42 protein-coding genes (1 of these 42 running past the window's edge) are annotated in these 57,671 nt (G+C 71.6%); 20 read left to right on the forward strand and 22 right to left on the reverse strand.

Going from position 1 to position 57,671, the window contains the following annotated elements:
• Nucleotides 1-522: 522 nt before the first annotated feature.
• The 4 genes from AC0NH5_RS36660 (at nt 523) to AC0NH5_RS36675 (ending at nt 5,147) form a co-directional block, all read left to right on the forward strand.
• On the forward strand, nt 523-1,311 hold the full coding sequence (locus AC0NH5_RS36660) for a sugar phosphate isomerase/epimerase family protein (RefSeq protein WP_474411865.1): 789 nt from the start codon (nt 523-525) through the stop codon (nt 1,309-1,311).
• Nucleotides 1,311-3,380 (forward strand): PQQ-dependent sugar dehydrogenase, encoded by a 2,070-nt coding sequence (locus AC0NH5_RS36665; protein ID WP_474411867.1) that lies wholly within the window; start codon nt 1,311-1,313, stop codon nt 3,378-3,380. Before AC0NH5_RS36660 ends, AC0NH5_RS36665 begins: the two co-directional genes overlap by 1 nt.
• Nucleotides 3,381-3,595: 215 nt before the next feature.
• A complete protein-coding gene (locus tag AC0NH5_RS36670) occupies nt 3,596-4,825 on the forward strand; it encodes an inorganic phosphate transporter (RefSeq protein ID WP_474411869.1) in 1,230 nt (409 codons plus the stop codon).
• 13 nt (nt 4,826-4,838) lie between these two features.
• Nucleotides 4,839-5,147, forward strand: coding sequence for a hypothetical protein (locus AC0NH5_RS36675; RefSeq protein ID WP_474411870.1), 309 nt, complete (start codon nt 4,839-4,841; stop codon nt 5,145-5,147).
• 107 nt (nt 5,148-5,254) lie between these two features.
• Here the strand turns inward: AC0NH5_RS36675 and AC0NH5_RS36680 are convergent, their stop codons facing one another.
• From AC0NH5_RS36680 to AC0NH5_RS36700, 5 genes are all read right to left on the reverse strand, one after another.
• Complete coding sequence (locus AC0NH5_RS36680) at nt 5,255-6,358, reverse strand: glycerophosphodiester phosphodiesterase (protein ID WP_474411872.1); 1,104 nt, start codon at nt 6,356-6,358, stop codon at nt 5,255-5,257.
• Between the two features lie 175 nt (nt 6,359-6,533).
• On the reverse strand, nt 6,534-9,218 hold the full coding sequence (locus AC0NH5_RS36685; protein ID WP_474411873.1) for a DUF7824 domain-containing protein: 2,685 nt from the start codon (nt 9,216-9,218) through the stop codon (nt 6,534-6,536).
• Between the two features lie 33 nt (nt 9,219-9,251).
• Entirely contained in the window at nt 9,252-12,212 is a 2,961-nt protein-coding gene (locus tag AC0NH5_RS36690; RefSeq protein ID WP_474411875.1) for a glycine--tRNA ligase, read from the reverse strand.
• 15 nt (nt 12,213-12,227) lie between these two features.
• On the reverse strand, nt 12,228-13,007 hold the full coding sequence (locus AC0NH5_RS36695) for a hypothetical protein (protein WP_474411877.1): 780 nt from the start codon (nt 13,005-13,007) through the stop codon (nt 12,228-12,230).
• Nucleotides 13,008-13,096: 89 nt separating this feature from the next.
• The gene (locus AC0NH5_RS36700; protein ID WP_474411879.1) at nt 13,097-14,623 is read right to left on the reverse strand and encodes a diguanylate cyclase domain-containing protein; all 1,527 of its coding nucleotides are present in this window, start codon (nt 14,621-14,623) and stop codon (nt 13,097-13,099) included.
• A 480-nt stretch (nt 14,624-15,103) separates the two neighbouring features.
• Between AC0NH5_RS36700 and AC0NH5_RS36705 the strand changes: the two genes are divergently transcribed.
• Together AC0NH5_RS36705 and AC0NH5_RS36710 are read left to right on the forward strand one after the other, a co-directional pair.
• Complete coding sequence (locus AC0NH5_RS36705) at nt 15,104-16,876, forward strand: glycoside hydrolase family 6 protein (protein WP_474411881.1); 1,773 nt, start codon at nt 15,104-15,106, stop codon at nt 16,874-16,876.
• Nucleotides 16,877-17,045: 169 nt separating this feature from the next.
• Complete coding sequence (locus tag AC0NH5_RS36710) at nt 17,046-17,660, forward strand: PH domain-containing protein (protein ID WP_474411883.1); 615 nt, start codon at nt 17,046-17,048, stop codon at nt 17,658-17,660.
• A 32-nt stretch (nt 17,661-17,692) separates the two neighbouring features.
• Here AC0NH5_RS36710 and AC0NH5_RS36715 read toward each other — a convergent pair whose 3' ends face one another.
• Complete coding sequence (locus tag AC0NH5_RS36715; protein WP_474411884.1) at nt 17,693-18,490, reverse strand: hypothetical protein; 798 nt, start codon at nt 18,488-18,490, stop codon at nt 17,693-17,695.
• A gap of 371 nt (nt 18,491-18,861) precedes the next feature.
• Between AC0NH5_RS36715 and AC0NH5_RS36720 the strand changes: the two genes are divergently transcribed.
• The 3 genes from AC0NH5_RS36720 to AC0NH5_RS36730 are packed head-to-tail and all read left to right on the forward strand — an operon-like array spanning nt 18,862 to nt 22,666.
• Nucleotides 18,862-20,631: a translation initiation factor III gene (locus tag AC0NH5_RS36720; RefSeq protein WP_474411885.1), complete on the forward strand. Its 1,770-nt coding sequence runs from the start codon at nt 18,862-18,864 to the stop codon at nt 20,629-20,631.
• Nucleotides 20,628-22,106 (forward strand): NADH-ubiquinone oxidoreductase-F iron-sulfur binding region domain-containing protein, encoded by a 1,479-nt coding sequence (locus AC0NH5_RS36725; protein ID WP_474411887.1) that lies wholly within the window; start codon nt 20,628-20,630, stop codon nt 22,104-22,106. Before AC0NH5_RS36720 ends, AC0NH5_RS36725 begins: the two co-directional genes overlap by 4 nt.
• An 8-nt stretch (nt 22,107-22,114) precedes the next feature.
• Nucleotides 22,115-22,666, forward strand: coding sequence for a redoxin domain-containing protein (locus AC0NH5_RS36730; protein ID WP_474411889.1), 552 nt, complete (start codon nt 22,115-22,117; stop codon nt 22,664-22,666).
• Nucleotides 22,667-22,685: 19 nt separating this feature from the next.
• On the opposite strand, the gene AC0NH5_RS36735 is transcribed toward AC0NH5_RS36730, so the two are convergent.
• A complete protein-coding gene (locus AC0NH5_RS36735; RefSeq protein ID WP_474411891.1) occupies nt 22,686-22,955 on the reverse strand; it encodes a PspC domain-containing protein in 270 nt (89 codons plus the stop codon).
• A 232-nt stretch (nt 22,956-23,187) separates the two neighbouring features.
• Here AC0NH5_RS36735 and AC0NH5_RS36740 point away from each other — a divergent pair, with 232 nt between their 5' ends.
• Entirely contained in the window at nt 23,188-24,969 is a 1,782-nt protein-coding gene (locus AC0NH5_RS36740) for a serine/threonine protein kinase (RefSeq protein WP_474411893.1), read from the forward strand.
• A 50-nt stretch (nt 24,970-25,019) separates the two neighbouring features.
• Here the strand turns inward: AC0NH5_RS36740 and AC0NH5_RS36745 are convergent, their stop codons facing one another.
• Complete coding sequence (locus tag AC0NH5_RS36745; protein WP_474411895.1) at nt 25,020-27,524, reverse strand: Tex family protein; 2,505 nt, start codon at nt 27,522-27,524, stop codon at nt 25,020-25,022.
• A gap of 304 nt (nt 27,525-27,828) precedes the next feature.
• On the opposite strand from AC0NH5_RS36745, the gene AC0NH5_RS36750 reads away from it, so the two are divergent.
• Both AC0NH5_RS36750 and AC0NH5_RS36755 read left to right on the forward strand, forming a co-directional pair.
• Entirely contained in the window at nt 27,829-28,548 is a 720-nt protein-coding gene (locus AC0NH5_RS36750) for a PP2C family protein-serine/threonine phosphatase (RefSeq protein WP_474411897.1), read from the forward strand.
• Between the two features lie 27 nt (nt 28,549-28,575).
• Nucleotides 28,576-29,109: a GNAT family N-acetyltransferase gene (locus tag AC0NH5_RS36755; RefSeq protein ID WP_474412000.1), complete on the forward strand. Its 534-nt coding sequence runs from the start codon at nt 28,576-28,578 to the stop codon at nt 29,107-29,109.
• A gap of 35 nt (nt 29,110-29,144) precedes the next feature.
• Here the strand turns inward: AC0NH5_RS36755 and glgB are convergent, their stop codons facing one another.
• The 4 genes from glgB to AC0NH5_RS36775 are packed head-to-tail and all read right to left on the reverse strand — an operon-like array spanning nt 29,145 to nt 36,363.
• Complete coding sequence (gene glgB, locus AC0NH5_RS36760) at nt 29,145-31,298, reverse strand: 1,4-alpha-glucan branching protein GlgB (protein ID WP_474411899.1); 2,154 nt, start codon at nt 31,296-31,298, stop codon at nt 29,145-29,147.
• The gene (locus AC0NH5_RS36765; protein WP_474411901.1) at nt 31,295-32,632 is read right to left on the reverse strand and encodes a maltokinase N-terminal cap-like domain-containing protein; all 1,338 of its coding nucleotides are present in this window, start codon (nt 32,630-32,632) and stop codon (nt 31,295-31,297) included. Before AC0NH5_RS36765 ends, glgB begins: the two co-directional genes overlap by 4 nt.
• The gene (treS, locus tag AC0NH5_RS36770) at nt 32,629-34,386 is read right to left on the reverse strand and encodes a maltose alpha-D-glucosyltransferase (protein WP_474411903.1); all 1,758 of its coding nucleotides are present in this window, start codon (nt 34,384-34,386) and stop codon (nt 32,629-32,631) included. The genes AC0NH5_RS36765 and treS overlap by 4 nt, the downstream gene beginning before the upstream one ends.
• A 12-nt stretch (nt 34,387-34,398) precedes the next feature.
• The gene (locus tag AC0NH5_RS36775) at nt 34,399-36,363 is read right to left on the reverse strand and encodes an alpha-1,4-glucan--maltose-1-phosphate maltosyltransferase (RefSeq protein WP_474411905.1); all 1,965 of its coding nucleotides are present in this window, start codon (nt 36,361-36,363) and stop codon (nt 34,399-34,401) included.
• 550 nt (nt 36,364-36,913) lie between these two features.
• Here AC0NH5_RS36775 and AC0NH5_RS36780 point away from each other — a divergent pair.
• Entirely contained in the window at nt 36,914-37,498 is a 585-nt protein-coding gene (locus AC0NH5_RS36780; RefSeq protein ID WP_474411907.1) for a hypothetical protein, read from the forward strand.
• A gap of 278 nt (nt 37,499-37,776) precedes the next feature.
• Here AC0NH5_RS36780 and AC0NH5_RS36785 read toward each other — a convergent pair whose 3' ends face one another.
• Both AC0NH5_RS36785 and ppgK read right to left on the reverse strand, forming a co-directional pair.
• Complete coding sequence (locus AC0NH5_RS36785) at nt 37,777-38,238, reverse strand: PPOX class F420-dependent oxidoreductase (protein ID WP_474411909.1); 462 nt, start codon at nt 38,236-38,238, stop codon at nt 37,777-37,779.
• 14 nt (nt 38,239-38,252) lie between these two features.
• Nucleotides 38,253-39,056 carry a polyphosphate--glucose phosphotransferase gene (gene ppgK / locus AC0NH5_RS36790; RefSeq protein ID WP_474411911.1) on the reverse strand — a complete coding sequence of 268 codons (804 nt, stop codon included), beginning with the start codon at nt 39,054-39,056 and terminating at the stop codon, nt 38,253-38,255.
• A 260-nt stretch (nt 39,057-39,316) separates the two neighbouring features.
• Between ppgK and AC0NH5_RS36795 the strand changes: the two genes are divergently transcribed.
• Nucleotides 39,317-40,075 carry a SigB/SigF/SigG family RNA polymerase sigma factor gene (locus AC0NH5_RS36795; RefSeq protein ID WP_474411913.1) on the forward strand — a complete coding sequence of 253 codons (759 nt, stop codon included), beginning with the start codon at nt 39,317-39,319 and terminating at the stop codon, nt 40,073-40,075.
• Between the two features lie 148 nt (nt 40,076-40,223).
• Here AC0NH5_RS36795 and AC0NH5_RS36800 read toward each other — a convergent pair whose 3' ends face one another.
• Together AC0NH5_RS36800 and AC0NH5_RS36805 are read right to left on the reverse strand one after the other, a co-directional pair.
• Nucleotides 40,224-40,802, reverse strand: coding sequence for a YflT domain-containing protein (locus AC0NH5_RS36800; protein WP_474411915.1), 579 nt, complete (start codon nt 40,800-40,802; stop codon nt 40,224-40,226).
• On the reverse strand, nt 40,799-41,722 hold the full coding sequence (locus AC0NH5_RS36805) for a phosphatase PAP2 family protein (protein ID WP_474411917.1): 924 nt from the start codon (nt 41,720-41,722) through the stop codon (nt 40,799-40,801). The genes AC0NH5_RS36800 and AC0NH5_RS36805 overlap by 4 nt, the downstream gene beginning before the upstream one ends.
• Before the next feature lie 167 nt (nt 41,723-41,889).
• On the opposite strand from AC0NH5_RS36805, the gene gsmA reads away from it, so the two are divergent.
• Complete coding sequence (gene gsmA / locus AC0NH5_RS36810; protein WP_474411919.1) at nt 41,890-43,020, forward strand: sporangiospore maturation cell wall hydrolase GsmA; 1,131 nt, start codon at nt 41,890-41,892, stop codon at nt 43,018-43,020.
• Nucleotides 43,021-43,057: 37 nt separating this feature from the next.
• Nucleotides 43,058-45,397 (forward strand): ATP-binding protein, encoded by a 2,340-nt coding sequence (locus AC0NH5_RS36815; RefSeq protein WP_474411921.1) that lies wholly within the window; start codon nt 43,058-43,060, stop codon nt 45,395-45,397.
• Here the strand turns inward: AC0NH5_RS36815 and AC0NH5_RS36820 are convergent.
• The gene (locus tag AC0NH5_RS36820) at nt 45,365-45,718 is read right to left on the reverse strand and encodes a response regulator (RefSeq protein WP_474411923.1); all 354 of its coding nucleotides are present in this window, start codon (nt 45,716-45,718) and stop codon (nt 45,365-45,367) included. The two genes, AC0NH5_RS36815 and AC0NH5_RS36820, sit on opposite strands and share 33 nt — an antisense overlap.
• Before the next feature lie 116 nt (nt 45,719-45,834).
• Between AC0NH5_RS36820 and hrpA the strand changes: the two genes are divergently transcribed.
• From hrpA to AC0NH5_RS36835, 3 genes are all read left to right on the forward strand, one after another.
• Nucleotides 45,835-49,749: an ATP-dependent RNA helicase HrpA gene (hrpA, locus tag AC0NH5_RS36825; RefSeq protein ID WP_474411925.1), complete on the forward strand. Its 3,915-nt coding sequence runs from the start codon at nt 45,835-45,837 to the stop codon at nt 49,747-49,749.
• 201 nt (nt 49,750-49,950) lie between these two features.
• On the forward strand, nt 49,951-50,328 hold the full coding sequence (locus AC0NH5_RS36830) for a DUF6401 family natural product biosynthesis protein (RefSeq protein WP_474411927.1): 378 nt from the start codon (nt 49,951-49,953) through the stop codon (nt 50,326-50,328).
• 134 nt (nt 50,329-50,462) lie between these two features.
• The gene (locus tag AC0NH5_RS36835) at nt 50,463-51,212 is read left to right on the forward strand and encodes a LamG-like jellyroll fold domain-containing protein (RefSeq protein WP_474411929.1); all 750 of its coding nucleotides are present in this window, start codon (nt 50,463-50,465) and stop codon (nt 51,210-51,212) included.
• 333 nt (nt 51,213-51,545) lie between these two features.
• Here AC0NH5_RS36835 and AC0NH5_RS36840 read toward each other — a convergent pair whose 3' ends face one another.
• From AC0NH5_RS36840 to AC0NH5_RS36855, 4 genes are all read right to left on the reverse strand, one after another.
• Nucleotides 51,546-51,791, reverse strand: coding sequence for a hypothetical protein (locus AC0NH5_RS36840; protein WP_474411931.1), 246 nt, complete (start codon nt 51,789-51,791; stop codon nt 51,546-51,548).
• Nucleotides 51,792-52,259: 468 nt separating this feature from the next.
• Nucleotides 52,260-53,315, reverse strand: a complete 1,056-nt coding sequence (locus AC0NH5_RS36845) for a cobalamin B12-binding domain-containing protein (protein ID WP_474411932.1) — start codon at nt 53,313-53,315, stop codon at nt 52,260-52,262.
• Nucleotides 53,312-55,063 carry a PP2C family protein-serine/threonine phosphatase gene (locus AC0NH5_RS36850; protein ID WP_474411934.1) on the reverse strand — a complete coding sequence of 584 codons (1,752 nt, stop codon included), beginning with the start codon at nt 55,061-55,063 and terminating at the stop codon, nt 53,312-53,314. Before AC0NH5_RS36850 ends, AC0NH5_RS36845 begins: the two co-directional genes overlap by 4 nt.
• 74 nt (nt 55,064-55,137) lie before the next feature.
• Complete coding sequence (locus AC0NH5_RS36855) at nt 55,138-55,911, reverse strand: exodeoxyribonuclease III (protein ID WP_474411936.1); 774 nt, start codon at nt 55,909-55,911, stop codon at nt 55,138-55,140.
• 323 nt (nt 55,912-56,234) lie between these two features.
• On the opposite strand from AC0NH5_RS36855, the gene AC0NH5_RS36860 reads away from it, so the two are divergent.
• Entirely contained in the window at nt 56,235-56,870 is a 636-nt protein-coding gene (locus AC0NH5_RS36860) for a hypothetical protein (RefSeq protein ID WP_474411938.1), read from the forward strand.
• A gap of 65 nt (nt 56,871-56,935) precedes the next feature.
• Here AC0NH5_RS36860 and AC0NH5_RS36865 read toward each other — a convergent pair whose 3' ends face one another.
• Nucleotides 56,936-57,671, reverse strand: partial view of a putative bifunctional diguanylate cyclase/phosphodiesterase gene (locus tag AC0NH5_RS36865; protein WP_474411940.1) — the 3' portion only. The gene runs 1,595 nt beyond the window's last position; only the last 736 of its 2,331 coding nucleotides appear in the window; its start codon lies off the right edge, out of view; it ends in the stop codon at nt 56,936-56,938.

Below are 57,671 nucleotides of genomic sequence, written 5' to 3' on the forward strand. Positions count from 1 at the left end.
CGCTGGGCTCTGCCTGTGGGTGGGGCGTGCGCGCGTCGGTCGTTCGAGTGTGTGAAGTTGGGGCTCGATTCGAGCCCCAACTTCACACACTGGTGGGGTGAGGGGGAGTGGGCAGCTCCGCCCGGCGGGGGCGGCACGGGCGTGAGTGGGCTGCTGGGTCGCGGTGTGGCGGCGGGACCTGGCTGGGTCGTACCAAAATCCGTGGCGAAGGTTGCGCCGCGCCTCGCTGGACATCATTGCGGCCTGGACCAGCGGAAATCGTCGGCGTCGCTTCATCCGCTGATGCCGGGTTTTGTCATGGACAAACGAACTTTCGCTTGATCTGAAGAAACTTAACTTCTCTCCGGACGAAACGTGTCGGTAATGTCCTCACGGATGTAGATGCATCTATGTGAGGGGGCCGCAATGCCGCAGTCACTGAGCCGCCGTCGACTATTGGGTGCTGCCGCCGCGGCGGGCGCCGCGGGCACACTCGCCGTTCCTGGAGCTGCCACGGCGGGCGGGGGAGGCTCTGTCCACCGCGTGCCGCGCGACCGGATCAGCGTCCAGCTCTACACGCTCCGCAACCAGCTGAGCATCGACCTCGAGGGCAGCCTCACCGAGCTCGCCGAGATCGGTTACACCCGGGTCGAGCACGCCGGGTTCGTCGGCCGGACCGCGGCCCAGTTCCGCGCCGCGCTGGACAACGCCGGCCTGCGCGCCACGTCCGGCCACGCCGGCATCCCGCAGCCGTTCGACGCCGACGCGTGGAAGCGGACGCTGGAGGACGCCGCGATCGTCGGTAACAAGTTCATCGTTCATCCCTATTTCGGGGCCGGGCCGAACGGCCCGATCCGCGACGCCGCGGTCTACCGCGCCTTCGCCCGCGACCTGAACCGTGCCGGCGAGCTGGCCCGCCGGGCCGGCCTGAGCTTCGGCTACCACAACCACCAGAACGAGTTCTTCCGGATGACCGGCACCCGGCTGACCGGTTTCGACATCCTCACCGGCGAGACCGACCCGCGTCTGATGCACCTCGAGGTGGACCTGTTCTGGGCCTTCCGCGGCGCCAGCGACCCGGTCGACCTGATCAAGAAGCATCGCGGCCGGATCAAGCAGGTGCACGTCAAGGACCTGAACGAGAACGGCAGCTTCGCCGACCCCGGCGCCGGCCTGATCGATTTCGGGCGGATCTTCGAACGTTCACGGGAGGCAGGTTTGATCGAGTACATCGTGGAGCGTGACGACGCGGGCAGCCCGCCGCGCACTCCGGCCGACGCGCTGGTCACCGCGGAGGTCGGCTACGACTACCTGACCGGACTGAGGTTCTGATGGTGCGCAGCCGCATGCTGATCAGCCTCGTCGGCGTGGCCGTGCTGGCCGCGCCGGCCGCGGCCGTGGCTCACCCGGGGCACGAGCTCCCGCCGTCGTCCGACTTCCAGAAGGTCACGCTCGACGACTTCCCCGGTGAGCCGATCGCGCTGGCCGTGCTGCCGGACCGGCGGGTGCTGCACACCGCGCGCACCGGCGAGGTCCGCATCCACGAGCCGTCCACCGGCCGCAACGTGCTCGCCGCGACCATCCCGGTCTATCAGCACGACGAGGAGGGCGTGCAGGGCGTCGCCATCGACAACGACTTCCAGCGCAACAAGTGGGTGTACATCTACTACTCGCCGCCGCTGGACACGCCGACCGACGACCCGGCGACCCCGGGGGTGAACGAGGGCGACGCGCCGATGGAGGGCACCGCGGCCGACTTCGCCCGGTTCAAGGGCGTGCTGCGGCTGTCCCGCTTCAAGCTGCACGGCAACACGCTGCGGCTGAACACCGAGCAGAAGATCATCGAAGTCGCGACCGATCGTGGACAGTGCTGCCACGTCGGCGGCAAGATCGACTTCGACCGGCACGGGAACCTGTTCCTGTCCACCGGCGACGACAGCAACCCGTTCTTCTCCGACGGGTTCGCGCCGATCGACGAGCGGCCGAACCGGAACCCGGTCTTCGACGCGCAGCGGACCTCGGCGAACACCAACGACCTGCGCGGCAAGCTGCTGCGGATCAAACCCGGCCGCAACGGCGGCTACACGATTCCGCGCGGGAACCTGTTCCGGCCGGGGACGCCGAAGACGCGGCCGGAGATCTACGCGATGGGGCTGCGGAACCCGTTCCGGTTCACGGTGGACCCGTCGTCGGGCGTGGTCTACATGGCCGACTACTCGCCCGACGCGCGCACCGCCAACCCGGCGCGCGGGCCCGCCGGTCACGGTCGCTGGATGGCGATCGACAAGCCGGCCAACTACGGCTGGCCGTACTGCGTGGCGCCGGACATGCCCTATGTGGACTACGACTTCGCCACCGGGGTCTCGGGGGCGCCGTTCAACTGTGCAGCACCGGTCAACGACTCGCCTCGCAACACCGGGCTGCGCCGTCTGCCGCCGGTCGAGCGGCCGGAGATCAAGTACACCTACGGGCTCTCGGCGGAGTGGCCGGAGCTGGGCACCGGGGGCATCGGGCCGATGGGCGGGCCGGTCTACGACTTCGACCGCCGTTCGCGCTCGCCGATCAAGTGGCCGGAGTCGTACGACGGTCTGCCGCTGTTCGCCGAGTGGACGCGGGACTGGGTCAAGGCGCTGCATCTGGACCGCCGCAACCAGGTCACGCAGATCGACGCGGTGCTGCCGGAGCTGGTCTTCGACAACCCGATGGACCTGGAGTTCGGGCCGGACGGCGCGCTCTACGTCCTGGAGTACGGCGACGGCTACTTCGCGGAGAACCCGGACGCGCAGCTGTCCCGGTTCGACTTCGTCCGCGGCAACCGGACCCCGATCCCGAAGGCGTCGGCCACCCCGGCGTCGGGGCAGGCGCCGTTGACCGTGTCGTTCAGCAGCGCCGGCACCGTCGACCCGGACGGCGACGCCCTGTCGTACGCCTGGGACTTCGACGCCGACGGCCGGGTGGACTCGCGGGAGCCGAACGCGACGTACACGTTCACCCGCAACGGCAACTACCGTCCGACGCTGAAGGTCACCGACAGCACCGGCCGGTCCGCGTCGGCCGAGGTGATCCTGCCGGTCGGCACGCTCGCGCCGGTGGTCACGTTCATGACGCCGGTGGAGAGCCAGCCGTTCGAGTTCGGCGACACGGTGAACTACGAGGTGTCGGTGGTCGACGACGCGCCGGTGGACTGCTCACGGGTCACCGTGTCGTACGTCCTCGGGCACGACGAGCACGGGCATCCGCTGTCGACGTCCTCCGGCTGCAGCGGCTCGATCACCACGTTCCTCGACGGCGGGCACGCCGGCGCGGACAACCTGACGGCGGTTTTCGTCGCGTCGTACACGGACGCGGGTGACCCGCCGCAGACCGGGACCGACGAGGTGGTGCTGACGCCGGCTCCGTGAGGTGCCGCGAAGCCGGCCGGGCCCGATGGCCCGGCCGGCTTCGTGTTGGTGATCTAAGCCACTGTTCACCCCACCGTGGTTGACATGCGCCGTTTGTGATCGGGCGATTACTCACCGGTCAAGTTTGGGAAACGGGAGGTTAACGACAGCGGAAACTTGTACATGTTGCGTTCGGCCTCTGGCCGTCCTGTGGCCGCCTCCGTCACGATCACGGCGTGACAGAAACATCCGTGATCTTGGCGCTGGTGGTCGTCACGGCCCTGGCCTTCGATTTCACCAACGGGTTCCATGACACCGCGAACGCGATGGCGACCTCCATCGCCACCAAGGCGCTGCGGCCCAAGACCGCCGTCGCGCTCTCCGGCGTGCTGAACCTGGTCGGCGCGTTCCTCTCGGTCGAAGTCGCGCTCACCGTCACCAACGCCGTCGTCAAGATCCAGGACAAGAGCGGCGCCCCCAAGGCCGAACTCCTCGCCGACGGCGGCAACGGCCTGCTGCTGATCATCCTCGCCGGCCTGGTCGGCGGGATCGTCTGGAATCTGCTCACCTGGCTGCTCGGCCTGCCTTCCAGCTCGTCGCACGCCCTCTTCGGCGGCCTCGTCGGCGCCACCGTCGCCGGGCTCGGCTGGGCCGGTGTCAACTGGAACGGCGACGGCTCGAAGCTCGACGGCGTGGTCGGCAAGGTCCTGCTCCCCGCGGTGATCTCCCCGGTGGTCGCCGGCGTGGTCGCGGCGGTGGGCACCTGGATCATCTTCAAGATCACCGCCGGGGTCGCGGCCCGCTTCACCGACCAGGGCTTCCGCTGGGGCCAGATCGGCAGCGCCTCGCTGGTCTCGCTGGCCCACGGCACCAACGACGCGCAGAAGACCATGGGCGTCATCACGCTCGCGCTGATCGCCAGCGGACATTGGACCGACCTGGAGAACATCCCGCTCTGGGTCAAGGTCTCCGCCGCCGTCGCGATCGCGCTCGGCACCTACCTGGGCGGATGGCGCATCATCCGGACACTCGGCAAGGGCCTCACCGACATCAGCCCGCCGCAGGGCACCGCGGCCCAGTCCGGCGCCGCGGCCGTCATCCTGGCCTCCAGCCACCTGGGCTTCGCGCTCTCCACCACGCACGTCGCCACCGGCTCGGTGCTCGGCTCCGGCCTCGGCCGGCCCGGCGCCACGGTGCGCTGGGCAGTCGCCGGCCGGATGCTCGCCGCCTGGATGATCACCCTGCCGGCGGCCGGGCTGATCGGCGCCGGCACCTGGGCGGTGGGCGACACCGTCGGCGGGATGGCCGGCGCCCTGGTGGTCTTCACCCTGCTGGTGGTCGCCTCCGGCGCGATGTGGCTGCGGTCGCGGACCGGCCGGGTCGACCACGAGAACGTCAACGACGACTGGGACGGCGCGCCGGAAGGCGCCACCGCTCCGGTTCCCGCCGTCGCGGCATCGAACTGAGAGGGCTCGTCACATGCACAACTTCGGGTTCGCGCTCTCCGGTGCGTGGCACGTGCTGCTGGCCGGCCTCGTGCTCGGCGCCGGGCTGCCGGTGCTGTTCGCGCTGGGGATCCGGTCGCTCGCCTGGGGCGCGGGGGAGGCCTCGGTCAGCGACAGCGGGGTGACGGTGGCCGCCCGGCGCCCGATCGGCACCGTCATCGGATATGCCCTGTTCGCGGTCGTGGTGCTGGGCGTGCTGCTCGGCCTCACGTTCATCGTGGCCAACGGGTTCGGCTACAAGCTGGACTTCTCGCACATCTATCCGACGTTGGTCGCCAAGTAACGGCGAGGGCGAGGGCTTCCGCCCGGAAGCCCTCGCCCTCAACCGATCCCGGCGCTTCCTCCGGCATCTTTGCTGTTCAGCTGGATCTTTCGCTGTTCAGCCGGGGATCACAGCAGGGCGCGGGCCAGGACGCCCACGTCCGGGTTGTCGGTGAAAAGGCCGTCGATGCCGGTACGCAGGAACGTCACCTGCTCGTCGATCGCCTTCCCGTACGCGGTGACGTCCGTGCCCACCCGCAGCTCCACCGGCAGGAACGAGTTCTCCGCCCGGAAGGTGTACGGGATCACCTTGAGGCCGGCGGCGTGCGCGTCGGCGACCAGGCTGGTCGGGGAGCCGAGCGTGCCGTCCGCCCTCCGCGGGATGATCTGGCTCTTCTCCGGGCCGAGACCGTCGACGTACTCGGACAGCTCCTTCAGCCCGGCCGGGGTCAGGTAGTCGGCGTACGACCGGGGATCGTTGAACGGGTTACCCGCCGCGCTGCTCAGGAAGACCAGCGGCACCTCGAGGCGGTGCCGGTCGGCGAGCGTCCGCAGGTTCGCCGCCTCGAACGACTGCACGAAGACCTTGGCGCCCCGCCGGTCCAGGTTGTTCCGCCGCAGCGCGCGGACCAGCGGCTTCTCCAGCTCCAGGCCGAGACGCTGGAAGTACGTCGGGTGCTTGGTCTCGGGGAACACGCCGAGGTCCCGGTCCAGCTCGCGGGAGAGCCGCTTGCGCAGATCGAGGACCTCCTGGAAGGTCGGCACCTCGAAGTAGCCGTCGTACAGCGTGTTCTGCTGCCGGACGGCCGGGATGCGCTCGGTGGCGCGCAGCGTCTTCAGCTCGGCGAGGGTGAAGTCGTGCGTGAACCAGCCGGTGACGCTGACCCCGTCGAGGTTCACCGTCCTCCGGCGGTCGGCGAACTCGGGCCGCGACGCGACGTCGGTGGTGCCGCCGATCTCGGGCTCGTGCCGGCAGACCAGCACCCCGTCCTTCGTGATGACCAGGTCGGGCTCCATGTAGTCGGCACCCATCCGGGCGGCCAGCTCGTACGACGCGAGCGTGTGCTCCGGCCGGTACCCGGACGCGCCCCGGTGCCCCACCACCAGCGGCGCGGGCCGGCGCCCGCCGTGCCCACCCGGCCCGGCCCACGCGGGCGCCGTGACGCTTCCGGCCAGCACCGGCGTGGCGGCGGCGACCGCCCCGAAGCGCAGCACCTGACGGCGATCTGCCACGTTCTCCTCCACCGTTTCGAGATCCGGCGACGCTCGCCGGACGTCCGAATGGCAGTCGACGTGATCGAGTCGTCGCCGAGGAGAAGTGTTCGTGGCGTGTCCGCAAACGCCCGGCCAATGGTCACCTGTCCGTCCGCGCGCCGGCCCGGCCGCCTGCCCGTCCGGCGGCTGCGGGTCAGGCTGAAAGCGCGCCCAGCAGCCGTCTCGCCTCCCTGGCCGGCCGGGAGCCGCCACCCCGGCCCGCCACCTCACGCAGATGCGCGATCTCCGCACGAGCCCCGACGGCCCCGGCCGCCCGCGTGGCCAGCTCCAGCAGATCGGCCAGTCCTCGCGGCGATGCGGCGAGCAGCGCCGGCAGGGCCGTCTCCAGCACCTCCCACACCACCGCCGGCGCACCGGCCTGATGAGCGTCGGAGAGTGCCCGGACCACCCGGCCCACCTTGACGGTGCCGTCGGAGCACAGGTCGCCCAGCTCCGTCCCGAGCACGCCGGCGAACGGCTCCGGCCGGGACGCGAGCATCAGGAAGGCGTCGACCGCGGCCACCCGGGCCGGAGCGTGCCCGGCGCCCAGGCCGTAGGCCGTCGCGAGCGTCATCGCCGGTCCGATCGGGCCGGTGGCCTCGGCGAGCAGCGGGAGCAACGTCGCGTCCCGGCCGTCCTGGTCGGCCAGCGCCGCCAACTCGGGCAGCGCCCACGCCGCGACGGCCTCCCGGTGCTGCGGCAGCACCATCGCCAGCACGTCCGGCTCGTAGGCGGTGACGACCTGATAGTCCGGCCGCGGCCGGCGGTTGATCGTGACGAGCGCGTCCTCCAGCAGGATCCCGCCGTCGTCCGCGCGGCCGGACTCCAGGTTCGCCACCACCCGGCGGGCCACCACCACACCGTCGGCGTCCACGCTGCGCTGTTCGAACCGGGTGCTCACCGGATCGGGCAGCCCACCGCCGCGGAGCCAGCCGTCCAGCCGCCGCCCGGCCGGCGAGGTGAGGGCCGCGGCCCGGGCGAGCGCGTCCGCGGTGACCGCCCGGGGCACTCGCAGCAGCGCCTGCTGGAAGTCGAGCGGCCACGGCTCGCGTCCCGCGGCCTCCCACCGGGCCAGCCGCTCGACGAGCACCACAGCGTCAAGCCCGCCGCCGACGTGGGTGGGCGTGGCAAGCAACGCGCCGCCGGGCGTGACGCTGGGGGTGGCGAGCGTCGCGGGACCGGGCGCGCAGGTCACTTGGACGGCCACCTCGGCGACCCGGAGGGTGAGGATGCCGGCCGGGGTGTCGATCAGCGACCGGTCCATGCCGCCGCCCGCGTCCGTCCAGCTGCGCCGGACGATGCCGAGCAGACGCTCCCGCATTAGCGCGCTGTGCTCCCGGCCCGTCCGGGCGCCGATCGCCGCGCCGAGGAACGGGATCCGCCCGTATCGGTCGCCGAAGTGCCCGGCGTGCCGGTCGAGCACCGGCCCGAGCGAGTCGGCGAAGCCCTCGCCCGGCAGCGCGACCACCGCCGCCAGGACGCGTTCCCAGCGCACCGCTGACGGCTCGCGCAGCAGGATCACCACCTCTTCGGCGAGTTCGGCGGTGCTCTCGATCGGCGCCGGCATCTCCGCCGGCGGCGCCACCGCGGGCAGAACCGGCGGCGGAGCGGCCACCGCGGAACCGGGCAGCCCGAGAAGGGCCGCCACCCGAACCCCGAGCTTCCCGGACAGCGCACCGCCCGCCGCCCGGACCGCGTCGCCGACCGCCGCCCGGACGTCGTCCCCGGCCCCCACCCGGACGTCATCGCCGGCCAGGTGCCGGCCGATCAGCGTCAACGCCCGCTCCTGGATGTCGAGCACCGTATGCCCGAGCGCGACCGCCACCACCGCCAGAACCTCCCCAGCGCGCTCCGGCGACCGGCGCGCCGCCCGGTCCAGCCAGGTCAGCTGGGCCCGCACCAGGCCTTTCTCCGGCCGGGTCAGGGCCACCGCCCCCACCTCCAGCAGCACGTCCAGCTCCAGGACGCCGGCTTCGCCGGCCGCCCGCAGCACCCGCTGGGCGAGCCCGGCGACCGCGGCCGGCGCCTCGGCGAGCAGCCGCAGATAGTCGGGGAGGCGGGCCGCCACCTCGCCCGGTGTCGGCTCCAGCGCCTCGTGCAGGGCGAGGAACGGTTTGAGGTGCATCGGCCGGTCCCCGCGGATCAGGCGGTCGACGGTCGCGTCCAGGATCCGCGCGCGGTCGAGCCGGCCCGAGGCGACGAGTGCCGCGACGGCACCCGGGAAAGGCGGCGTGTCGTGCCACGCGCCGTTCTCGTAGCCGCCGACCGCGAGCAGGTCGCCCAGGCCGTCGATCTCGAACACCGAGGGCAGCACCAGGTCCAGGAAGGGCAGGGTGCGCAGCCGCTCCGCCGTCTGGGACAGCCGGCCGTCGTGCACCGCCGCCAGCCAGCCGCGCACGAACCCCTCGGTGACCGGCGGCTCGGCCCGCCCCTCGGCCAGCAGCGCCGCGACGAACCGCCAGTCGCCCGCGGCGAGCCCACTGCCGGGCCGGCGGGGAACGAGCCGGAGCCCGAGATCGCCCAGCCAGGTCAGCTCGCGGGCGCGGGCGATCGCGAGGACGTGGTCGACCGGGATGTCGGACCACCGGCGCATCTCCCGGTGGCTCAGCATCGACGCGGCCCGGGCCGCCGACGGCGCGCAGGCGAGCACCGCGAGCCCGTAGCACCCGGCCCGGTGGTGGCCGCCGTGCCACCACCGCCGCTCCGTCGCGATCTGCTCCTCGAGGCCGGCGGCGAAGGCCCGGCGCCCGCTCTCGTCCACGGCGAGCAGCGAGGCGGTCAGCGCCCCGCTGTCGCCGTCGCGGACGTATCGATCGAACAGGCCCCAGGTGATCGGCATGCCGGACAACCTAGAGCCGGGGTACGACAGAACCTAGAACCGCAGGTGGGCCCAGTCGAGCAGGCCCTCACCGAGGTCCCGGACCGCCGCCAGCAGGCCGAGCCGCGCCGCCCGCAGCGCCGGGTCGTCCGCCATCACGAACACCTCGTCGAAGAACGTGTTCAGCGGGGTCACCAGCGACCGGGTGGCGGCCACGAAGCCCGCCACGTCGGCGAAACCGGTCGCGGGGATCGCGCTCACCGCCGCGTGCAGCGCCACCTCGGCCGGCTCCTTGAGCACCGCGGCGTCGTATCCCGCGGCGGTCCCGGCCGGCACGATCCGCCGGGCCCGTTGCACGGCCTCGGCCACCGCCCGGAATCCCGGGTCGGGGACCGCCGTCGCCAGTTCGGCCAGCAGCGAGTCCACCACCGACGGCCGGCCCGCGTGGATCAGCACGGCTCGCACCCGGTCGACCGGCTGCCCCTCCTCGGCCAGCATCTGCTCCAGCCGCTTGGCGAGGAAGTCCGCGCAGGCGTCGAGCACCGCGGGGTCGACCGGCACCGGCTGGGCGGCCGCTGCCAGCCCCAGCGCCTCCACCAGGTCGAGGTCGGACAGCGACGGCGTGGCCCGGTGCACCGCGAGCAGCCCGAGCACTGCCCGCCGCACCGCGAACGGGTCGCTGCTGCCGGTCGGCAGGCCGACTGTCGCGGCCAGACCGGCGACCAGGTCGAGGCGGTCGGCGAGGGAGAGCAGCGCGCCCGGCACCGTCCGCGGAAGATCGTCCCCGGCGCTGCGCGGCAGCTCCGCCTCGTACACCGCCTCGGCCACCGGCCGGTCCTCGCCCGCGTGCAACGCGTAGTCCCGCGCCATGATCCCGGCGAGGCTGGTCATCTCGGTGACCAGTTGCGATCCGAGGTCGAACTTCACCAGCCCGGCGGCCCGGTGCAAAGTCGGTGAACCCATTTCGAGGCGCTCGGCGATAAGGAGAGCAAGGGCCGAGATCCGGGCGGCCCGGTCGGCCATCGAGCCGAGCTTGTCGGTGAAGGTGAGGCGGTGCAGATGGGCCTGCATCTCGGCGATCGGGGTCGCCAGATCAGCACGATAGAAGAACGCCGCGTCCTCGTAACGGGCTCGCAGCACGGCCTCGTTGCCGGAGCGCACCAGCTCGACGTCGACCGGGCCGTTCGCCACGGTGACGAACATCGGCAGCAGCGCCCCGTCCACGTCACGGACCGGCAGGTAACGCTGATGCTTGCGCATCACCGTGGTCAGCACCGCGTCCGGCAGCGCCAGATAACTCTCGTCGAACGTGCCGAGCAACGGCAGCGGCTGCTCCACCAGGTCGGTGATCTGGTCGATCAGCGCGGCCTCGCCGGCCACGTCGATGCGCCCGTCCGGATAGACCAGGTCCTGCGCGCCGATCACGATCAGCTCGCGGCGGTCCTCGTGGTCGGCCACGATGCCGTTCACCCCGAGCGTCTCCAGGAACGTCTCGGCCGACTCGATCGCCAGCACCGGCTGCTCCGCGGTCCGCAGCACCCGCGTCTGGCGCCCGGCCGCGAGCGTGGACACCGTCACCGGCACCACGTCGTCGCCCCAGAGGGCGGTGAGCCACCGGATCGGCCGGCTGAAGGCGAGCTTCGGGTCGTTCCACCGCATGTTCTTGGCCGCCCGCAGCCCGGTCACCACCTGCGCGAGCACGGTGGCGAGCACGGCCGGCGCGGCGCGTCCGGCTTCGTGCTTGCGCACAACCACATGGGGTACGCCGTTGAGCTCCACGGTCTCGACGTCGCCGGGAGTGGCGCCCTGGCCGCGGAGGAAGCCCTCGAGGGCCTTCGTTCCGGTGCCGTCCGCGGCGTACGCCTGCTGGGCCTTCGGGCCCTTCACCGTGCGGACGTGGTCCTCCTCCCGGGCCGCGACCGCCTGCACCACGGCGATCAGGCGGCGCGGTGTGCCGAAGATCCGCAGGTCACCGTGCTCGAGCCGGGTGGTCGCCAGACCATCGGTGAGCAGGCGGGCCAGCTGTTCGCGTGCCGAGCGCAGCTCGGCCGGGGGCAGCTCCTCGGTGCCGATCTCGAGGACCAGGGTGCGTGCCTCGGCGCCGGTCTGCGGGGCGCCGGCCGACAGTGCCGGCTCCAGCGGCTCGGTGATGCCGAGCGGGTGCTCCAGTTCGGCGCGGCGGGCCACCCAGAGCTTGGCGACCTCCCCGGCCAGGCGGCGCATCCGGGCGAACTCGGCGGCCCGCTCAGCGGTGGAGACCGCGCCGCGGGCGTCCAGCACGTTGAACGCCTGCGAGCACTTCAGCACGAAGCTGTGGGCCGGCACCGGCAGCCCGGCGTCGATCATGCGCTGAGCCTCGCCGGCGTAAAGCTCGAGGAGCCGCTTGTTCGCCTCGACGTCGGCGTCGTCGAGGTAATAGCGCGACATCTCGTACTCGGACTGTCCGAAGACCTCGCCGTAACTGACGCCGGGGGAGTATTCGATCTCCTTGAAGTGGGTCTTCTCCTGGAGGGCCATGATGATCCGCTCCACCCCGTACGTGATCTCCACGGACACCGGGTCGAGGTTCAGCCCACCGGCCTGCTGGAAATAGGTGAACTGGGTGATCTCCAGGCCGTCCAGCCAGACCTCCCAGCCCAGGCCCCAGGCGCCGAGCGCGGGGGAGGCCCAGTTGTCCTCGACGAACCGGACGTCGTGGGCGGCCACGTCGATGCCGAGCGCCCGCAGGCTGCCGAGGTAAAGCTCCTGCGGGTTGCCGGGGTCGGGCTTGAGGATCACCTGGAGCTGGGTGTGGGTCTGGAGCCGGTTCGGGTTCTCGCCGTACCGGGAGTCGTCGGGGCGCACCGACGGTTCGACGTAAACGACGCGCCACGGCTCCGGCCCGAGCACGCGCAGGAACGTCGCAGGGTTCAGCGTCCCCGCTCCGACCTCGGTGTTCATCGGCTGGACGATCAGGGCGCCCTGATCGGTCCAGTACGCGGTCAACCGGGCGAGCGCCTCCTGCATGGTGAGCATGGGACCGGATTCTAGTTACACGTAACGTTTGCGGTCGGTGCGCTGGGTGGCCGTGAAGGAGAGGTCACAGCCGCTGTCCGGGCCGGCGGGGCTGCTCCAGCGCAGGTGGAAACGCCCGGTGCGGGCGACCGGCGCCAGTTCGAAGGTGGTCGGGCCGGCGCCCTGCGGGAAGTCGCGCCAGCCGGGGTCACCCTTCGTGGGGACATAGGCCGCGGTGTTGAGCTGCGGAAGCCGTGCCGGGCCGGTGACGAATCCGGCGCCGCCGGCGGAGGCGTCCTGCACGCAGTCGCGGGTGAACGTCACCCGGATCGGGCCGGTGCCGAGTTTCTGCTCGGGACCGGTGGCCACGCAACCGGGGTGGCACGGGAGGTCGTTGCTGGTCCAGGTCCAGAGCATCCGGTCGGCGGAGGCGCTGGTCCAGACCGCGAGATGATCGCTGGCCGTCGCGAAACCGCGCTGCCCGTTGCCGCGGTAGAACGCCATGTAATAGCCGGATCTGCGGGCGGTCAGCGTGGCGCTGAACCGTCCCGAGGCGGAGGCGTTGACCGTGGTGAGCGGGACGTACGGCGCGGTGGCCCGGTCCGTCTCGCGGAAGTAGATGTCGACCGGCGCGGCGTTGCCACGGGTTCCGTACCCGGCGCGCCCGGTCAGGGTGAACCGGGAGCCCTGCCGCACCTCGTCCGGCGTGATCGCGACGACCACCTCGGTCACCGGTTCGGCCGCCTGCGCCGGCACCGCGCCGGGCAGAACGGCCACGGCCACGGCCGCGGCGGCGAGCAGGTGTGTTCGGCGCATCTCGGGGTTCCCTCCGGATCGGTGATCGCGGGCCCGAAACTACCAGTATTGGTCCTGATTCCTCCCGATTCACGCCGGATACCGGCGCGTCAGCCGGCGGTGAGGCGCACCCCGCCGCCGGCCCGCTTGGCCTGATACATGGCCGCGTCGGCGTCACGCATCAGGGCGCCGAACTCGGTGGCGTGCTCCGGGAAGAGCGCGACCCCGACGCTCGCGCCGATCCTGATCTCCTGGCCCTCGATGTCGAACGGCTCGCGCAGCCGCTCGCAGATCCGCTGACCGGCCCGGACCGCGGCCGCCTCGTCCGGGTTGCCGGTGAGCAGCACCGAGAACTCGTCGCCGCCGAGGCGCGCGACCAGGTCGGGGCTGCGGACGGTGCCCTGCAGGCGCTTCGCCACCAGCTGCAGCAGCACGTCGCCGGCGTGGTGACCGACCGTGTCGTTGACCTGCTTGAAGCCGTTCAGGTCGAGCAGCAGCAGGGCTACCCGGGTGCCGGTGGCGGCGGCGATCTCGACCGCGTCGCCGGCCCGGTCCAGCAGGTGCTTGCGGTTCGGCAGCCCGGTGAGCGAGTCGTGGAACGCCTGGTGGGTGAGTTCGTCGACGTGCCGCCGGGCGATCTGCCGCATCCGGGCGCTGTCCATGATCAGCGCGCCTTCGACAGCCAGTTGCTGGGCCAGGATGCGGTCGCGGGCGCTCCACTCGCGGGCGCCGCTGGAGTCGCCGCACATCACCATGCCGACCGGCCCGGAACCGGACATCAAGGGCAGGGCGATGAATGATCGTACGCCGATGGTCTGCGCGAAGCCGCCGGCCCGGATCTTGGCCGTGGCCACGTCGCCGACCATCAGCGGCTCGCCCGAGTCGATGGAGGTGCGCCAGACCGGTGACTCGGCGGCGGGCCTGCCCAGCAGGTTGTCGACCAGGCTCTGCCGGGTCTCCGGCGGGATGCCGACGCCGTGGACGTACCGGATCCGGCCGTCCGGGTCGATCAGGTGCAGGCCGGCGTGCTCGGTGCGGAACGCGGTGGCGCAGGACCGGGCGAGCAGTTCGGCGGCCGACTCCACGTCGTCCGCGTTCATCCCCTGCTCGAACAGCTCCCGGATGGTCGCGCTGCTGTGCGCGACGAACTGCCGCTGCTTCTCCGCGGCGAGGCCCTGCAGGGTGGTGGCGAAGTGCAGGGCCACCGTCGAGATGGTGTCGTCGCGCAGGTCGGCCAGCGCGCTGCCGGTCAGCAGCAGGACGCCGACTGTCTGCCCGCCGATGCGGAGCCGGATCGCCATCTGCTCACCGTTGACCACCGGCTTGCCGCCGGCCGGAGCGCGGAACACCTTGCCGGCGACCAGATGGTCGCGCCGGCCACGCTCGCCGAGCTGGGCGGTCGCCGTCATCATGCCGGTCTCCGAGTCGAGCTCGAAGACCGTGGCGGCGGTCAGCCCGGCGAACTCCTGCAGGTGCGGTCCGGTCAGGTCGAGCACGTGCTGCACCGAGGGCGTGTCCTTGGTCATGAACGCGACCAGCTCGGCCAGCAGGAGGGCCTGCCGGTCCGGAGTCACGTCCAGCTCGCCGGGGCCCGCGACATCGGATCCGGCTGTGTGCACACCACTGCCCACGCTCATGGTCCTAGTGGTCGGCACCTCGGCGGCGCGCTTGAGCCGCCGTGACCGGGGACGCGGTCACAATCCGGGTGCACCACAGTCACCCACCCGCAACCCGCGTGTGAAGTCGGGGTCGGATGTGAGCCGCAACTTCACACGCTGGTGGTCGTCCGTGGTGGCGGCCGTCTGTGACAGCACTGCAGCGAGGTCAGTGTGTGAAGTGGGGTCGGATGTGAGCCGCAACGTCACACGCCGGTGGTCGTCCGTGGTGGCGTCCGGCTGGACGGCGTCGGGCACGGTGATCAGGCCGAACGCGCCTCTCGCCGCGAGGTTGTGGCACGTCGGCGGCGGCGTGAACTCTTGGTTGCCCGGGTGTTTCCGGATCATTGCTTTGGGAGCGCTCCCATGTAATGCTGTCCACATCGGCCAACGATCCCCACCGATGTGTTGGCCGCCGTTCCCTCGGCGCTCACCCGCGCCTCCCCCGTCTCGAGGAGTGTCATGAGACCCTTCCCCACCCGTGCCCGGGCGCTTGCGGTGGCTGCCGCCGTGAGCGTCGTGGCCGGCGCCGGTGCCATCGCCGTGGCGAACAGCGCAAGTGCTGCGGCCGGCTGTCGAGTCAATTACAGCGTCAACCAGTGGAGCACCGGCTTCACCGGCAACGTCACGGTCACCAACCTGGGTGACGCGATCAGCGGCGGCTGGACGCTGACCTGGGCGTTCCCGGGCAACCAGCAGGTCACCCAGGGCTGGAGCTCGGAGATCAGCCAGTCCGGGCAGAACGTCACCGTGAGGAACGCGTCCTGGGCCGCTTCGCTGCCGACCAACGGCACGGCGAACTTCGGCTTCAACGCGAACTACTCCGGGACGAACACCGCGCCGAGCAGCTTCACGCTGAACGGTACGGTCTGCACCGGCAGCGTGCCGAGCGGCTCCCCGTCGGGTTCGCCCTCCGGCTCCCCGTCGGGTTCGCCCTCGGGTTCGCCGTCCACCTCGCCCTCCACGCCCACGGACCCGGGCACCAAGGTCGACAACCCCTACGCCGGGGCACGCGGCTACGTGAACTCGGAGTGGAAGGCCAAGGCCGAGTCGGTCGCCGGCGGCAACCGGGTCTCCAACAACCCGACCGCTGTCTGGATCGACCGGATCGCCGCCATCAACGGCACCACCGGCAGCAGCTCCAACGGCTCGATGGGCGTGCGTGACCACCTGGACGCGGCTCTGGCGCAGGGCGCCGGCTACATCCAGTTCGTCATCTACAACCTGCCCGGCCGGGACTGCGCGGCGCTCGCCTCCAACGGTGAGCTCGGCGTGAACGACCTGCCGAAGTACAAGACCGACTACATCGACCCGATCGCGGCGATCCAGGGCGACGCGAAGTACCGCAGCCTGCGGATCATCAACATCGTCGAGATCGACTCGCTGCCGAACCTGATCACGAACGTCGGCAGCAACGCCGGCGCCACGGCCACCTGCGACACGATGAAGGCCAACGGCGGCTACGTGCAGGGCATCGGTTACGCCCTGCAGAAGCTCGGCGCCCTCGCCAACACGTACAACTACGTGGACGCCGCGCACCACGGCTGGATCGGCTGGGACTCGAACTTCAACCCGACCGCCGACATCATGCTCGAGGCCGCCCGCGCCTCCGGCAACGTCCGCAACGTGACCGGCTTCATCACCAACACGGCCAACTACTCGGCCCTGCGGGAGACCAACTTCAACATCGGCACCTCGGTGAACGGCACCTCGGTGCGGCAGTCGAAGTGGGTCGACTGGAACCAGTACGTGGACGAGCTCACGTTCGCCCAGGCCTTCCGTACCCGGCTGGTGTCCATCGGCTTCGATCCCAACATCGGCATGCTGATCGACACCTCTCGCAACGGCTGGGGCGGCGCGGCCCGGCCCACCGCTCCGAGCAGCGCGACCAACGTCGACACGTTCGTGAACGAGTCCCGCATCGACCGCCGGATCCACGCCGGCAACTGGTGCAACCAGTCCGGCGCCGGCCTCGGCGAGCGCCCGACCGCGGCTCCGGCCCCCGGTATCGACGCCTACGTCTGGGTCAAGCCCCCGGGCGAGTCGGACGGTTCCAGCCGCCTCATCGACAACGACGAGGGCAAGGGCTTCGACCGGATGTGCGACCCGACCTACACCGGTAACGCCCGTAACGGCAACAGCCTGTCCGGCGCGCTGCCCGACGCCCCGATCTCGGGCGCCTGGTTCCCCGCGCAGTTCGCTCAGCTGATGCAGAACGCCTACCCGGCGCTCTGACCAGCTGAACCCAGCACGGCAGGAAAGCAAGTGAGCACCTGAAGCAACCGGCAACCGGCCGGCGCCCCGCACGGGCGCCGGCCGGTTGTGCGTTGGCCCACCACTATTGCAATACGAGTGAATCGTAACCTACGGTTGCGGTGCACCGACAAGAAGCGGGGAGGCCGGCATGGCGAAGATATGGCGTCTGATCAGGTCCGCGACGCGCTACGAGCTGCGGCTCTGGGCCGCGCTGTTCCGCTGGATCGCGCGACGTCCCGTCCCGGTCGAGCCGGGCACCCTGCCCTTCGGCTACGTGGGGGCGGTCAAGATGATCCTGGGTGCCCTGGTGGCCGTCTCCGTCGTGGAGATCCCGATCCTGCACCTGATGATCCCGTGGGACCCGGTGCGGATCGCGCTGCTGGCCGCCGGCGTCTACGGCCTGATCTGGATGATCGGTCTCGCCGCCACGATGACGGTCCACCCGCACCTGGTCGGGCCGGCCGGCCTGCGCATCCGCAACAGCATCAGCCTCGACCTGCCGCTCGCCTGGGACGCCGTCGCGTCGATCGAGGTGCGGCGCCGCTCGATGCCGCCCGGCGGCCAGACCCAGCTGGAGGACGGCGTGCTCTCGCTCGGGATGGCGAGTCAGACCAGCATCGACGTGCGGCTGGCCGAGCCGATCGTGGTGCCGGTCCGCAAGACCCGCGGCGAGCCGGTTGGGGTGATCCGGTTCCACGCCGACGACCCGGAGGCCCTGGTCGAGGCCGCCCGGACCCACCTGACCGCGGTGCGCGCCACCTGAACCCGGCGGGATCCGGCAGATCCGAGAAAGGTCTAGCGGGGCGTGCCGGGCATCGTGTAGAAGCCGGTCGGCAGCGCCTCCGCCGCCTCCCGGGCCTGCCGGGCGCGGGCCCGGATGCGCAGCAGCAGGAGCAGGCCGAGGAAGACGAACACCCCGCCGACGATCAGCCCGGTGCCGAGCAGCGAGCTCTCCTGGGACGCCAGGGCCGTGTCGGCGCCCTCCCGATCGTCCGTGCCGTCGTTGCCGGCGGCGGCCGGCGGCGCCCCGGTCTCCCCGGCGTCCTCCTCCGGGTCCGCGGTGGGCGGCGCGGCCTCTTCCGACGGCTCGGCTGCCACCGGTTCGCCGCCCTCCACCTCGGCGCCCGCGCCGCCGGTGCTGAGCAGCCGGTCACGGACGTCGAACGCCTGGGCCTCGAACTGCACGTCGTCGGCATCCGGGCCGTCGAACGCGATCTCCCAACGGCCGGTCACGGTACGGCCACGGCACAGCAGGCCCGGGTCGAGCCGATCGTCGAGGAACCGCGTGGTGACCTCGACGGTGCTGGTGCTGACCGGGAACTCGCGTTCCTCCTCGATCCGGGTGACCTCGATCTGCTCCGGGGCGATGCCGGTGTGCACCAGCAACGCCCACCGGACCTTGCGGCACTGCCTGTTCTGCGACGTCACCACCGCGGTGACCGTCCTGGTGTTCGCCCCGGCGGTGAACGTGTCCGGCGCCTCCACCCGGACGCTGAATCCCGGCTCGTCAGCGACGGCCGGCACCTTCCATGCCGTGCTCACCACGGCGCCGGCGAGCATCGCGCCGGTCAGTGCAGCAATCCGGTTACGCATGGTGACCCCCCTCCCGCCTTGCATGGATCCGCACTACTTAGTTCGCCGGCGAGGGGAGAATGGTTCAGCCGGTGGTCCGCGTCACTCTCCGGCGCAACTTAATTCTTCCTTAGGCATGCTCACCCTCTGGCGTCGCCGCAGGTCAAGCGCCTTGTGCGAAACGTAGCCGCGCGGCTACGCAAAAAGTTTCGACGGCGTTCATCCGTTCCGGGGCCGCCTGCGTAATCCGGGGAGGACACGGACCGTGGTGCGGCAGGGGAAAGCAGAGCCACGGATCGGGTTCGGCAGAGCTTGAGCGCGGGGTGTTCCCCACGAACATCAGCGTCCCACCGCCCACGGGACGTGACCGCACCAAGGAAAACGAGGAGTCAATGGCCCGGTCGAAGAACAACCAGCGTGCCGCCGCCACTCGGGTGGCAGTCGACGTCGAATCCACCGGAACACGTCCGGCGTCGAGAACCGCGGTTATCCTGCTCATCCTGAGCGTCCTGGCCGCGGTCTGGGCCGTCGCGATGATGACCAGGCCCGGCCGTGTCGCGTACTACTACTTCTTCATCTACGCCGAGTACTTCATGGGTGTCATCAGCCTGGTGGCGCTCTCGATCACGATCATGGTTGGCCTGGTCGCCACCGACCGGCTGGTGCTCAGCATCCGTCAGCGCGTCCTGCTCCAGTCCGCGCACCGCACCACCGGCATCGTGGCCGTCTCGGCCCTGTTCATGCACGTCTGGACGAAGTACGCCGAGAATCACATCGGCCTGATCGACGTGTTCGTCCCGTTCCTCTACGACGGGCTGAACAAGTACTACGTCGGGTTCGGCACCATCTCCGGCTGGATCATGGTGCTGGTGATGTGGAGCGGGATCGCCCGGTCCCGGTTCATCGACCTCGGGAAGCCGTGGATGTGGCGCAGCATCCACGCCGTGTCGTACCTGATGTGGCCGATCGCGCTGGTCCACGGCCTCTCGGCCGGCCGCCCGGCGGCCACCTGGGTCACCGTCAGCTATGTCGTCTGCGTGCTGGGCGTCGTGGCCGGCCTGCTCGTCCGTCTGTCGGTCAGCCTGAACCGGAAGAAGGACTTCGCGTCCCCGGCCGGTGTCGGCGCCGGCGGCGGCAAGTCGAGCGAACTCGGCAAGCTGGTGCCGACCAGCGCCACGCCGATCCGCCGCCCGGCACGCCGTCCGGAGCCCGCGGCGGATCTGCTCGCCCCGGCCGGCCCGGCCGCGGACGGCTGGATCCCCCAGGCGCCGCCGATCCCGCCGGCCCGTCCGGTCAGCCCGGCCCCGATGGCGGCCCGCCCGCCGGCTCCGGTGGAGGTGGACGACTACCCGCCGCCCCGTGTCCGCCGGCAGCCGGAGCTGGAGGCCCCGGCACCCCGGCAGCGCCGTGCCGCCGAGGACGACGACCGCTACGACACCTCGACGCGGGCCATCTCGCGGCGTGCCGTCGAGGAGGAGCGCTACCGGTACGACGACGAGCCCGCTCCGCGAGCCCGGGGTGGCCGGTCCCAGGAGATGTACGACGACGGCCCGCGCCGTGGTCGCCGCTTCGACGACGACGAGGACCCGCGGGAGACCACGGGCAGCCGGATGCGCCGCGACGACCTGGAGACGACCGGCACGCGGATGCGCCGGGACGACCTCGAGACGACCGGGTCCCGGGCACGCTGGGAGGACCCCGAGGTCACCGGCACGCGGATGCGGCGGGACGACCCGGAGACCACCGGCACGCGGATGCACCGTTACGCCGAGGAGGAGCCGGCCCCGCGTTCACGCCGCCGTGAGCCCGAGTACGACGACGTCCCCCGCGGGAGCCGTGCCGACGACGGTTACGACGACGTGCCGCGCCCGCGTGGCCGGTACGCCGACGACGAGGAGGACCGCGCAGGCCGCTCCGCCCGGTACGACGAGCCGCCGCGCCGCGCCGAGGGCCGGCGGGCGAGCCGCAGCCAGTTCGTCGACCTCGCGGCCGACGGCTACGTGGACGACACCCCGACCCTGGTCGACGCGGCGCCGCGCCGGTCGCGCCGGGCGGCCGAGCCGGACGACACCTGGACCGGCGGCCGCCGGAGCCGGGGCGCCCGGGACGAGGACGACGCGTACTTCTCCCAGCTGCGCGGTGACGTTAGGGACGTGAATTGAGCACCGCACAGGTTCCACCCGTCACTTCGATCGGCACGCCGAGGATCACCGCCGGCTTCGACGAGTACGGCCGGCTCGACCTGCTCGCCCACCAGGAGGTGCACGGCGGGTTCGCCGCACTGAGCTCGGGCGAGCTGGTCGGCCTGGCCGACCGGATCGAGCTGCGCGGCCGCGGTGGAGCGGGCTTCCCGTTCGCCCGCAAGGTCCGCGCGGTGATCGACTCCTGCCGCCGGCAGGAGTTGCCCCCGGTCATCGTGGTCAACGCGACCGAGGGTGAGCCGCCGTCGTGGAAGGACAAGGCGGTCCTCACCCGTGGCCCGCACCTGATCCTGGACGGCGCGGCGCTGGCCGCCGCCGCCCTGGACGCCGAGGAGATCGTCATCGGCATCGCCGACGACGGCGTCGGCCAGAGTTCCATCACGGCGGCGCTCGCCGAGCGCAAGATGCCTTGCCCGACCCGGATCGTCACGGTGCCGCACCGGTTCATCTCCGGTGAGGGCGGCGCGCTGGTCCGCGGCATCAACGGCGAGGCGCACATCCCGCCCGGGCGCAAGGTCCGGTCCAGCGACAACGGCGTGATGGGGCTGCCCACCCTGCTGTCCAACGCGGAGACCTTCTCGCAGCTGGCGATCGCGGCCCGGCTCGGGCCGTGGGAGTACAACTCGGTCGGCATCCCGGAGGAGCCCGGCACGGTCATGCTGACCGTCGGCGGCTCGGCGACCGCGCCCGCGGTGGTCGAGGCGCCCACCGGCACCCCGCTCATGGAGGTGCTGGAGATGTGCGGGGCCGACCTCGGCCCGGGCCTGCTGGTGGGCGGGTACCACGGCAAGTGGGTCAGCGCCGAGGCGGCACGGACGATCACGATCTCGCGGAAGGGCTTCGCGAAGGTCGGCGGCACGCTCGGCGCGGGCATACTGATCCCGATCGGCTCGAAGACCTGCCCGCTCGGTGAGGTCGCCCAGGTCGTGCAATACCTGGCCGGCGAGTCGGCGGGCCAGTGCGGCCCGTGCCGGATGGGCCTGCCCGACCTGGCCCGGGCGGTCACCCTGGTCTCGCTCGGCGGCAGCGCGCTGGAGAACGTGCGGCAGGCGGCCGGCATGGTCAAGGGCCGCGGGGCGTGCAGCCACCCGGACGGCACCTCCCGGTTCGCGCTCTCCGCGATGGAGGTGTTCCACAAGGACGTGGAGGCGCACGCCAACGGCGACGGCTGCGGCAAGCCGGTGCGCGGCCTGTTGCCGCTGCCGTACACCGCGGAGAAGGGCGCACGGAAGCTGGCCCTGGACTGGTCGCGGTGCGACGGCCACGGCCTCTGCTCGGCGGTCGCGCCCGAGATCATCCGGCTGGACCAGAACGGCTTCCCGGCGTTCCCCCAGACGCCGCTGCCGCCGTGGCTGGAGAACGGCGCCCGCAAGGCGGTCAACGTGTGCCCCGCGCTGGCACTGCGGCTCACCGAACCGACGACGACGACGAAATGAGCTGAGCCATGATCACCGGTCCGCGGCGGCGCGCCTCACGCGTACCCCAGCTGTTGGCTCTGCTGCTCGCCACCGCGCTCGCCGCGACCGGATGCACCCGGCTCGACCAGCCGTCGGCCGCGGCGCCGGCGGCGCCCTCGGCCACCGCGACCGGCACCCCGGTCGCGCTGACCTTCACCGGCAAGACGCTGGACGGGGCCGCGTTCGACGCGGCCTCGCTGGCCGGTAAGCCGGCCCTGCTCTGGTTCTGGGCGCCGTGGTGCGCCACCTGCGCGAGCGAGGCGCAGTCGGTGGGGGACATCCACGACGAGTACGAGGACCGGCTGGGCATCCTCGGGGTCGGCGGGCTGGGCACCACCGACGCGATGCACGAGTTCGTGCGGGACCTCGAGATCGGCGACGTCCCGCACCTGGACGACGCGGCCGGCAAGATCTGGCAGCGGTTCGGGATCGCGCAGCAGAGCTGGTACGTGCTGATCGATCCGGCGGGGAGCATCGTGTACCGGGGTTACCTGGATGATCTCCAGCTGACCGAGAAGGTGCGCGAGCTCACCGCCTGACCGCGTCAGCCTGACCGTATTAGAACGTGGTGGGCGGGGTGGTCGCGGCCGACCAGTCGGTCTTCTCGGCCGGCATCAGGATCCAGAGCAGCGGATAGATCAGGATCTGGCTGCCGGGGACCACGAAGAGGATCAGCACGAACAGCAACCGGGCGATCCACGGGTCGATGCCGAAGCGGCGTCCGAGCCCCGCGCAGACCCCGGCCACCATCCGGCCGTCCTGCGGGCGGACCAGGCCCTGCCGGGCCATCGAGTCGTGCACGGCGTTCATGGTGGGTCTCGCTCTCATCCGTCGGCGGCTCTTCGCGGTGAAGAACCGGTGACTCCATCGTGACCGCTGGTGACCGTCGCGCCTATCCGGCGATGCCCGGAGCCGACCCCTGGATCGGACTCCGGGATGACCGGGAGGCTGGGTTAGCATTCCGGGACTCGCCGGGGTGTCGGGTTCCACCACCGGGCCTGGTCGGGCAGCGACGGCGCCCGATACAGTGCCAGCGGCGGGCGGTACGGGGGGCACTAGCATGGTCGATGGCACATTGCCGGGTGAGCGGACGCAGCCACTGCGCCCGCGCGACCCGCGCGCCCTCGGCGATTACGAGTTGGTCGGCCGTCTCGGCGAGGGCGGCATGGGCACGGTCTACCTCGCGCGGACGGCGGGGGGCGTGCTGGTCGCGGTCAAGATGGTCCGCGCCGACCTGGCCCACGACGACGAGTTCCGGCGCCGCTTCCGCAGCGAGGTGAACCGGGCCCGGCAGGTGCCGCCGTTCTGCACCGCCGAGGTCCTCGACGCCGATCCCGATCACGAGTCGCCCTACCTCGTGGTGGAGTACGTGGACGGCCCCACCCTGGCCGAGGTGGTCGAGGAGCGGGGCCCGCTGACCAAGTCCAACCTGCACGGCGTGGCGATCGGGGTGGCCACCGCGCTGACCGCGATCCACGGCGCCGGCGTGATCCACCGCGATCTCAAGCCGCGCAACGTGCTGCTGGCGCCGGGCAGCCCCAAGGTGATCGACTTCGGTATCGCCCGGGCCATGGAGGCGACCAGCGGCAACACCCGGACCGACCAGATGGTCGGCACGGTGGCGTACATGGCGCCGGAGCGTTTCGGCTCGGACCCGGAGCAGCCGGTGACCCCGGCCGCCGACGTGTTCGCCTGGGGCAGCGTCGTGGCGTTCGCGGGCACCGGGAGGACGCCGTTCCACGCCGACTCGCCGCCGGCCATGGCGGCGCGCATCCTCACCCAGCCGCCCACCCTGGACGGGCTCAGCGGCTCGCTGCGCGAGTTGGTCGGGCACGCGCTGGAGAAGGACCCGGCCAACCGGCCCACCGCCCGCGAACTGCTCGACCTGCTGATCTCCGGTGACCGGCCGGCGGCGGCCGCGGCGGCCCTGGCCGACCAGCCGGCGTTGCGTGCGGCGGCGGTGGAGGCGCAGGCCGTCACCGGGCTGGCCCCGGCGCAGCCGGACGGCCCGACCACCGCGCTGATGCTGGACATCCCGCATGGCCTGGTCGGTTACGACGAGAACTCGATCGTCACGGTGCCGATCTCGGCGCCGCCGGGCGGTAAGCTTCCCGGTCCGCCGCCGCCGGAGTCGGCCCGCCGCTGGGTGCTGCCCGCCGCGGTGGCGTTCCTGATCATGGCGGTGGTGGCCGGCGCGGTGATGCTGGCCCTGTCGTTGCGCCCGCCCGGCGGCATCGCGACCCCGCCGGAGGCCGCTGGGTCGCCGTCGGTGCCACCGACACCCGCGAACGCACCGCGACTGTCCGATCCGCTGCGCAAGGACTTCCTCTGGCAGCCGTCCGAACAGGTCGGCCAGGGCAATTGCTTCTTCGAGGACGCCCTGGTGGCCCGCCGCGACACCGAGGGCACCTTCAAGTGCCGGGGGCCGCAGGACCTGGTGCCCGCCGACATGCGGGCCGACGTCGGGGTCCGGCTGCTCACCCCGATGAGCTGCGCCACCGTCTGGTTCCGCAACGTCGGTCACACCGGTTATCAGCTCCGCGTCTGTGAACGCAACATCTACCTCGGCGTGCACTACACCGGTGGCCGGGTCACCGTCACCAAGACGATGCCGCTGTCCGACCAGCCGATCGCGCTCGGCACCACGGCCACTGTCAGCCTGCGCGTGAAGGGCGACAGCGTGCAGGTGAGCCGGGACGGCGTGGTCGTCGGCACGGCGCCACTGACGGAGAAGGCACTCAAGTCGGGAAAGCTGATGCTCGGGGTCTTCTGCGAGGTGAACGCGCCGAAGGACGGGCCGTACTCGGTGGCCTTCACCGACCTCAACGTCTGGGATCTCTAGAAGACGATGGCCCCGGGCGGTCGCCCGGGGCCATCGTGTCGTGTCGATGCTCAGTCGCGGGTGAGGCCGGCCCGGCGCAGCGCGTCGGCCATCGCGCTGTTCGCGATGCTGCCGCCGCTCTGGCCGCCCCGCTGGCCGCCGCCCTGCCGGGGCTGGCCCTGCCGCTGGCCGCCCTGCCCGCCCTGGCCGCCGCGCTGGCCGCCCTGCCCGCCCTGGCCGCCGCGCTGGCCGCCCTGCCCGCGCTGGCCACCCTGGCCGCCCTGGCCACCCCGCTGGCCACCCTGGCCGCCCTGGCCACCCCGCTGGCCACCCTGGCGGCCCTGGTCAGCTTGGCCGCCGCCCGGCCGTGCGCCGCCGCGGTCGTCGCGGTCGCGGCCGCCGGCCCGCTTGGGCTCGTCGGACAGGCGCATCGTCAGCGAGATCCGCTTGCGGTTCTCGTCCACCTCCAGGACGCGGACCTTCACCACGTCACCGGACTTGACCACCTCGCGCGGGTCCTGCACGAACTTCTCGGACAGCGCCGAGACGTGCACGAGGCCGTCCTGGTGCACCCCGATGTCGACGAACGCGCCGAACGCCGCCACGTTGGTGACCACGCCCTCCAGGATCATGCCCGGCTTCAGGTCGGCGAGCTTCTCGACGCCCTCCGCGAAGGTGGCGGTGGTGAACGCCGGGCGCGGGTCGCGGCCCGGCTTCTCCAGCTCCTTGAGGATGTCGGTGATGGTCGGCAGGCCGACCGCGTCGGTCACGAACTTCTCCGGGCGCAGCGCCCGCAGCAGCGGGCTGTTGCCGATCAGCGTCCTGATGTCGGCGCCGGCGTCGGCTGCGATGGTGCGGACCACCGGGTACGACTCGGGGTGCACGCTGGAGAAGTCGAGCGGGTCCTCGCCGCCTGCGATCCGCAGGAAGCCGGCACACTGCTCGAAGGCCTTCGGCCCCAGCCGGGGCACCTTCTTGATCTCGTTGCGGTTCTTGAACGGGCCGTTCTGGTCGCGGTGCATCACGATGTTCTCGGCCAGGCCCGCGGTGATCCCGGAGACCCGGGTGAGCAGCGGCGCCGAGGCGGTGTTCACGTCCACGCCGACGCCGTTCACACAGTCCTCCACGACCGCGTCCAGCGACCGGGCCAGCTTCACCTCGGAGATGTCGTGCTGGTACTGCCCGACGCCGATCGAGCGCGGGTCGATCTTCACGAGCTCGGCGAGCGGGTCCTGCAGGCGGCGGGCGATGGAGACCGCGCCGCGCAGCGAGACGTCCATGCCGGGCAGCTCCTGCGAGGCGTACGCCGAGGCGGAGTAGACCGACGCGCCCGCCTCGGACACCATCACCTTGGTGAGTTTGGCCTCCGGGTGCCGCTTGATCAGGTCGGTGGCCAGCCGGTCGGTCTCCCGGGAGGCGGTGCCGTTGCCGATCGCGATCAGCTCGACCTGGTGCTTGGAGGCGAGCGCGGCCAGCCGGTGGATCGACTCGTCCCACTTGTTCTGCGGGACGTGCGGATAGATCGTGTCGGTCGCGACCACCTTGCCGGTCGCGTCGACCACGGCCACCTTGACGCCGGTGCGGAAACCCGGGTCCAGGCCCATCGTGGTGCGGGTGCCGGCCGGGGCGGCCAGCAGCAGGTCGCGCAGGTTGGCGGCGAAGACCCGGACCGCCTCCTCCTCGGCCGCCTCGCGCAGCCGCACCCGAAGGTCGGCGCCGAGGTGGATGAGGATCCGGGTGCGCCACGCCCAGCGGACCGTGTCGATCAGCCACTTGTCGCCGGGCCGGCCCTGGTTGCTGATGCCGTTGCGCCCGGCGATGCGCCCCTCGAAGTACCCCTCGTCCTCCTCGGGGTGCGGCTCCATGGTGAGTTCGAGGACGTCCTCCTTCTCGCCGCGGAGCATGGCCAGGATGCGGTGCGAGGGGAGCTTGGCGTACGGCTCGGCGAAGTCGAAGTAGTCGGCGAACTTGGCGCCGTCGTTCTGCTTGCCGTCGCGCACCTTGGCGACCAGCCGGCCCCGCTTCCACATCTGCTCGCGCAGTTCGCCGATCAGGTCGGCGTCCTCGGCGAAGCGCTCGATCAGGATGGCCCGGGCGCCGTCCAGCGCCGCGGCCGCGTCGGCCACGTTCTTCTCGGCGTCCACGAAGCCCTCAGCGGCCGCTCGCGGGTCCACCGAGGGGTCACCCAGGAGCTGGTCGGCCAACGGCTCCAGGCCGGCCTCACGGGCGATCTGGGCCTTGGTCCGGCGCTTCGGCTTGAACGGCAGGTAGATGTCCTCGAGGCGGGCCTTGGTGTCGGCCTCGAGGATCTGCTGCTCGAGCGCGTCGTCCAGCTTGCCCTGGGAGCGGATCGACTCCAGCACCGCGGTCCGGCGCTCCTCCAGCTCCCGCAGATAACCCAGGCGCTCCTCGAGCGTGCGCAGCTGGGCGTCGTCGAGCGTGCCGGTCACCTCCTTGCGGTAGCGGGCGATGAACGGCACCGTCGCCCCGCCGTCGAGCAGCTCGACCGCGGCGGTGACCTGCCCTTCCCGAACCCCGAGCTCCGAGGCGATGCGCTGATGGATTGCTGTCGTCACGCCGACGATTGTTACCGAGACCGCCGGACGTTGTCGCGCCGCCCCGCAGGGCCGCGGGCCGAAGCTCACCCGGCCGACGGTGCTGCCCGGGACTTCGGATCAGGACGGCCGGGATGTGCTAGGTGGCCTCGACGTGCCCATCTGAGGGTCTCGTCGGCGCTGTGAGCAGGGCGCCGACCGCCGCGGCCGGAGCGCGCGGGACCCACCGGCGCGGGCGTGACCCACCATTGTCACCGTCGTCACCTGACAGCACTACGTCGGAGGTACTAGAGACAACCGTTTGGGGCTTTGGCACTCTTGTCACATGACGCTTGCTGTCCGGGCGGTCGCCGCCACTGATCAGGGCCTGGTCCGGTCCAACAACGAAGACGCCGTCTTCGTGGGGAATCGACTCTTCGTGGTGGCGGACGGCATGGGCGGGCTTCCCGCCGGGGAGCTGGCGAGCGACATCCTGGTGCAGACGCTCAGCAGCGTCGACACCGCGCCGGACAACGGCGAGCCGCTGCAAGATCTGATCGCCGCGCTGCAGACCGCCAACCAGCGGATCGAGGCGGCGGTGGCGGACGACGACGCCCGCGACGGCATGGGTACGACGGTGACCGCGCTGCTGCTCTCCGGCGACCGCCTGGCCGCGCTCAACGTCGGCGACTCCCGCTGCTACCTGCTGCGCGACGGCGACTTCCAGCAGCTCACCCGCGACGACACCTACGTGCAGGCGCTCGTCGACCAGGGCGTGCTGACGCCGGACGACGCCCGCCGCCACCCGCAGCGGGCGCTGGTGACGCAGGCGGTGCAGGGCGGCCCGTTCCGCCCGGCGGGCCGGATGATCCCGGCCAGGATCGGCGACCGGTTCCTGCTGTGCAGCGACGGCCTGTCCGATTACGTCGAGGACGCGGTGATCGCGCAGACCCTGCGCGAGGTGGCCGACCGCAAGACCTGCGCCGCCGAACTGGTCAACCGGACGCTGGAGAACGGCGCCCCGGACAACGTGACCGTGATCGTCGCCGACGTCGTCGAGGCCTGAGCCACCACGTATCCTCGGCGCGTGCTGATGGCGACCGAGCGGCTGATCCTGCGGCGTTTCCGGGCGTCCGACGCGCCCGTGCTGGCGGCGTACCGGTCGGAGCCCGAGGTGGCGCGCTACCAGAGCTGGGACGCGCCGTTCCCGCTGGACAAGGCGGAGGTCGCGGTCCGCAACTTCGCCGCGAGTTCGCCCGACAGGGCGGGCTGGTTCCAGTACGCGATCGAGCTCGTCGAGGAACAGGCGCTGATCGGGGACGTGGCCGTCCGGCTGCACGACAACCTGAAGCAGGCCGAGGTCGGGTTCACGCTCGCTCCGTCGTACCAGCGGAGGGGTTTTGCGACGGAGGCCGTGAGTGCCGTCCTGGACCGCCTGTTCCGCCGGCAGGGGTTGCACAAGGTGATGGGGGAGTGCGACGCGCGGAACGAGCCGTCGGCGGCCCTGATGGAGCGGCTGGGCTTCACCCGGGAGGGACACCTGCGGCAGCAGACCTTCATCAAGGGCGAGTGGACCGACGACCTGCTGTACGGCCTGCTGGCCACCGAGTGGCGGGCTGAGGGATGAGGGACGGGCCGCAGCCCGTCCCCCCGATCACATTCTCAGCCCTCGTGCCGGAGCCAGACCGCGCCGAGCGGCGGCACCCGCAGCGAGGCGGACGCGTCGAAGCCGTGCCACGGCAGGTTCTCCGCCTCGACCGCGCCGAGGTTGCCGACGCCCGAGCCGCCGTAGAGCTCGCTGTCCGTGTTGATCACCTCGACCCACCGGCCGGCCCGGGGGAGACCGATGCGGTACCCCTCGTGCGGCACGGCGGCGAAGTTGACGACGCAGGCCAGCGGCGCGTCGCCGTTCGGCGTGAAGCGGACGAACGAGAACGTGTTGTGCTGCGAGTCCTCACTGGTGATCCAGCGGAAGCCGGACGGTGAGGTGTCCTGCGTCCAGAGCGCCGGCGTCTCCTTGTAGACCCGGTTCAGGTCGCACACCAGCGCCTTGATCCCGCCGAACCGCGGGTCCTCGAGCAGCTCCCAGTGCAGGCCCTCGGCTTCGTTCCACTCCCGCTCGTCGCCCATCTCGGCGCCCATGAACAGCAGCTGCTTGCCGGTGAACGACCACATGAGGCCGAGCAGGGCGCGGGTGTTCGCCAGCTTCTGCCACAGGTCGCCGGGCATCTTGCCGGTGAACGAGCCCTTGCCGTGTACGACCTCGTCGTGGCTGATCGGCAGGATGTAGTTCTCGCTCCACGCGTACACGGTGGCGAAGGTCATCTGGTGGTGGTGCCACTGCCGGTGGATCGGCTCCTTCTCCATGTAGGAGAGGGTGTCGTTCATCCAGCCCATGTTCCACTTGAAGCCGAAGCCGAGACCACCCAGGTGGGTGGGGCGCGTGACGCCGGGCCACGCGGTGGACTCCTCGGCGATGGTCACCACGCCGGGGTGATGCTTGTAGACGGTCGCGTTCATCTCCTGCAGGAAGCTGATCGCGTCCAGGTTCTCCCGGCCGCCGTACTGGTTCGGCGTCCACTCGCCCTCCTTGCGGGAGTAGTCGAGGTAGAGCATCGAGGCCACCGCGTCGACCCGCAGGCCGTCGGCGTGGAACTCGTCGCACCAGTACAGCGCGTTGGCGACCAGGAAGTTGCGGACCTCCTTGCGGCCGAAGTCGAAGACGTACGTCCCCCAGTCGGGGTGCTCGCCGCGCCGCCAGTCGCCGTGCTCGTAGAGCGGCGTCCCGTCGAACCGGGCCAGCGCCCACTCGTCCTTGGGGAAGTGCGCGGGCACCCAGTCCAGGATCACGCCGATGCCGGCCTGGTGCAGCTTGTCGACCAGGTGACGGAACTCGTCCGGCGTACCGAAGCGGGAGGTCGGGGCGAAGTACCCGGTGACCTGGTATCCCCAGGAGCCGCCGAACGGGTGCTCCATGACGGGCATCAGCTCGACGTGCGTGAAGCCGGTCTCGACGACGTAGTCGACCAGCTGCTCGGCCAGCTCCACGTAGCTCAGCCCGGGCCGCCACGACCCCAGGTGAACCTCGTAACAGCTCATCGGCTCCTGGTGCCACGACTTGCGGGAGCGCTGCCGCATCCACTCCTCGTCGTGCCACTGGTATTCGGACTGGAACACCACCGACGCGGTGGCCGGCGGCACCTCGGTGTGCTGGGCCAGCGGGTCGGCGTGCTCACGCCACACCCCGTCCCGGCCCAGGATCTTGAACTTGTACCGGGAGCCGAGGTGCGCGGTCGGCACGTACAGCTCCCAGACGCCGCTGGACCCGAGCGACCGCATCGGCCACCCGTCGAACGGGCCCCAGCCGGCGAAGTCGCCGACCACCTGGACACCGCGCGCGGCGGGCGCCCACACCGCGAACGCCACGCCGGCGCCCTTCGGCTGCGCGCCGAGCACCTTCCACAGCTTCTCGTGCCGGCCCTCACCGATCAGGTGCAGGTCCAGCTCGCCGAGCGTGGGCAGGTGCCGGTACGGGTCGTCGCACTGCGTCCCGTCCACGTCGAGCCGGTAGTCCAGCACCGCGCCGGGCAGCTCGACGGCGAAGATCCCGTCCTCGTGCACCTTGGTCATCTCGTGGCGCTCGCCGTCGTGCAGCACGGCGACCGACTGGGCGCCCTTGCGCAGCGCCCGGATGACGGTCTGGTCGCCGTGCGGGTGCGCGCCCAGGATGGCGTGCGGATCGTGGGTCTCCCCGGCGATCACGCTGTTCATGGTCCGCGCGTCGGCGGCCAGCGGTGAAGTCGTGTGCCCGATCATGACGGTGTGCTTCCTCCGGGGGTTTCGATCAACCGGGCGATGGAGCGCAACGGGATGCGCAGCCAGCCGGGCCGGTGCCGGGCCTCGTACGCGGCCTCGTAGACCGCCTTGTCCAGTTCGTACGCCGCGAGCAGCGCCCCGTGGTCGCGGGGGTCCTGTCCGGCCGCGTGCGCGTACCCGTCGCAGAAGGCGGTCCGGTTGCGGTCCACCCACTCGCGGGCCCGCGCCGCCAGGTGCTCGTCCTCGTCGGAGTCGACCAGCAGCTGGTACGCCGCGTACTCGTACGACCGGAGCACCCCGGCCACGTCGCGCAGCGGCGAGTCCGGCAGGCGCCGCTCGTCCAGCGGCTGACCCGGCTCGCCCTCGAAGTCGATCAGCAGCCAGGCCTCCGGCGTGCGCAGCACCTGGCCCAGGTGCAGGTCGCCGTGCACCCGCTGGACCTCGACCTGCTCACCGGTCAGCGCGGTGAACCGGTCGGTGATCGCCGGGACGTACTGCTGGAGCTCCGGCACCGCGTTGGCGGCGGTGCGCAGCCGGGCCAGGACCGCATCCAGCGGGAACGGCGCCGGGCCGGTGCCCATCTCCGCGGCGAGGGTCAGGTGCACCGAGGCGACCGCCTCGCCCAGGCGGTAGGACTCGCCCTGGAAGTCGCCGCCCACCTGGTCCGCGTGCATCTCGGCGTCGGCGAACAGGTCGCGGGCCGAGGCGGTGGCCATCGCCCAGCCCTCGGCCGAGTTGGCCGCGTACTGGGTGACCATGCCGAGCGAGCAGGAACCGCCCTCGTCGGCGACCTGGAACGAGCCGAACAGCCGCGCCACGTGCGGGTTGCCGGCCCGGCCGAGCACCCGGTTCAGCTCGATGTCCGGGTTGATGCCGCAGGTGACCCGCCGGAACACCTTCAGGATGGCGTCCTCGTTGAAGATCACGCTGGTGTTGCTCTGCTCGGCGTCGAACACCCGCGGCCAGGCCTCCAGGGGCAGGGCGACGTCGGGCTCCTTCTCGAAGGTGATGTCACCCGCCGTCTTCGAGCCGTCCACCAGCCCGAGCAGGAAGCGGGCCGCCTCCGGGTCGTACAGCGCGTCGAAGCCGACCCGGCCGTCGTCAGCGGTGCCGATGGTGGCCACCGTGCTGTATTCCGGGACCGACACGGCGCCCCAGCCGACCACGATCTGATAGCGCTCCGAGCTGCCGTCGGTGTACTCCACGTCGACGAGCACCAGCTCCAGGCCCTCGCGCAGCGGCGTGGCCGACGCCTGCTTGACGGAGGCGAGCACCCGGCTGCGACCGGCGTACCAGCGCTGTTTCGGTAACCACTCGGCGAAAGGCAACGTCATTGCTTCTCCTCCGACCCGCACAGCTGGAACCAGTAGAAGCCGTGTCCCGGAAGCGTCAGCAGATAGGGCAGCTGGCCGATCCGCGGGAAGTTCACGTGCCCGGTCAGCTCCACCGGCGTGTACCCGTTCCAGTGCTGCAGGTTCAGCTCGATCGGCTGCGGGAAGCGGGACAGGTTGTTGACGCAGAGCACCACGTCGTCGCCCACCTCCCGCAGGTAGGCCAGCACCGACGGGTTCGAGCCGCCCAGCTCGCGGAACGTGCCCACGGCGAACGCCTCGTGCCGCCGGCGCACCGCCAGCATGGTCCGGGTCCAGTTCAGCAGCGACGTGGAGCTGTCCCGCTGGGCCTCCACGTTGACCGCCTGATATCCGTAGACCGGATCCTGGTTGACCGGAAGATAGAGCCGGCCCGGCGTGGCGGTGGAGAACCCGGCGTTGCGGTCCGGCGTCCACTGCATCGGGGTACGGACGCCGTCCCGGTCGCCCAGCCAGATGTTGTCGCCCATCCCGATCTCGTCGCCGTAGTAGAGCACCGGCGAGCCGGGCAGCGACAGCAGCAGGGCGGTGAACAGTTCGATCTGGTTCCGGTCGTTCTCCAGCAACGGGGCGAGCCGGCGGCGGATGCCGACGTTCGCCTTCATCCGCGGGTCCTTCGCGTACTCCGAGTACATGTAGTCGCGCTCTTCGTCGGTGACCATCTCGAGCGTCAGCTCGTCGTGGTTGCGCAGGAAGATGCCCCACTGGCAGTTGTCCGGGATGGACGGCGTCTGCGCCAGGATCTCGGAGATCGGGAAGCGCGACTCGCGCCGCACCGCCATGAAGATGCGCGGCATCAGCGGGAAGTGGAACGCCATGTGGCACTCGTCGCCGCCGGACCGGGCGTCACCGAAGTACTCCACCACGTCGGCCGGCCACTGGTTCGCCTCGGCGAGCAGCACCCGCCCGGGGAACTCGTCGTCGATCACCTTGCGGCAGTGCTTGAGGAACGCGTGCGTGGCCGGCAGGTTCTCGCAGTTGGTGCCCTCCTCCTCGAACAGGTACGGCACGGCGTCCAGCCGGAACCCGTCGATGCCCAGGTCCAGCCAGAACCGCAGGACGTCGAGCATCGCCTCCTGCACGGCCGGGTTCTCGTAGTTGAGGTCGGGCTGGTGGGAGAAGAACCGGTGCCAGTAGAACTGCCGCCGCACCGGGTCGAACGTCCAGTTGGACTCCTCGGTGTCGACGAAGATGATCCGCGCGTCGGAGTACTTCTCGCTCGTGTCGCTCCAGACGTAGAAGTCGCCGTACGGCCCGTCCGGGTCGTGCCGGGACGCCTGGAACCACGGGTGCGAGTCCGACGTGTGGTTCATGACCAGGTCGGTGATGACCCGGATGCCCCGCTTGTGCGCCGCGTCCAGCAGCGCCACGAAGTCGTCGACCGTGCCGAACTCCGGCAGCACCTTGTAGAAGTCGCGGATGTCGTAGCCGCCGTCGCGCAGCGGCGAGTCGTAGAACGGCGGCAGCCACAGGCAGTCGACGCCCAGCCATTGCAGGTAGTCGAGCCGCTCGATGAGGCCGCGCAGGTCGCCGCCGCCGTCCGACCCCGAGTCGTAGAACGCCCGGACCAGCACCTCGTAGAAGACCGCCCGCTGGAACCAGGTCCGGTCGGCCGGAAGCGCCCGGGCATGACCGAAGTCGTCGGCGCTCGGGTGCTCGACCACACCGTCCTCGGTGTGGCTGCCCTCGGCCGGATCGTGCTCGCTCGTCAACTCCATCGAGTGTTCCCCCTACCCCGTCTGCACGACGAAGATGTGCGCCGGCTCGACGTACGGGTCGATCCGGACCGCGTTGTACTGTCCCCACTCGTAGGACGCGCCGGTGATCTGGTCGACCACGGTGAAGCGGTCGTGCCAGTCCAGGCCCAGCGCCGGCATGTCCAGAGTGGTGTTGCCCCACTGCACGTTGCTCGAGTCGAACGAGCAGATGACCAGGACGGTGTTGCCGGTGTCCGGGTCACGCTTGGAGAAGCAGAGCAGCGAACCGTTGTCGATCTCGTGGAAGCGCAGGTTGCGCAGCCAGTGCAGAGCCGGGTTCTCGTCGCGGATCCGGTTCAGCCGCTTCAGGTACGGCGCCAGCGAGCGGCCGGCCCGCTCGGCGGCCGCCCAGTCGCGCGGCTTCAGCTCGAACTTCTCGTTGTCGATGTACTCCTCGGCGCCCGGCCGGGCGACGTGCTCGAACAGCTCGTACCCGGAGTAGAGACCCCAGGAGGGGGTGAGCATCGAGGCCAGCACCGCCCGGATCTTGAACATCGGCGGGCCGCCGTGCTGCAGCGACTCGTGCAGGATGTCCGGCGTGTTCGGCCAGAAGTTCGGCCGCATCCAGTCGATCGTGGTGAGCAGCTGCTCCATGTACTCGCGCATCTCGGCCGCGGTGGTCCGCCAGGTGAAGTACGTGTACGACTGGGTGAAACCGATCTTGCCGAGCCCGTTCATCATGGCCGGCCGGGTGAACGCCTCGGCCAGGAACAGCACGTCCGGGTCGGTCTCCTTCACCTTGGGGATCAGCCACTGCCAGAAGTTGACCGCCTTGGTGTGCGGGTTGTCCACCCGGAAGATCTTGATGCCGTTGTTCACCCAGTGCATCACCACGCGGTAGACCTCGTCGCGCAGCGCCCGGTAGTCGTTGTCCCAGTTGATCGGGTAGATGTCCTGGTACTTCTTGGGCGGGTTCTCGGCGTACGCGATGGAGCCGTCGGCGCGGGTGGTGAAGAACTCCGGGTGCTCGGTGACCCACGGGTGGTCCGGCGCGGCCTGCAGGGCGAGGTCCATGGCGACCTCCATGCCCAGCTCCTCGGCCTTCGCGATGAACGCCCTGAAGTCCTCCAGGGTGCCCAGCTGAGGGTGGATCGCGTCGTGGCCGCCCTCGTCCGAGCCGATCGCCCACGGCGAGCCGACGTCCTCCGGACGGGCGACCAGGGTGTTGTTACGGCCCTTGCGATTGATCTTTCCGATGGGATGGATCGGAGGGAGGTACACGACGTTGAAGCCCATGTCCGCGACGGCGGGCAGGCGCAGCGCGGCAGTGGCGAACGTGCCGTGCTTGATCGGAGTGGCGTCCGGGCCGACCTCGGCGCCCTCGGAACGGGGGAAGAACTCGTACCACGCCGAGTAGAGCGCACGCTTCCGGTCGACCCACAGCGCGAACGACCGCGTCGTGGTGACCAGCTGGCGCACCGGGTTGTGCCAGAGCAGCTCCTCCAGCTCCAGCGCCGGGGTCACCCGCGCGAACAGCGAACGCTGCTCGTCGCGCAGAGCGGCGGCGGCCTCCCGGACCCGCTCCTCGTCACCGGACGGCACGATCTTGGTGGCCAGGTCGAGCACCTCGGCGCCCTCGGCCAGATCGTTCGCGAGGTCCTCGGCGCCCTGTCCGGCGCCGATCTTCTTGACCACGGCGTCGCGCCACGTGCGGTACGGATCGTCGAAGGCCTCGACCGTGAACGTCCACCGGCCGACCTGGTCGGGCCGGATCGTGGCGTGCCACTTGTCCAGCCCCGGCTCGCCGGGGGTCATCCGGGTGAACGCCTGGGTGGCGCCGTCGGGACCACGCCATACCACGTTCACGCCGAGGGCGTGGTGACCTTCGCGATAGGACACCGCCGCAATCGGCACAAGCTCGCCGACCACCGCTTTCGCGGGGTAGCGGCCACCGGACACGGCCGGTGTCACGTCTTCGATGGGGAAGCGACCGGTCATGATCTCCACCGTAGTCAGAGGGGCGCGGGAGGACTGGGCGACCGGAAAAACCACCGCCGTCGTCCTATGACTTCTCCGCAGTGGAGGAAATGAAACCGGCCGCTAGCCGATGCGCTAAACCTACCGGAGCACGCTCAGCCGGACCCGGCGGGACGCGGCCGCGCGCCGCCGGAAAACACGACAAGTTCACCTGAACGCAACAGGCGTTCATCTCGCCACGCAAGTAACGGCGGAACCGGCCCCGCGAGCATTACCACGTTGCCGGCACGGCGTCCTCCAACACACCGGACCCGCCCGGCAGGGCCACATCCGCTACGGCCGGCCCGGCGGCGGCACATCGGTCTGATCGGCCGGCCACCAGATGCAACACCCGGCGGGGGTACGCGTGACGCGCGCACCCTCCGGCGCGGACCGGCCGGCTTGGTGCGGGGAGTGCCTCGGTTGCCGCTGGTTGCCATCGAGTGACCCGGCTCAAGACCGGGCCCGGGAACCCGAGCTATATCCCTGACGCGAGCCGGACACCGGTAAGCGCCTGAGGGAGGAGAGACTCGTGGCCGGACCGTCCACCGCACTGTCCCCGGTGATCGCCGCCAGCACCCACTGGCTGGCCCGCGCCTACCCCGGCGGGGACTCGAACACGGTGGCGCACACCCTGGCCGAGCTCCAGGCGCGGCAGGCGGTGACCGTCGCCGCATGGCTCCGCTACCCGACCGAGGTCGACGCGGCGCTGGTCGCGATCGCCGGGCCCGGCGGCTCCGCCCTGCTCGACTGGAAGGCCGGCAGCGAGCCGGACGACGAGTTCGCCGACGGCGAAGGATGGCGCACCTGGGTCGACGAGGTCGTCGTCAGCTGGGCGGCCTGCCTGCTCGCCGACCCGATGCTGGCCCGCCGTGGCGCCGACGCCGTGATCGCGGCCATGCCGGTCGGTGCGGACCCGCGCCCGCGGCCGCACCCGCGCCGCCCGGGTGGGCTGCCCACCGAATTCCGCCGGCTGCTGAACCCGGACGCCCGCGACCGCGACGCGGCGGCGCTGCTGCGCCACCCGGATCTGCTTGAGCCGATCGCGTCCATGCACCGCGACACCCTGCTGTACCTGCTGGACGCTGAGCAGGACCGGGCGCCGCTGGCCGCTTGAGCCTCCGCACCCCGTTCCGTCCCTGCCCTTGCTCAGCGGCGACTTCCGGCGCTGCCTGAGCGCTCGCTCACCCCTTCCGGCCGGATCCCGGTGCGCCGCGCGTTGTTCTGACGCGCCGGGACGGAAGGGGTGAGAGGCCGCAAGACCGATGCCACCCTGGTGTGTCCTCCTGGGCGTCGGTCTTGCGGCCTCTTTTCGTGCCGGGCGCCCGCGGCGGGGATCTGCGAGCCTCTCGGACGGGGGACGCCATCCCGTCGGCCGTCGACCACCGGCCCGGCTCAGGCCAGGCGTGCCGGGAAGCCGCCGGTAGCGATCGGCCCCCACGATTCGATCGTGATCCGGATCAGACATTTACCCTGGTCGAGCATGGCCCGGCGGTATTCGTCCCAGTCCGGATGCTCCCCGGAGATGCACCGGAAGTACTCCACCAGCGGCTCCACCGCCTCCGGCAGGTCGATCACCTCGGCGGTGCCGTCGACCTGGACCCACGGGCCGTTCCAGTCGCCGGAGAGCACGCAGAGCGACACCCGGGGGTCACGGCGGATGTTCGCCACCTTGGCCCGCTCGGGGTAGCTGGAGATGACTATGCGGCCCTCCGGGTCGACGCCGCACGTGTTCGGGGAGGACTGCGGGCGGCCGTCCTTGCGCGTGGTCATCAGGATCGCGTGGTGGCGCGGGCGCAGGAACTCGAGCAGCTGCTCTCGGTCGGCGCGGGTGTTGGTCGCGATGGTGCGCGCCATGGGTCGTACCCCCCTCAGTCTCGTGCGGCCTGGGCTGCCGCATCCACCTGGATCGCCCCCGGGTCCTGCGGACCGGGGCCGGCCGCCGCCTGTTCCGCGCTGACCGCGGCGCCGATGATGCCCGCGTTGTTGAGCAGCGTCGCGGCGACGATCGGGGTGCGCAGGTCGAGCAGCGGGAAGAATTTCTCGGACTTCTTGCTGACGCCGCCGCCGATGATGAACAGCCGCGGGGAGAGCAGGAACTCGACGTGGCGCAGGTAGCGCTCGACGCGGGGCGCCCACTGCTCCCAGCTCAGCTCCTCGGTCTCGCGGACCCGGTCGGAGGCGAGCAGCTCGGCGTCGCGGCCGTCGATCTCGAGGTGGCCGAGTTCGGTGTTGGGGATCAGCACGCCGTCCAGGAAGAGCGCGGTGCCGATGCCGGTGCCGAGCGTGACCATCATGATCAGGCCGGACTGGTCGCGGCCCGCGCCGAACGCCACCTCGGCGGCGCCGGCCGCGTCGGCGTCGTTGAGCACCGTCACCGGCAGGTCCAGACGGTCGCTGAACAGCTGCGCGGCGGGTGCCCGGACCCACGACTTGTCGACGTTCGCGGCGGTCAGCGTCACGCCGTCGACGACCACGCCGGGGAAGGTGATGCCGACGCGCTCCACGCCGTCGAACTTGCCGGCCACCTCGGCGACGGCCTCGACGACGCTGTCCACGTCGGCGGGCCGGGGGGTGGGGACGCGGAACCGCTCGTCGGTCAGCTCACCACGCACGGTGTCGACCGGCGCGCCTTTCACTCCGGAGCCACCGATGTCGATGCCGAGGATGCTCATCCGTCTTCCGTTCTTCCGCTGTAGGCCCGGCGGCGTTCACCGCGGTTGGTGTTTACCACGCCGGGGCGACAGTAAATCCTGCGCTCCTCGGTAACCCGGCGGCCGACCCCATAGGATGAAAGCGGTCGGTAGCTCCCGTATTCACGCATAGTCACTCATACTTTCGGCTGGTCGGGGTTCGGCTTCTCGACTAGCGTTGCCGCAAAGAACGGTCGCCGCGTGCGGGCACGGCTCTCTGCCCGCTGATGGAGGACCAGACCATGACCATCACCGAGATCAAACCAGCATCCCGCGCCGCCGAACTGCTCGACCTGATGGCGACGGCGCCCGCGGCGCAGCGGGCCCGGCTGCGGGACCGGGCGATCGAGGCATGGCTGCCGCTGGCACGCCACCTCGCCCACCGTTACTCCGGTCGCGGTGAACCCACCGACGACCTGATCCAGACCGCCACCGTCGGCCTCATCAAAGCGGTCGACAAGTTCGACCCGGAGCGCGGCGTCGACTTCGCCGGCTACGCGATCCCGACCATCATCGGCGAGATCAAGCGGCACTTCCGCGACCGCACCTGGTCCGTCCGGGTGCCCCGCCGCCTGCAGGAGCTGCGGCTGGCGATCACCGAGGCGAACAGCACGCTGACGCACACGCTCGGCCGGTCCCCGACGGTGCCGGACATCGCCACCCACCTCGGCATCGGCGAGGAGGAGGTGCTCGAGGGCCTGGAAGGCGCCCGGGCGTACAACGCCACCTCGCTGTCGACGCCGATCAGCGCGGACGGCACCACCGAGCTCGGCGACACGCTCGGCTACGACGACGTGGAGTTCGAGCTGGCCGAGACCCGGGTGGCGCTGGCGCCGGCGCTGGCCACCCTGGACGAGCGTGAGCAGCGGATCCTGACGCTGCGCTTCTACGGCAACCTGACCCAGTCGCAGATCGCCGACGAGATCGGCATCTCGCAGATGCACGTCTCGCGGCTGCTCACCAAGGCCCTCGTCAAGCTCCGCAAGCAGCTGTCCCACTAGCACTTCACCACAACCAACTCAGTGTGGGGACTTGGGGCTCGAATCTAGCCCCAAATCCCCACACCTGGTTCCCGGGTGTCCCCACGCGCCACCGGCCCCCCGGAGGGCGAGTGTCAGCGGGCGTCGGTGACCCGCCGGCGGGCGGGTGTCACTGGGCGCCGCTGGCCCGCCAGTTGAGCTGGACCAGCAGGTGCCGGGCCTGGTCGGCCACCTCGGCGTCGGCGATCACCGCGTACTGCGCCGCCTGCAGCGAACTGCGCGAGCTGAAGTCGCGCCGCCCACCGGTCGCCGCGTGCGCGATGGCGCCGAAGATCGCGCCCCACACCGCGCCGATCAGCACCGTGGTCAGGATCACCGGCAGCCAGCCCGAGTCGCTGAACAGCCCGAAGAGCAGGCCGATGAACAGACCGAACCAGGCGCCGCTGGCCGCACCGGCGAGCGCGGCCCGCCCGGTGGTCAGCCGGCCCAGCACGTTCTCCACCAGCCGCAGGTCGGTGCCGATGATCGCGGTGCGCTGGACCGGGAACTTGTTGTCGGAGAGGTAGTCGACCGCCTGCTGGGCGAGCGCGTAGTCGGGGTAGGAGCCCACCACGACCGTCGGGCCGGACGGGCTGTCCAGTCCGCCGGTCTTGGCGGGCAGGTCGGGAACACCGGCCGGGCCCGGGGGGACCGCGCCGGGGGTGCCGGCGGCCGGGTTGTCGGCGGGCTGTCCGGGGGTGGTGGTCATTTCTTGCCTCCCTGAGCGGGCCGGCCGGCGGGCGGTTCGACCGCGGTGAGCCGGACCCAGATGATGAACGCGCCGGCCACGACGGCGACGATGCACGCCGCGCCGGCGGAGAACGCGTACCGGCCGGACACGAAGTCCGGGACGGCGCGCTCGGACAGGGCCACGGCGAGCAGGCCGATCGAGCCCACCGCGGCGGTCACCCCGGCGGTGATCCCGAGGACCACCATCACCAGGCGGTTCGGCAGGTGCAGCGGGCGGGTGCCGCCGGCCAGCCGCAGGCGTACGCCCCACACCGCCAGCGATCCCCAGGCCAGCACGATCAGCACCGCGGCGATCGCGTCGCTGGGCCGGTGCCACTCGGCCCACACGGTGGCCACCGACACCACCGCCACGTAGCCGGCGCCGGCCAGCCCGACAGTGCCGCGCAGCGCCCGCGGGAAGACCAGCACCAGCACGAAGGCGACCGAGGCGGCGGCGGCGGTGTGCCCGCCCGGGAACGAGTTGGGCAGTGGGAAGCCGTCCAGGTCGGGCCGGGACAGCTCGTTCTTGAGCAGCTGGGCGGTGACGTTCGCGCCGATCACCGTGATCGCGGCGGCGATCGACAGGTCGAGGCGCCGGCGCAGCGCGCCGAACGCGAAGGCGAGCACGCAGACCAGGGCGAGGCTGACCAGCTGGGTCCCGTTGAGCGTACGGCTGAGGATCTCGGTGATCCGCGGATGGTCGACGTCGCCGCCCCGCATCGTCGCGGTGTCCACCGCCTGGCCCAGCGGCGTGCGGACGAAGAACAGATAGCTGCCGGCGGCCAGCGCGGCCGCCGTGACGGTCATCACCAGCGGCGAGATCGCGTGCCACATGCTTGCGCCGGTGGTGCTGCCGGCGGGTGCGGTGACCCGGGTGGGCTGTGGTGCGACGGCCGTCAACTCGTCCTCCAGTGCGACTGCTCGGTGATGTGGACACGCCTTTCCCCAAGACCCCGGAATCCAAGCACGCCGACCGCAACGGTTCCGCACCCGTTCGGGCTCCGCGGGCGCAACGCCCGGACCGGACCTTCGTACCGATGCCAATCGCCAACGAGGGGGACCTTTCCATGAGGCGCAGCACCCGACGACTGCTCACCGGCGCCCTGCTGGTGCTTGCCGCCGGGGCCGGGACCGGTGTGTCGCCGGCCGCGGCGTACGCGGCCGGCTCCGCGGCGACCATCGACGTCGGCAACACGGTGAAAGTCCGCTCGGCGCCGTCGCTGACCGCCAAGGTGGTCGGCTCGCTGCGGGACGGCCGACGGATCACCGTTGCCTGCTCGGTGCCGGGCCAGAAGGTCAAGGGCAAGGTGCGCACCACCGCCCGGTGGGACCGGCTGGCCGGCGGGGACTACGTCTCGCACGGCTACGTACGGACCAGCGCGAAGATCCCGGCGTGCGCGCCGGTGTCGGCCGCGGACCCGGTGAGGAAGAAGCCCGCCACGTTCGTGACCGGCCGGGTGCGCAGCGCCGACGGCGGGGTCAACGTCCGGTACGGCCCGTCGGCGCTGACCGGCGCGGTCCGCAAGGTGGCCAACGGGGCGGTCCTTCAGCTGTCCTGCGCGGTGCAGGGCGATCAGGTCAGCGGGACCGTCCGCACCACGGCACAGTGGGACCGGCTGACCGACGGACGGTACATCTCGCACGCGTACGTCGTCTCCGCAGTCCTTTCGGCCTGCCCACCGCCGGCCAGGCCGGCGCCCACCACGCCCGCGCCGGTCCAGACGCCGGCGCAGTTCATCGCAGCCGCGGTGCCCGGCGCTCAGCAGGGCTGGCGTCAGTACGGCGTCCCGCCGTCAGTGACCATCGCGCAGGCGATCCTGGAGTCCGGCTGGGGCCGCAGCGGCCTGTCCGCCACCGACCGCAACTACTTCGGGATCAAGTGCCAGGGCACGTACTACGGCCCGCACGCCACCGGCTGCCACGTCTACAAGACCAACGAGTGCACCAAGGCCGGCAGGTGCTTCGAGACCGCGGACGCGTTCCGCACCTACGCCACGATGGCCCGTTCGTTCCGTGACCACGGCCATTTCCTGCGGGCCAACAAGCGGTACACCCCGGCGTTCACGTACACCCGGGACGCCAACAAGTTCATCTGGACGGTCTGGAAGGCCGGGTACGCCACCGACCCGAAGTACTACACCAAGGTCACCGGGATCATGGCCACCTACGACCTGTATCGCTACGACACCTGGAAGTAACCCCGACGAGGGCGTTTTGCGGCATACGCTCCTCATGGTGGGGGGACGGGAGAACGGCGAGCGGCGGCCTGCGGGCCCGCTGCTCGCCGCTGCCGTCACAGCGGTCGGTCTGCTGATCACCGCGCTGGCGGCGACCGGGCTGCACGCGGCTCAGCGGGACAAGGCCGACCGGGTGATGGACCAGCGGCACGAGATGGCGCTCGCGGCGGTGGAGACCGAGATCGGCCGGTACCGCTTCCTGCTCGAGACCCTGGCCGCCGGCGCCTCCAGCCAGACGACGCTCACCTGGGACGACTTCGACATCGCCAGCGCGCCGCTGGAGGATGCCCGGCTGATCGGCGCGGCCGCCCTGGCGTTCGTCGTCCCGGTCCGCACCGACGACCTGGACACCGCCCAGCAGCAGTGGCGTGACCTCGGCGCCTCCGGCCTGGTGCTGCGGCCGTCGCCCGGGCACGACGAGCATTTCTTCACCGTGTACTCGCGGATCCTCAACGACTACGACGTGGCCGGCGTGCACGGCACCGACCTGGTGGAGTCGCCGGAGCTGACCGGCGCCCTCACCGAGGCCCGGCGGATCCGGCGCACCGCGGTCTCCGACGCGTACGTCCTGTTCCGGGACCGCAAGAAGCCGGCCGCCGAGCAGCAGCAGTCGTTCGTCTTCGCCGCGCCGGTGTGGACCCGCGCCAACACGCCTACGTTCCGCGGCTGGGCGGTGCTCGGGCTGCGCGGCCGCAGCTTCCTCTCCGGCATCCTCAGCACCACCAGCCAGGGCCACCTGTTCGGCACGCTGAGCATGGACAACAGCGACGGCAGCCGGGTCACCCTGGCCGACTGGTCGGTGGCCGGGGAACCGGACCTGGTCCGTACCTCGCAGTTCCAGGTCGGTGACCGGAGCTGGACGCTGAAGACCGAGGCCGACTCGGCCCGGCTGCCGGGCGCGGGCGGGCACCCGGCGATGATCGCGCTGATCGGCGGCTCGCTGCTCACCATGCTGGTGGCCTGGCTGGTGCATGTGCTGGCCACCGGGCGGTCCCGGGCCCGGGCGCAGGTCGAGGTGGCCACCGGGGAGCTGCGCGAGGCGGAGGCCGACAGCCGCCGTCAGGCCGGGTTGCTGGGTGCGGTGCTGACCAGCATCAGCGACGGCGTGGTCGTGGTGGACGACCGTGGCACGGTGTTGCTGCACAACCCGGCCGGACAGCGGCTGCACGGCGTCACCGAAGACGTCGACGACCCGGAGAAGTGGCAGGAGCACTACGGGGCGTACCGGCCGGACGGGGTCACGCCGCTGCCGATGGAGGAGATGCCGCTGATCCGGGCGCTGCAAGGCGAGCCGTCCGACGGCATCGAGGTGTTCATCCGCAACCCGGGCCGGCCGGAGGGGATGCTGCTCAGCGTCGACGGACGGCCGCTGGACCTGAGCGCCGGGCACCGCGGGGCGGTCGCGGTCTTCCGGGACATCACCGAGCTGCGCCGCTACGAGACCGACCTGACGATCTTCGCGGGCGTGGTGGCCCACGATCTCAAGGCGCCGCTGTCGGTGGCCCGCGGGCACGCCGAGCTGGCCCTGGAGGATCTGGCCGGCGAGCTGGTCGCGGCGGCCGAGGCCCGGGACTCGGTGCGGCGGGTGGTGCAGGCGGTCGACCGGATGGACGCCCTGATCGAGACGCTCCTGGCGTACACCACCGCGCGCCACGCGCCGCTGCGGTTGATCTCCGTCGACCTCGAGCCGCTGGTCCGTGAGGTGATCGAGGGGCGGATCGCCCACCTCGGCGGGGACGACCGCCCGGTGCCGCAGTGGTCGGTCGGCCCGCTGCCCGCGGTGCGGGCAGATCCGGACATGATGCGTCACGTGCTGGACAACCTGATCGGCAACGCCATCAAGTACATCCGCCCGGGCGGCGTTCCCCGGGTCGACGTGACCGGCGCCGCCGACGGGCCGGACCGGGTGCGGATCGAGGTGTCCGACGCCGGCATCGGCATCCCGGACGCCGAGAAGCCGCGCGTCTTCGAGTCGTTCCACCGCACCGAGCAGGCCGCCGGGTACGCCGGGACCGGCCTCGGCCTGGCGATCTGCCGGCGCATCGTGGAACGCCACGGCGGCGAGATCGGCGTGTCCGACAACCCGGGCGGAGGCACCCGGTTCCACTTCACGTTGCCCGCCGCCTCCGCCGCGCCGTCCGAGGAGGACATCATGAAGAGCACCGATGAGGATCAGGCCGTCCAGGAGGCGCTGGAGCGCGCCCTCGCCGAGCGCGCCGCCATCGTGGAGGCCGCCCAGCTGCCCGGCCTGAGCGTGCCGGGCGTGCCGGGCGGGCCCGCTGTCGCAGAGCCGGACCGGACCGGATCAGGGAAGCAGCGTAGCGATCAGCGCCAGTAGCTGGGCCGGCACGAACGGCTTCAGCAGCGTCGCAGAGGCGCCCGCGTCCTCGGCCCGCCCGTCGCCGGGCATCAGCGAGCCGCTGGCCACCACGACCGGGATGTGCCGCAGGTCCGCGTCGGCCCGGATGGCCCGGCACAGGTCCAGGCCGGTCATGTTCGGCATGTCGACGTCCGTGACCACCAGGTCCGGCCGGTGCTCGCGGATCGCCGCCAGCGCCGCCAGGCCGTCGGCCGCGGCCACCACGCGGTGCCCGGCCCGCTCCAGCGAGCGTTTCAGCACGTACCGGATGTCGTCATGGTCCTCCGCGACAACGATCACCGTTGACCTCGTCTCCTCGTGTTTTCACTCGCCTATCGATCCAGGCGGCCATCGGGACACGGGGCGGCGTTAATCACCAGGCGATCCGGTGCGGATCCGCCTATCCTTGCTGCGCCATGTCGATAACGCCTGCCACCCAGTTGCGCGATCAGATCGCCGAGTTGCTGCCGCGCGACGAGCGGCGGCTCCAGCGCCGCCTCGACGGAACCCGGCGGATCCGCGACGACGCCGCCCGGTCCGCCGCGCTCGCCGAGATCGCGGCCGAGGTCGAGACGGCGCGAGGGCGGCTGGCGAGCCGTCTGGCGAGCGTGCCGCGCGTCGTCTATCCGGAGGCGCTGCCGGTCAGCGCCCGCAAGGACGACATCGCCGCGGCCATCCGCGACCACCAGGTCGTCGTGGTCGCCGGCGAGACCGGCTCCGGCAAGACCACCCAGATCCCCAAGATCTGCGTGGAGCTGGGCCGGGGCGTCCGCGGGCAGATCGGGCACACCCAGCCGCGCCGGATCGCCGCCCGCACCGTGGCCGAGCGGATCGCCGAGGAGCTGGACCGGCCGCTCGGCTCGACAGTGGGTTACAAGGTGCGGTTCACCGACCAGGTGAGCGACGACACCATGATCAAGGTGATGACCGACGGCATCCTGCTGGCCGAGATCCAGAACGACCGGATGCTGCGCCGTTACGACACGCTGATCATCGACGAGGCGCACGAGCGCAGCCTCAACATCGACTTCATCCTCGGCTATCTGCGGGAGCTGCTGGCCAAGCGCCCCGACCTCAAGCTGATCATCACGTCGGCGACCATCGAGACGGAGCGGTTCGCGTCGCACTTCGCGGACGCGGCCGGCAAGCCGGCCCCGGTGATCGAGGTGTCCGGCCGCACCTACCCGGTCGAGGTGCGGTACAGACCACTGGTCACGACCACCCTGGTCGACGACGACGAGATCCGCGAGGAGCCGATCGACCAGATCGACGGCATCGCCGCGGCCGTCGACGAGCTGCCCCGCGACGGCGACATCCTGGTCTTCCTCTCCGGGGAGCGGGAGATCCGGGACACCGCCGACGCGCTGACCAAGCGGGACCTGCGCAACACCGAGATCGTGCCGCTGTACGGCCGGCTCTCCGCGGCCGAGCAGCACAAGGTCTTCGAACGGCACACCGGCCGCCGGGTCGTGCTGGCCACCAACGTCGCCGAGACGTCGCTGACCGTCCCCGGCATCCGCTACGTGATCGACCCCGGCACCGCCCGGATCAGCCGCTACTCGCACCGCCTCAAGGTCCAGCGGCTGCCGATCGAGCCGGTCTCCCAGGCCAGCGCCAACCAGCGCAAGGGCCGATGCGGGCGCACCTCGGACGGCATCTGCGTCCGGCTCTACTCGGAGGAGGACTTCGAGCAACGGCCCGAGTTCACCGAGCCGGAGATTCTGCGCACCAACCTGGCCAGTGTCATCCTGCAGATGACCAACCTGGGCCTGGGCGACCTGCAGCGGTTCCCGTTCATCGACCCGCCGGACCGGCGGCACATCACCGACGGCATCAAGCTGCTGGAGGAGCTCGGCGCGCTCGACGACCGCAAGCTCACCCCGATGGGACGCCAGCTCGCCCAGCTGCCGGTCGACCCGCGGCTGGCCCGCATGGTGATCGAGGCGGACCGGCAGGAGTGCGTCGCCGAGGTCATGGTGATCACCGCCGCGCTGTCGATCCAGGACCCGCGCGAGCGCCCCGCCGACAGACAGCAGCAGGCCGACGAGAAGCACGCCCGGTTCACCGACAAGGAATCCGACTTCTTCACGTTCCTCAACCTGTGGCGCTATCTGCGCGAGAAACAGCAGGAACTGTCCGGCAACCAGTTCCGGCGCCTCTGCCGGGCAGAATTCCTGAACTATCTGCGGGTCCGCGAATGGCAGGACATCTACGCGCAGCTGAAGCAGGTGGCCCGTACCCTCGATCTGGCCGTGAAAGAGGACTGGGAAGCCGGTGTCGCGGCACAGCCGGTGCACACCGCCCTGCTCGCGGGTCTGCTCAGCCACATCGGCATGAAGGACCAGGAGAAGCGCGAATATCTCGGTGCCCGCGGCGCGAAGTTCGCCGTCTTCCCCGGCTCGGCGCTGTTCAAGCGGCAGCCGAAATGGCTGATGTCCGCCGAACTCGTCGAGACCAGCCGGCTCTGGGCCCGGGTCAACGCGCGGATCGAGCCGGAGTGGGCCGAGAAACTCGCCCCGCACCTGGTCAAGCACAGTTACAGCGAACCGCACTGGGACCGCAGGATGGGCGCCGTGATGGCCTTCGAGAAGGTCACGCTGTACGGCCTGCCGATCGTCCCGCGCCGCCGCGTCGGTTACGGAAAAGTGGATCCCGTCGTCTCCCGGGAGCTTTTCATCAGGCACGCCCTGGTCGAGGGCGACTGGGAGACCCACCACACGTTCTTCGACGCCAACAACCGGTTGCTGAAGCAGATCACCGAGATCGAGAACAGGGCCCGGCGGCGCGACATCGCGGTCGACGACGAGACGGTGTACGCCCTCTACGACGCCCGCATTCCCGCGGAAGTCGTCTCCGCCCGCCATTTCGACGGCTGGTGGAAGAAGGCCCGCCATTCCCAGCCCGGCCTGTTGACGTTCACCCGTGACGACGTGGTCAACGCCGGCCGGGACACCGTCGACCCGAACGCCTTCCCGGACGCCTGGCTCGCCAACGGCATCAAACTGCCGCTCTCCTACGAGTTCGAGCCCGGCCGGCCGGGCGACGGCGTGACCGTGCGGATCCCGCTGGAGATCCTCAACAAGGTCGACGCCGACGACTTCGGCTGGTCGGTGCCGGGCTTCCGCAAGGACGTCGTGATCGCGCTGATCCGCGCCCTGCCGAAACAGTTGCGCACCAGCTTCGTCCCCGTCCCCGACTGGGCCGAGGCGGTCCTCGACCGGGTGCCGGCCCGCCGCGGCCCGCTGCCCGACGCCATCGGCAACGAGCTGCGGCGCCTCACCGGCACCGTGGTGCCCCGCGACGCCTGGCGCCCCGACCAGGTGCCCGAGCACCTGCGGATGAACTTCCGGGTCGTCAACGAGGCCGGCGAGATCGTCGCCGAGGGCCGTGACCTCGACGTGCTGCGCCGGCAGTTGGCCCCGAAGGTGCAGGCCACCATCTCCCGGGCGGCCGGCGACCTGGAACGCCGCGGCATCACCACCAACGACTTCGGCGTCCTGCCGCGGCGCATCGAGCAGGTGCGCGGCGGTTATCAGGTCAACGTCTGGCCCGCCCTGGTCGACGAGGGCGTCAGCGTGGCGATCCGGGTCTTCGAGACGGAGGCCGAGCAGCGCCTCGCGATGGCCGCCGGCACCCGCCGGCTGCTGCTGCTCACGCTGCCGCCGGCCGCGCGCTACCTGCAGGGGCGCCTCGACAACCGGGCCAAGCTGGAACTCTCCCGCGCCAACCCGTACCGCTCGGTGGCGGATCTCCTCGACGACTGCGCGGGCGCCGCGATCGACCGGCTCATCGCCGACGCCGGCGGCCCGGTCTGGTCGTCCGTCGAGTTCGCCTCGCTGCGCGACACCGTCCGCCAGGACCTCGTCGACGCCACCGCCAACGTCGTCACCCAGGTCCAGGCGGTTCTCGCCGGCGCCTACGAGGTCGACCAGCGCCTGCGCACCCTGCGTGACCCGGCCCTGCTGCCCGCGCTCGCCGACATCAGACAGCAGCTCAAGGGCCTGGTCCACCCCGGGTTCGTCACCGGGGCGGGCTGGCGTCAGCTGCACCAGATGCCGCGCTACCTGCGTGGCATCCTGCACCGGCTGGACCGCCTCGGCGGCAGCGTGGCCCGCGACCGCCAGCTCACCACCCAGATCCACGAGATCGAGTCGGAGTACCGCGAGCTGCGCGCGGAGGCGGCGCCGGGTGGTCCGGCGGAGGAGGGACTGCGGGAGATCCGCTGGATGATCGAGGAACTGCGGATCAACTACTTCGCCCAGGCATTGGGTACGGCCTACCCGATCTCCGACAAGCGGATCTACAAGGCGATGGACGCGCTGCCGCTCTGAGTCACCCGATCGGCTGGACCTTTCCCCGTCGGGGCCGCTTCCCGGGCGTCTTCTTCCTCGTGCCCCTCGACGGCCTTTTCCGCTGCTGAAAGGGTGCGGAGGGTGCCGGCCGGTAGCGACCGTGGTGTGCCCGGTGGCGCTTGGGGTGCCGTTCGGTTACGCCCCTGTCCCGGGTGCCGGGCGCCCTCTAGCGTCTTCCGCATGACGAACGAGAACCTCGCTTTCGCCCCGATCGCCGTCGCCGCCGCCCGCCCGGCCGCCGCGTACCTCGACGAGATGATGGCGCGCGTGGGTGTCGACGGCCTGGCCGCCGCGTTCGCCGAGCCCGCCCTGCTGGCCCGGATCGACCAGCACGCCGCCGCCGTCCGTGACGCCCTGCACGCCGCCGGCCGCATCGCCGACGCCGACGGTCTGGCCGCTTATGCCCGGTCCATCGCGGCCGGCGCTGTCCGGATGAGCCGGCCGATCCCCGAGCCGGGTGCCGCGCCCGTCACCGTCGCCGGGTGGATGACGGCCGAGTGGCCGCTCGTCCGCCTGGCGGCCGTGTGCTTGCTCGCCGAGGCTGCCGGACTGCTCTGACCGTTTCTCGATGTGAACGGCGTGCCCGGCCTCGGCCGGGTGCGCCGTTCCGCTTTCGGCGATCCGCTCCCCATATGGTCGACTTCGGGGTGGCGGATTAGGGGACAAAGGGAACTTTAGGTCATATTCTTCTCATGAAGATCTCCAGGCTCTCCCTCCTCGCCCTCGTGGCCGCGCCCGCGATGGCCGCGCCGCTGCCGGCCGCACCGGCGATGGCCGCCCCCGCGGTGCCCACCCCGCCCGCGCTGGTGGCCCGCTACAACTTCGACGGCGGCGCCGTCGGCGGCCGGATCGCCGAACTGTCCGGGCGGGGCACCGCCCTCACGGTCCGCGCGGCCAGCAACGGCCTCATCTCGTTCGTGGCGCAGGGCGCCGGACGGTACGCGGCGTTCCCGGCACCCTGCTCGGCGACCGCGCCGGTCTGCGCGCGGGCCCTGCTCGAAGCGCCCGATGACGCGGACCTGGACCCGGGCACCCGCAACTTCCGGTGGGCGGCCGCCGTCCGGCTGACCCGGGCGCAGCTCACCGGCTCGGCGAACGTGCTGCAGAAGGGTGTCGCCACCACGGACAGCCAGTGGAAGCTGCAGATCGGCGGCCCGACCGGCCGGGCCCAGTGCGTGATGGTCGCCAAGGGCAGCGGGCAGACGTTCAGCGCGCTCTCCGCCCGCCCGGTCATCGACGGCGCGTGGCACCGGGTGGTCTGCCAGCGGGCCGGCACCACGCTGACCGTGTCGGTGGACGGGGTGCCGGGGGAGCGGGTCACTGTTCCGGCCACCATGTCGGTGGACAACAACCTCCCGCTGCGGGTCGGGGGGCCGAACTTCGCCCGCAGCGCCGACATGTACCACGGCCAGGTCGACGACGTGTACGCCCAGCTCGGCTGACCCGTCCGCGGCGTCGACGCACGGCGCGGCCGGTCCGTCTTGGGTCGTTCCGACTGCGGCGAACCAGCCCGGGGCGGCGAGCCAGCCGGGGCGGCGAGCCCGCCCGCACGGGCCTTGCCGGCGCGCGTTGAGCTTGACCGGCGCACAGCGAACGGCCCCGGTGCTTCGTGAGGAAGCACCGGGGCCGAGCCGCGTGCCGGGCCGGCTCGCAGGGCTGTCTTGCGCTCGGGCGGACAGCTCTGGCGCCGGCCAGGTCGTGCCGGGCTGTCCCGCCGTCTTTGCCTCGCGGGCGAACGGCCCGGCCCGGTGGTCCGGCTCCGGGCCGGACGTGGCCTAGCTGCGGCGGAAGGCGTAACTGCGGCCCCCGGCAGCGCCGGCCGCGCGGCCCGACCGGGCTCGGCCGGAGCGTTCGCGGGCGGCCTGGCGGCTGTCGCGGGCGCCGTGGTGGCCGGCGTCGGCGGCTGTCGCGGGCGTGTCCTGCGACCCACCCGCTCCGGCCGGGCGCTGGAGCGCGGCGGCGATGTCGCGGCGGGCGATGTCGTCGAGGTTGAGGTTTACGGTGAAAGGCTTGGCAGGCATGTCGTGACCTCCAGACGGCTCCGGGGGAGCGCGGCGAAGTGGATGAGCCGACGACGGGAACCGCGGGACCGGGCCTGCGGACAGCAGACCCGCCTCGAACGTGGTGAACGCGATGGCACCCGGACCTCGGTCGGCCATGGACGGGCAGACCTGGGAGGACACGCCACTCCGCGGCGGGCACGAGGGCCGGCGGGGGCGGATCCGGGAATCATCACAGCATGGCGCCAACGGTAGACAACTCCGGTGGACCCGCCAACTCATTTATTCAGCCGTCAGAGACGGCGGCGGGGAGAGGGGCCGGCGGGGGAGCGGCGGCTAGCAGGATGGCCGCCGGGAGGGTGGCGTGACGCTGCCTGAAGGCGTGCCCGACGGGCCCGTGCCGCGCGCGGACGGGGCAGGGCCGGGACTGACGGCGCGGGGCCGGGACGGACGGCGCGGGGCAGGGCGGACGGCGCGGGGCAGGGTGGGTCAGTCGGACTGGGCGATGCGGGACGTCGCGGTGTCCAGCATGGCGATCGCCGCCGGGAAGTCGACCAGCTGATCACGGATCAGGCGCAACCCGGCCCGCAACGCGGCGAGCGGAACCCCACGGGCCGCCAGAACCTCGGCGGTCCAGTCGATGAAGTCGGTGAAGATCTGGTCCTCGCTCACGTACAGCGCGGCGGCCAGGAAATCGACGATGTGGCCGAGGTCCTCGGCGGTGGCCTCCAGCTGCCCGTGGTCGTAGTGGTGGGCCACCGGATAGGCCGCGGCCAGCCTGCCCATCGCTGTGGTGATCAGCTGGGGGCGGGAGCGGACGAGGTGCGTGTATTCCTCGTCGCCGAGGAAGCTGTCGGCGTCCAGGAACGGGACGTCCGGCACGTACGGCGGGGGCCAGTCGGTGGCGAGCCGGGTGACCGCCTCCTCGCCGGTGGCGGCCCACGCGTCGGCGCCGAGGCGCTGGGCGTACCGGCCGTCGGGGCCGAAGCCGCGGCCGCCGGCGATCACCGGGACACCGGCGGCCCGGCAGGCCGTGATGGCGGCGTGCGCGCGGGGCAGCCGGATCGGGATCATGCAGCTGAGCGCGACCGCGTCCGGGCCGGTCTGGTGCAGGTGGGTGATCAGGTGCCGGCCGGGCACGCTGGCGCCGAGGAAGTCGACCCGCCAGCCGTCGAGGCGCAGCAGCTCGGCCAGCATCCGGGCGGGCAGGCCGTGCCATTCGCCGTCCACGCAGGCGAGGGTGATCCGGCCGCGGGTCGGGCGGGTCGTGGTCCGGCCGCCGACCACGGCGAGGGCGCGTTCGCTGACCGCGGTGGCGGCGTGTTCCCGGGCGACCGACCAGTCGTTGGCGGCCCACAGTTCGCCGACCCGGGCCTGGCTGGGCGCGATCAGGTCGATGATGATGCGCTGTGGTGGTGTGCCGTTGTCGAGCAGCTCGTTGACCAGGTCGGACGCGCCGCGTTCGTCGCCGTCGCCGATCAGGCTCAGGTAGTGGTCGGCGAGGCGCGGGTCGGCGAGCGACAGCGGCTGGGTGGGCGCGCTCATGATCGCGCCCTCGTGCGCCGGCTGCCGTGCTGGGCGGAGATCATGAACGGCGAGGTGGCGGGCGCGCCGCCGCCGCGCAGGCTGAGCGGCGTCCGGCTGGGCGCACGGACCGCGAGCATCGCGATGTCGTCCTGGGCGCCGCCGTTCACCCAGTCGGAGACCAGCTGCCGGATGCGTTCCACGACGACCGCGCCGGGCATGCCCCGGCTCTCGGTGAGCGCCTGCCACAGGCGTGCCTCGCCGAACTGCTCGGCGCCGGTGGGGCCGCCGCGCGCCTCGGTGAGGCCGTCGCTGTAGAGCAGGCACAGCTCGCCGGCTGCCAGCTCGACGGTCGCCGGGCGCACCACGGTGCCGCGCATGACGCCGATCAGCGTCCCGCTGGTCGGCACCTCCTCGACCGTGCCGTCGTTGCGCAGCACCAGCGGCGCCGGGTGGCCGCCGCTGGCCAGCACGAGCCGGACCCGGCCGTGGTCGATCCGGCTGACCGAGCCGACCACCATCGTGACGAACCGGTGCTGCCCGCCGGACTGGAGCAGCGCCTCGTTGAGGACCCGCAGCATCGCCTCCGGGCCGGCCTGCACCAGGCGCAACGCGCGCAGCGTCTGGCGTACCTTCCCGGTCAGCACCGCGGCCTCCGGGCCGCTGCCGCAGACGTCGCCGAGCGCGATCACCGTGTCGGTGCTGTCCCCGGCCGGGCCGAAGACGTCGTAGAAGTCGCCGCCGATCCGCAGCGTGCCGCGGGCGGCCTGGTAGGAGCCGGTCAGCTCGAAGCCTTCCGGTGACGGCAGCTCCGGCGGCAGCAGGTCGGCCTGCAGCACCGCGGTGGTGTCCACCTGCTCGCGGTAGAGCATGGCGGCCGCGATGGCGGCGCCGGCGCGGGCCGCGAAGACCCGGGCGAGCAGTTCGTCCTCCTCGGCGAACACGGCGCCGGGGCCGTAGCGGGCGAGGACCAGCGCGCCGGCCGGTTCGGCGTTGCCGGGCAGCGGCACGACCAGCAGGGCGCCGACCGGGCCGAGGTCGTCGGGGAACAGCCACTCCGGCGCCTGCGTGGCGTCCAGCCAGCGGCTCGGGATCGGCGGGAACCCGCCGAGCGCCTCCACCAGGCCGGGCACGTCGTCCAGCCGGGTCTGGCGCAGGATGCCGTCCTCGACGCCGCGGTTCAGGACGAGCCGGGCCCAGGAACTCTGCCGCCGGCTGGACGGCAGGATCACCACGGCGGCGTCGGCCAGGTGCGCCACGGCCAGTTCCACGGTGGTACGCATGCAGCGGCGCACGTTCAGGGAAGAGGACAACCGGCGTCCCGCCTCGGCGAGGAACGCGGTGCGGGACCGCTCCACCTCCAGGGCGGCGGCCCGCTCGTTCTCCTCGGTGTGGTCGCGCAGGAACCAGGCGTAGTGGCCCTCGTCCAGGTCGCGGCGCATGCCGTAGAAGTGCCGTCCCTCGTGGTGCCACTGGAACGAGTCGGCGTTCTCCGCGGTCGCCCGGCTGAGGGCGGGCAGGGGCACGGTGGCGAGGTCGTGGTTCGGCTGCAGGCCGGGGACCAGCCTCCGCGCTGTCGCGTTGGCCATCACGACGCGGTGGTCGTCAGCCGCGCACAGCAGCATGGCTTCGGTCGAGGCCTCGAACACGGCCCGGAGCAGGGCCGGAGCGGGCGTGACCGGGACCGTAGGCGCCAGCGGCTCGCCGGCACCCGCCGGCGTACGCGCTGTCATCATGGCCTCCTGTCTCTCCCCGCCGATGTTCGTCACGAACCGTAGGTATCGCACCACAGCCTACGGCGTCCGGCCGCGGATCGGGCGGGCCGCAGTTGGTGATCTTGGGATCAACCGTCCAGATCGACCACGATCGGGGCGTGGTCGGAGGGGCCCTTGCCCTTGCGCGCCTCCCGGTCGACCACGGCATCCTTGACCCGCGCCGTGACGTCGGCGCTGGCGTACACCAGGTCGATCCGCATGCCCTTGTTCTGGTGGAACATCCCGGCGCGGTAATCCCAATAGGTGAACGGGTGGTCGCCCTTCATCGGGCGGGCCGGCACGTCGGTGAGCCCGAGGTCGCGGATGGCCGCGAGCGCGGCTCGTTCCGGCGGCGTGACGTGCGTGGAGCCGGTGAACACCGACCGGTCCCAGACGTCCGCGTCGGTGGGCGCGACGTTGTAGTCGCCGGCCACCACCAGCGGCCCGGCGGCCAGGTCCGGCACGAGCGCGTCGCGCAGGGCGGCGAGCCAGGCCAGTTTGTACGCGTAGTGCGGGTCATCGGGCGTGCGGCCGTTCGGCACGTACACCGACATGAACCGGATGCCGCCGCACCGGGCGCTGATCGCCCGTGCCTCGGGGTCCGGATAGCCGGGCTCGCCGTCGAAGCCGCGGCGCACGTCGTCGAGGCCCACCCGGGAGAGCAGGGCGACCCCGTTCCAGCGGCCCTGCCCGTACGCCGCGGTGGCGTAGCCGAGTTCGGCGACCTCCTGCTCCGGGAAGCCGCCCTCGGCGACCTTGGTCTCCTGCAGGCAGACGACGTCCGGGGAGGTGCCGGCGAGCCAGTCGAGCAGGCGGGGCAGCCGGGCCTTGACCGAGTTGACGTTCCACGTGGCGAAGCGCATCCGCCCAGATTGCCGCATCCGGGGCCGGAACGCCGGACCGGCGCGCGTCAGCGGCGGCGGGTGGCGGCCAGCAGGGCGGCGCCGAGGCCGCAGGCCAGCACCATCAGCAGGGCGATCGCCCAGAGCGGACCCGACTCGACACCGATCAGAGCTGCCATGCCTTGCGCCTTTCCCCACCCGGACGGTGATCTGAACACTGGGACCTGGTGTGACGTGGCTTACCCACCCAGATTACGCGAGCGAATAATGCCGGAGTTGCCCTCGCGGCGCCAGTGCTCCTGACAGGTTTGTCATCGAGACAGGCAACGCGCACGGGGGCGACGATGCGAGTGGAAGTGCTGCCGGTGCTGCCGGCGGAGATGCTGGACGAGGCCTGGGACTTCTACCGGGAGACCTTCGACGAGCTGCGGTACCTGGCGGCCAACCGGCATCTGCTCTACCGGGACGAGTTCGACGACCTGATGACCGACGAGCGGGCCGACAAGTACGTCGGGCTCGACGGCGAGGGCACGGTGGTCGGGCTGGGCGTGATGACCACCGACCTGGACTCGGTGTCGCTGATCTCGCCGGAGTACTTCGAGTACCACTGGCCCGAGCTGTACGCCCAGCGGCGGCTCTTCTACGTGGTGTTCGTCGGCGCCCGCAAGGGCGCCCGTGGCTCCGGTGTGTTCATCGCGCTGTTGCGGGCCATGTACGCGGCGATCGGCGCGGCCGAGGGCCGGGTGTTCGTCGACATCTGCTCGTTCAACGAGGAGCGGCACGCGCTGCCCCGCATGATCGCGATGATCCTGGGCCGGGTGGCCGGGCGGGCCCAGCCGACCCGCCTGGACGCCCAGTCGTTCTGGATGTACGAGTTCCCGAAGCCCAACATGCCGATCCGCGACGAACGCCGCACCGGCTTCCGGGAGCGCCGCCCGGGCCAGCCCGAGCGCCGCTCCCACCTGCGCGACCGCACCTGACCGCAGAACAGTGTGGGGAGTTGCGGTGCGCAGCGAACCCGAACTCCCCACACCGGGTGGGCCGGTCAGTACGGGCGGCGGATGCGGCGCGCCTCGGCCGCCTCGCTCTCGGCGATCTGGGCGGCCGCCACCGCGCTGCGCGCCCACCGTTCCGCGAACTCCGCCGCCGGCACCGCCGCGCCCCACAGCCAGCCCTGCCCGTTCACCACACCGACCGCGTACAGCGCCTCCCGCTGCAACGGGGTCTCGACGCCCTCGGCGATCACGCTGAGCCCGAGCGCGTGGCTCATCGCCACCACCGCGCGGACGATCTCGTCGTCCTCGACGTTGACGCCGAGCCCGGTCACGAACGACCGGTCGATCTTCACGCCGGTGACCGGGAAGCGGCGCAGGTACCCGAGCGCGGAGAAGCCGGTGCCGAAGTCGTCGACGAGCAGTTTCACGCCGAGCTCGCGCAGCTCGAAGAGAACCCGGGAGGTGACGCTGGAACCGTCCACCATCACCGACTCGGTCATCTCCAGGGCCACACACTGCGCCGGCACGCCGTAGCGCAGCATCTCGCCGGAGACGATCAGCGGCAGCTCCGGGTCGGTGAGCTGGCGCGGCGACACGTTGATGGACAGGTAGAAGTCGTCACTGACCACGCCTTCGGAGCGCCACACGCCGAGCTGTCGCAGCGCCTCCTTGCGTACCCAGGTGCCGATGCTGCCGATCAGGCCGGCGTCCTCGGCGATCGGGATGAAGGTCATCGGCGGGATCGCGCCGCGTTCCGGGTGCATCCAGCGGACCAGGGCCTCGGCG

The organism is Actinoplanes sp. 13 (assembly GCF_056134165.1).

Bases quoted from the DNA above. Each gene is read 5' to 3' on its own strand.
- AC0NH5_RS36665 (WP_474411867.1), top strand. From the start codon at position 1,311: ATGGTGCGCAGCCGCATGCTGATCAGCCTCGTCGGCGTGGCCGTGCTG.
- AC0NH5_RS36675 (WP_474411870.1), top strand. From the start codon at position 4,839: ATGCACAACTTCGGGTTCGCGCTCTCCGGTGCGTGGCACGTGCTGCTG.
- AC0NH5_RS36685 (WP_474411873.1), bottom strand. From the start codon at position 9,218: ATGCCGATCACCTGGGGCCTGTTCGATCGATACGTCCGCGACGGCGAC.
- AC0NH5_RS36690 (WP_474411875.1), bottom strand. From the start codon at position 12,212: ATGCTCACCATGCAGGAGGCGCTCGCCCGGTTGACCGCGTACTGGACC.
- AC0NH5_RS36695 (WP_474411877.1), bottom strand. From the start codon at position 13,007: ATGCGCCGAACACACCTGCTCGCCGCCGCGGCCGTGGCCGTGGCCGTT.
- AC0NH5_RS36700 (WP_474411879.1), bottom strand. From the start codon at position 14,623: ATGAGCGTGGGCAGTGGTGTGCACACAGCCGGATCCGATGTCGCGGGC.
- AC0NH5_RS36705 (WP_474411881.1), top strand. From the start codon at position 15,104: ATGAGACCCTTCCCCACCCGTGCCCGGGCGCTTGCGGTGGCTGCCGCC.
- AC0NH5_RS36710 (WP_474411883.1), top strand. From the start codon at position 17,046: ATGGCGAAGATATGGCGTCTGATCAGGTCCGCGACGCGCTACGAGCTG.
- AC0NH5_RS36715 (WP_474411884.1), bottom strand. From the start codon at position 18,490: ATGCGTAACCGGATTGCTGCACTGACCGGCGCGATGCTCGCCGGCGCC.
- AC0NH5_RS36720 (WP_474411885.1), top strand. From the start codon at position 18,862: ATGGCCCGGTCGAAGAACAACCAGCGTGCCGCCGCCACTCGGGTGGCA.
- AC0NH5_RS36730 (WP_474411889.1), top strand. From the start codon at position 22,115: ATGATCACCGGTCCGCGGCGGCGCGCCTCACGCGTACCCCAGCTGTTG.
- AC0NH5_RS36735 (WP_474411891.1), bottom strand. From the start codon at position 22,955: ATGAGAGCGAGACCCACCATGAACGCCGTGCACGACTCGATGGCCCGG.
- AC0NH5_RS36740 (WP_474411893.1), top strand. From the start codon at position 23,188: ATGGTCGATGGCACATTGCCGGGTGAGCGGACGCAGCCACTGCGCCCG.
- AC0NH5_RS36750 (WP_474411897.1), top strand. From the start codon at position 27,829: ATGACGCTTGCTGTCCGGGCGGTCGCCGCCACTGATCAGGGCCTGGTC.
- AC0NH5_RS36755 (WP_474412000.1), top strand. From the start codon at position 28,576: ATGGCGACCGAGCGGCTGATCCTGCGGCGTTTCCGGGCGTCCGACGCG.
- glgB (WP_474411899.1), bottom strand. From the start codon at position 31,298: ATGATCGGGCACACGACTTCACCGCTGGCCGCCGACGCGCGGACCATG.
- AC0NH5_RS36765 (WP_474411901.1), bottom strand. From the start codon at position 32,632: ATGACGTTGCCTTTCGCCGAGTGGTTACCGAAACAGCGCTGGTACGCC.
- treS (WP_474411903.1), bottom strand. From the start codon at position 34,386: ATGGAGTTGACGAGCGAGCACGATCCGGCCGAGGGCAGCCACACCGAG.
- AC0NH5_RS36775 (WP_474411905.1), bottom strand. From the start codon at position 36,363: ATGACCGGTCGCTTCCCCATCGAAGACGTGACACCGGCCGTGTCCGGT.
- AC0NH5_RS36785 (WP_474411909.1), bottom strand. From the start codon at position 38,238: ATGGCGCGCACCATCGCGACCAACACCCGCGCCGACCGAGAGCAGCTG.
- ppgK (WP_474411911.1), bottom strand. From the start codon at position 39,056: ATGAGCATCCTCGGCATCGACATCGGTGGCTCCGGAGTGAAAGGCGCG.
- AC0NH5_RS36795 (WP_474411913.1), top strand. From the start codon at position 39,317: ATGACCATCACCGAGATCAAACCAGCATCCCGCGCCGCCGAACTGCTC.
- AC0NH5_RS36800 (WP_474411915.1), bottom strand. From the start codon at position 40,802: ATGACCACCACCCCCGGACAGCCCGCCGACAACCCGGCCGCCGGCACC.
- gsmA (WP_474411919.1), top strand. From the start codon at position 41,890: ATGAGGCGCAGCACCCGACGACTGCTCACCGGCGCCCTGCTGGTGCTT.
- hrpA (WP_474411925.1), top strand. From the start codon at position 45,835: ATGTCGATAACGCCTGCCACCCAGTTGCGCGATCAGATCGCCGAGTTG.
- AC0NH5_RS36830 (WP_474411927.1), top strand. From the start codon at position 49,951: ATGACGAACGAGAACCTCGCTTTCGCCCCGATCGCCGTCGCCGCCGCC.
- AC0NH5_RS36835 (WP_474411929.1), top strand. From the start codon at position 50,463: ATGAAGATCTCCAGGCTCTCCCTCCTCGCCCTCGTGGCCGCGCCCGCG.
- AC0NH5_RS36840 (WP_474411931.1), bottom strand. From the start codon at position 51,791: ATGCCTGCCAAGCCTTTCACCGTAAACCTCAACCTCGACGACATCGCC.
- AC0NH5_RS36845 (WP_474411932.1), bottom strand. From the start codon at position 53,315: ATGAGCGCGCCCACCCAGCCGCTGTCGCTCGCCGACCCGCGCCTCGCC.
- AC0NH5_RS36855 (WP_474411936.1), bottom strand. From the start codon at position 55,911: ATGCGCTTCGCCACGTGGAACGTCAACTCGGTCAAGGCCCGGCTGCCC.
- AC0NH5_RS36860 (WP_474411938.1), top strand. From the start codon at position 56,235: ATGCGAGTGGAAGTGCTGCCGGTGCTGCCGGCGGAGATGCTGGACGAG.